Below are 55,374 nucleotides of genomic sequence, written 5' to 3' on the forward strand. Positions count from 1 at the left end.
ACGCCGCATCACCGAGCGCAGTAGCTCTCGCGTGGTCTGCTTGTATGGTCGTTCGGCGCAACGCTGGGGTAGACTCGCGAACTCCCTGGAAAACCGCCTGCGATGCCCGCTATGCTCGAACAGTACGTCAAGAAAATCCTCACCTCGCGCGTCTATGACGTGGCGGTGGAAACCCCTCTGCAAGCCGCCAACCAGCTTTCCGAGCGCCTGGGCAACCAGATTCTGCTCAAGCGTGAAGACCTGCAACCGGTGTACTCGTTCAAGATTCGCGGTGCCTACAACAAGCTGGCGCAGCTCTCGGCCGAGGAACAGGCGCGTGGTGTGGTCACCGCCTCGGCCGGCAACCATGCCCAGGGCTTGGCGCTTGCGGCCAAGGTGCTTGGGGTCAAGGCGACCATCGTGATGCCCAAGACCACCCCGGAGATCAAGGTGCAGGGCGTACGTTCGCGCGGCGGCAAGGTGGTGCTGCACGGCGACAGCTTCCCCGAGGCGCTGGCCTATTCGCTGAAACTGGTCGACGAGAAGGGCTACATCTATATCCATCCCTACGATGACCCGCACACCATCGCCGGCCAGGGCACCATTGCCATGGAAATCCTCCGTCAGCAGCCGGGGGCGATCGACGCGATCTTCGTGCCGGTGGGTGGCGGCGGGCTGATTGCGGGTATCGCTGCCTACGTCAAATACCTGCGCCCGGAGATTAAGGTCATCGGTGTTGAACCGGACGATTCCAATTGCCTGCAGGCCGCGATGGCCGCTGGCGAGCGTGTGGTGTTGCCGCAGGTTGGACTATTTGCCGATGGCGTGGCGGTGGCGCAGATCGGTCAGCACACCTTTGATGTGTGCAAGGATTATGTTGATGAAGTCATCACCGTCAGCACCGATGAAATCTGCGCGGCGATCAAGGACATCTACGACGACACCCGTTCGATCACCGAACCGGCTGGCGCGCTGAGCGTGGCCGGAATCAAGAAGTATGTGGAGCGTGAAGGCTGCAGTGGACGCGTGCTGGTGGGCATCGATTCGGGTGCCAACGTCAATTTCGACCGCCTGCGCCATGTCGCCGAGCGCGCCGAACTGGGCGAGAAGCGTGAAGCGATCATCGCCGTGACCATCCCCGAGCAGCCCGGCAGCTTCAAGGCGTTCTGCGAGGCCATCGGCAAGCGGCAGATCACCGAGTTCAATTACCGCTACCACGAGGATAAGGAAGCGCACATCTTCGTCGGCGTGCAGACCCATCCGGACAGCGACCCGCGTGCCGCGCTGGTGCAGGGCCTGCGTGAGCAGGGCTTCCCGGTGCTGGACCTGACCGACAACGAGCTGGCCAAGCTGCATATCCGCCATATGGTCGGCGGCCATGCCGCGGCGGTGCCGGATGAGTGCGTGTACCGCTTCGAATTTCCCGAGCGCCCGGGCGCGTTGTTCAATTTCTTACAGAAATTGGGTGGGCGCTGGAATATCTCGATGTTCCACTACCGCAACCACGGCGCGGCCGATGGTCGCGTGGTCGCGGGCTTGCAAGTGCCGCAGGCCGAGCGTCATCTGGTGCCGGCGGCGCTGGAAGCCATCGGTTATCCCTATTGGGATGAGAGTGATAACCCGGCGTACAAACTCTTTTTAGGCTAAGAACCCATTCAACGTCTGCTGCGCGTCGGCTCTGCGGCGTTAAAAACAGGCTCGGAATGCTCATGTACAACTCGTACACTCCGCTTCCTCGCCTGTTTTTGCCTTGCATAGCTCTAGCTCGCGAGACGTTGAACAGGCTCTAAATGGCAGGAGCTGAATCGATGGAACATTACCCACTGCTGAAAATTCTCCACAGTGCACCGGGCGTGCTGTTGCTGCTGGGCGTGCTGGCCCATGCCTTTATGCTGTGGAAGGCCGCGCGCAGCGGCGACAGCGCGGTGCTGCAGCGCAAACTCAAGCGCACTCGGCTGATCAGCCTGCCGGTGTTCGGCCTGCTGGCCCTGAGCCTGCCGGTCAGCGGCTGGTGGCTGGTCAATCTGGCGGGTTTCCCACTGGGGCTGACCTGGCTGCTGGCTAGCAGTGTGCTGTTCGGCGTGCTGGTGCTGTTCGGCCTGCTGCTCAATGGCCGTCTGGCGGCTTGGCAGGCCCTGGGCGACAGCCCCGCGCCGGTCAAACTGCTGCGTTTGTGCGCGCTGTATGCCGGGCTGATCGTGCTGCTGTTGCTGGTGATCATGGGGCTGATGGGTGCCAAGCCAGCCTGACTAGCATCCAAACAAAAACGCCGCCTGATCAGGCGGCGTTTTTGCTTAGCGCAGGGAAATGATTGGCCAGCCACGTTTCTCCGCTTCGGCGCGCAACTTCGGATCGGGGTCGACGGCGCAGGGGCGGGTCACCTGCTCCAGCAGCGGCAGGTCATTCAGCGAATCGCTGTAGAAGCTGCTGTCGGCCAGGCTCAGGCCGGTTTCGCCCAGCCAGCGGTTCAGGCGGGTGACCTTGCCTTCCTTGAAGCACGGCACATCGGTGGTGCGCCCGGTGTAGCGGCCGTCGGCTATTTCGCATTCGGTGGCCAGCAGGGTGTCGACGCCCAGGCGTGCGGCAATCGGTGCGGTGACGAAGCGGTTGGTGGCGGTGATGATCAGCAGCTTGTCGCCTGCTTCGCGGTGTTCGGCGAGCAGGGCTTCGCCCTTGGTCAGGATGATCGGCTCAATGCAGTCGCGCATAAATTCGCGGTGCCACTGCGCAAGCTGAGCCATTTCCGTACGGCCGAGGATTTCCAGGCTGAAATTCAGGTAGTCGGTGATATTCAGGCGGCCGGCCAGGTAGTCCTGATAAAAGTGATCGTTACGCGTCTTGTAGGCGATGCGGTCGAGGATGCCGCGCTCACACAGGTAGTCGCCCCAGGCGTGATCGCTGTCGCCGCCGAGCAGGGTGTTGTCGAGATCGAATAAAGCCAAGCGCACGGGGCACCTTTTCTGAAAACCCAATAAGACGGCCAGATTAACGGCTTTTATAAGGCTTTCCTATTACACCGGCCGCTTGCGTTGCTGCTGCCGCGGCCTTTGTGGAACAATGCCCGCATGTCTTAAATTCAGGCGTTTACGAGGTTGTGTGCCGTGATCGATTCCGATGGTTTTCGCCCGAATGTCGGCATCATTCTGACCAATGATGTTGGCCAGGTGCTGTGGGCGCGTCGGATAAACCAGGATGCCTGGCAGTTCCCGCAAGGCGGGATCAATGACCATGAGTCGCCGGAAGAAGCGCTGTACCGCGAATTGAACGAAGAAGTGGGCCTTGAAGAGCAGGATGTGAAAATTCTCGCCTGCACCCGGGGCTGGTTGCGTTATCGTCTGCCCCAGCGTTTGGTGCGCACGCACAGCCAACCGCTGTGCATCGGGCAGAAACAGAAATGGTTCCTCCTGCGTTTGACCGGCGCAGAGGAACGGGTGCGCATGGACCTGACCGGCAAGCCGGAATTCGACGGCTGGCGCTGGGTCAGTTACTGGTACCCGCTGGGCCAGGTGGTGACATTCAAGCGCGAGGTTTACCGTCGCGCCCTCAAGGAACTCGCTCCGCGCCTTCTGGCCGGGGACTGACAACAGGCTGAGCCAAGCATGCTCAATACGCTGCGCAAGATTGTCCAGGAAGTAAACGCCGCCAAGGACCTCAAGGCGGCGCTGGGCATTATCGTGCAGCGGGTGCGCGAAGCCATGGGTAGCCAGGTTTGCTCGGTCTACCTGCTTGATCCGGAAACCAACCGCTTCGTGTTGATGGCCACCGAGGGCCTCAACAAGAAAGCCATCGGCAAGGTCAGCATGGCGCCCAACGAGGGCCTGGTCGGCCTGGTAGGTACCCGCGAAGAGCCGCTCAACCTCGAACACGCCTCCGAACACCCGCGCTACCGTTACTTCGCCGAAACCGGTGAGGAACGTTACGCCTCCTTTTTGGGGGCGCCGATCATCCACCACCGGCGGGTAATGGGCGTACTGGTCGTCCAGCAGAAAGAGCGCCGCCAGTTCGATGAGGGCGAAGAAGCCTTCCTGGTGACCATGAGTGCGCAGCTCGCCGGGGTTATCGCCCACGCCGAGGCTACCGGTTCGATTCGCGGCTTGGGTCGTCAGGGCAAGGGCATTCAGGAAGCCAAGTTTATCGGCGTGCCTGGCTCGCCCGGCGCTGCCGTGGGCACCGCCGTGGTGGTGTTGCCACCCGCTGACCTGGAAGTGGTGCCGGATAAAACGGTCGATGACATCGCCGCCGAGCTGACCCTGTTCAACAATGCCCTCGAAGGTGTACGCGCCGATATGCGTGCGCTTTCGGCGAAGATGGCCACCCAATTGCGCCCGGAAGAGCGCGCATTGTTCGATGTTTACCTGATGATGCTGGAAGACGCCGCCTTGGGTAACGAGGTGGTCAAGGTCATCAAAACCGGGCAGTGGGCCCAGGGCGCGCTGCGCCATGTGGTCAGCGAGCACGTCAATCGTTTCGAACTGATGGACGACGCCTACCTGCGCGAACGCGCTAGCGACGTCAAAGACCTCGGCCGGCGCTTGCTGGCTTACCTGCAACAGGCGCGTCAGCAGACCTTGGTCTATCCGGACAACTGCATCTTGGTCAGTGAAGAGCTGTCGCCGGCGATGCTTGGCGAAGTGCCGGAAGGCAAGCTGGTCGGCCTGGTGTCGGTGCAAGGCTCGGGCAACTCGCATGTGGCGATCTTTGCCCGGGCCATGGGTATACCCACGGTCATGGGTGTGGTCGATCTGCCGTATTCGAAGATCGACGGCATCCAGCTGATCGTCGACGGCTACCACGGTGAAGTGTTCACCAACCCCAGCGAGGTGCTGCGCAAGCAGTACGCCGATGTGGTTGAGGAAGAGCGCCAACTGGCTCAGGGCCTGGATGCACTGCGTGCCTTGCCGTGTGAGACCCTGGATGGTCACCGCATGCCACTTTGGGTCAACACCGGGCTGCTCGCGGATGTGAAACGTGCTCAGGAGCGCGGTGCCGAAGGTGTAGGTCTGTACCGCACCGAAGTGCCGTTCATGATCAACGAGCGTTTCCCTAGCGAGAAAGAGCAACTGGCGACCTATCGCGAGCAGTTGCAGGCCTTCCATCCGCTGCCGGTCACCATGCGTACCCTGGATATCGGCGGCGACAAGGCGCTGAGCTATTTCCCGATCAAGGAAGACAACCCCTTCCTCGGTTGGCGCGGCATTCGGGTGACCCTCGATCACCCGGAAATCTTCCTGGTGCAGACCCGCGCCATGCTCAAGGCCAGCGAGGGGTTAAACAACCTGCGCATCCTGCTGCCGATGATTTCCGGTATTCAGGAACTGGAAGAGGCGCTGCACCTGATTCACCGTGCCTGGGGCGAAGTGCGGGACGAGGGTACTGATGTGCCGTTGCCACCGATCGGGGTGATGATCGAGATTCCGGCGGCGGTCTATCAGACCCGCGAACTGGCGCGGCAGGTGGACTTTCTCTCGGTCGGCTCGAATGACCTGACCCAATACCTGCTGGCGGTGGACCGCAACAACCCGCGGGTTGCCGACCTTTACGACTTCCTCCACCCGGCGGTGCTGCAAGCGCTGCGTATCGTGGTGGCCGGCGCGCATGCCGAAGGCAAGCCGGTAAGCATCTGCGGTGAGATGGCCGGCGACCCGGCCTGCGCCGTGCTGCTGATGGCCATGGGTTTTGATGGTCTGTCGATGAACGCCACCAACCTGCCCAAGGTCAAATGGCTGCTGCGTCAGCTGAGCTTGGGTAAGGCCCAGGAGCTGCTGAATCAGGTCATGAGCATCGACAACCCGCAGGTGATCCACAGCACCCTGCAACTGGCCCTGCGCAATCTCGGCCTGGGCCGCATGATCAACCCGGCGTCGGATATTCAGGCCTGAGTGCCGCGTGCTTAGCCTCACCGAGAGCCTGCCACTGCACCCGTTGGCGACCCTGCGCCTGTCGGCAGCCAGTGCGCTGGTCTGCCGTGGCGAACAGTTCTGGGTATTGGCCGATGACGCGCTGACGTTACAGCGCTATGACCTCGCTGGCGCCTGGCAAGCTGAGCTGCAGTTGTTGCCGGGAGAACTGCCGACTGACTCGCAGCAGCGCAAAGCCCAGAAGCCTGATTTTGAAGCCTTGCTGCACCTGCCTGACGGGCGCCTGTTGGCGCTCGGCTCGGGCTCGACGGCGGCGCGCTGTCGCGCCTGCCTGGTGTCTGGCGAGCAGGTGCAGGTGATTAATCTGCAGCCGCTGTATCAGGTACTGGGCGCGCATTTCCAGGCGCTGAATATCGAAGGCGCGCTGGTCTATCAGGATCAGTTGTTGCTGGCGCAGCGCGGCAATGGGCGCGGCCGTGAGAATGCCCTGGTATGCCTCGAGCTGACGGCGGTGCTGGCTGATCTGGTGTGTGGCCAGCTGACGGCTGTCGGTCTGCAGCAGATCGTGCCGCTAGTGCTGCCTGAACTGGATGGCGTAGCCCTGAGCCTCACCGACCTGGCTTTGAGCCCAGGCGGGGTGCTGTATTTCAGTGCCGCGGCTGAGGATACGGACTCCAGCTATCACGATGGCGCTTGCCTTGGCAGTGTGCTGGGTCGTTTGGATCAACAGTGGGCCATCAACCAACTGCTGCGCTTGCAACCGGTGGTGAAGATCGAGGGGCTGGCCTTTCAGGCCGAGGGCCGCCTGCTGCTAGTGGCCGATGCAGATGATCCAAACGTAGCGGCATCGCTGTTTAGCCTTGATCTGCCGGCCGGGTGACGTGCCTGGTGGGCGGATAGCCCGTTATCAGCAGTACAGTTCCACCTCTCCCAGAAGACTGCCCTCGGGGCCAAAGCTGCGTTCGTACAGGTGGCGGCTGCCATCGGCGTTGACGATCAGCGCCGTGCTGGCGCGGGTTCCGTAAGCCGGGCTGGCGATAAAGATGCTCGACAGCAGACGCTCGCTGGGCAAACCGATGCCGGTGTCGGGCAGGTCAGCATCGGCGGCGGGGGTTGGGTCGGCCAGCAAGTGCAGCAGGTGCTCCGGTTGAGTGTTGGACAGGTTGTCTTGCAGGGCTTGGGAGAGCCGCTGCAACTTCGGCCAGGGGGTGTTCAGATCGGCGTTCGACAGGCCATGTACGCCGGGGCGCAGCACGGTGCTGCGGCCGGAGCGCGAGTTGAAGTGGCAGAGCTGCTGGCCGTCGCCCAGCAGCAGGTTGAAGCCGCTGTAGTGCTGGCGCTGTGCGCGCAGTTGTTCGAGGAAGTCCTCGGTGCTCAGCGCGCTGGTGAGGAAGGCCGCCGGTAGTTCGCCCCGCGAGCGCGCGCCCTGAGGCAGGCTGAGGTCGCGGATGTTGGTCAGAGCAGCAAAGCGCCCGCCAGGGCCGACGCCCAGCCAAGTGCCGCCAGCCTGCAAATCACGCCCGGCAAACAGTCCAGGGCTTTGCGGCCACTCGGCCAACGCCTGGCTGGGGCGGGCATAGAATTCATCACGGTTGGCTGCTACCAGCAGCGGTTGGGCATGGCCGGGGCGCCAGGCCAGGGCAATCAGGCACATGCTTCAGCTACGCAGCTTGGCGATGACGCCAGCGCTGTCGAGTTCCGTCCCCAGGTGCAAACGCACCTTGCGCGCACCGCCGCCCAGGCCGAGTTCCAGCAGAATGCGTTCTTCGACCTGTGACAGACCGCCTTCAAGGCGCTCCAGTGGCTGAATCAACAGCTGTGGAGGCCGGCTCAGGCGCAGGAAACGATGCGGTAACAACTCCGCGATGCCGCGCTGCAACAGCTGCTGCGCCGCCGCGAAATCCGCCACCAGCAGGCGCTGGTTACTGAAGGCCAGGTCGGCCTGCAGATGCAATTCGCGGCCGCTTTGTAGATGGCTCAGGTGCATCTGGTTGCAGCTCAGCTTGAGGTACAGGGTCGGGCGCACGGTGGTCTATTCCAGGGGCAGTCGTGGCACTTTACGCAAAGCCTGAGCTTACATCCATCGCCCAAAGTAGAGTCCGGAGCGCTGCATCCGTTACCATGCCGGATTGTTTGCGGGGGTGCTGATGGAACTGCTGCTGTATTTGATTTTGGGCGCTGCCGCTGGAACCCTGGCTGGGCTGTTTGGCGTGGGCGGCGGCATCATCATTGTGCCGGTGCTGGTGCTGAGTTTTGCCGCACAGGGCTTTGATCCGGCGATTTTGACGCACCTGGCGGTGGGCACCTCACTGGCCACCATCATTTTTACCTCGATCAACTCGGTCCTCGAGCACCAGCGCAAAGGCGCGGTGCTGTGGCCGGTATTTGCCTGGATGACCCTGGGCATTCTGCTCGGCGCGGCCATCGGCGCCGCCACGGCGGCGGCCATTCAGGGGCCGATGCTGCAGAAGATCATCGGTGTGTTTGCCATCATCATCGCCGTGCAGATGGCCCTGGAATTGAAACCCAAAGCCAGTCGTACTGTCCCAGGCAAGCCAGGGTTGACGGTGGCAGGTGTGGTGATTGGCTGGGCGTCGGCGATTTTCGGGATTGGCGGTGGTTCCTTGACCGTGCCATTCCTGACCTGGCGCAGCGTGGCCATGCAGCAGGCGGTGGCGACCTCCTCGGCCTGTGGTTTGCCGATTGCCGTGGCCAGTGCCCTGAGTTTTATCTGGTTGGGCTGGCATAAGCCCGAGTTGCCGGAGTGGAGCCTGGGCTTTGTCTACTTGCCGGCGCTGGTCGGTATCGCCATACCCAGCATGTATTTTGCCCGCGTCGGCGCACGCCTGGCGCACAAGCTGTCGCCGCGCCTGCTCAAGCGTCTGTTTGCCCTGCTGCTATTTAGCGTGGGCCTGAGTTTCCTCGTTTAAGGAGTTTTTGATGCTGCCTTACCCGCAGATCGACCCGGTTGCACTGGCCCTTGGCCCGCTGAAAATCCACTGGTACGGCCTGATGTACCTGATTGGCATCGGTGGTGCCTGGTGGTTGGCCTCACGCCGGTTGGCGCGCTTTGATGCGACCTGGAACAAGGAAAAACTCTCTGACCTGGTGTTCTGGGTGGCCATGGGGGTGATCCTCGGTGGTCGTCTCGGTTACGTGCTGTTTTACGACCTGGCGGCCTATATCGCTGAGCCGGTGCGCATGCTGCGCATCTGGGAAGGCGGTATGTCATTCCACGGCGGCTTGATCGGCGTAATGCTGGCCACCTGGTGGTTTGGCAAGCGCAACAACAAGAGCTTCTTCGAACTGATGGACTTTATTGCGCCGCTGGTGCCGATTGGTCTGGGTGCCGGGCGCATCGGCAACTTTATCAACGCCGAACTGTGGGGCAAGGCCACCGACCTGCCCTGGGCGATGGTCTTTCCCACTGACCCGCAGCAGTTGGCGCGCCACCCCTCGCAGTTGTACCAGTTCGCCCTGGAAGGCCTCGCGCTGTTCGCCATCCTCTGGTTCTACTCGCGCAAGCCGCGCCCGACCATGGCCGTGTCCGGCATGTTCGCGCTGTGCTACGGCATCTTCCGCTTTATCGTCGAGTTCGTCCGCGTGCCGGATGCCCAACTCGGTTACCTGGCCGGCGGCTGGCTGACCATGGGGCAGATTCTCTGCCTGCCGATGATCCTCGGTGGCCTTGGCCTGATCGCCTACGCCTATAAACGCCAGGCGGCGCAGGAGGCCGTGCAATGAAACAGTACCTCGACCTGATGCGTCTGGTGCGCGAGACCGGCACCTTCAAGCAGGATCGCACCGGCACCGGCACCTACAGCATCTTTGCCCACCAGATGCGTTTCAACCTGGCCGACGGCTTCCCGCTGGTGACCACCAAGAAGTGCCACCTGAAATCGATCATCCACGAGCTGCTGTGGTTCCTCCAGGGCGACACCAACATCAAGTACCTGAAGGATAACGGCGTGCGCATCTGGGACGAGTGGGCCGACGAAAACGGCGACCTCGGCCCGGTGTACGGCTACCAGTGGCGCAGCTGGCCGGCACCGAACGGTGAGTCGATCGACCAGATCAGCAAGCTGATCGAGATGATCAAGAAGAACCCGGACTCGCGCCGCCTGATCGTTTCGGCCTGGAACCCGGCGCTGGTCGAGCAGATGGCCCTGCCGCCGTGTCATGCGCTGTTCCAGTTCTATGTGGCCGACGGCAAGCTCAGCTGCCAGCTTTACCAGCGCTCGGCGGACATCTTCCTGGGCGTGCCGTTCAATATCGCCAGTTATGCGCTGCTGACGCTCATGGTGGCTCAGGTCTGCGGCCTGCAGCCTGGAGATTTCATCTGGACCGGCGGCGACTGCCATCTGTACGCCAACCATATCGAGCAGGCCGATCTGCAACTCTCCCGTGAGCCGCTGCCGCTGCCGGTGATGAAGCTCAACCCCGAGGTGAAGGACCTGCTGGCGTTCAAGTTCGAGGACTTCGAGCTGGTTGGTTACCAAGCCCATCCGCATATCCCGGCGCCTGTCGCGGTCTAATCTGCGCTGTTTGATTCGCGGCTAAAACGGAGCGCCGCCCGGCCCCTCCCACAAACGTTAAACGTTTTGTGGGAGGGGTTTTAGCCGCGACGCCTTGAGCGGTTAGAGCAACTCTGCCACCAACTGCTTTACCTGCTCCTGACGTTCGCCATCCTCCAACTGTGCGCCGGGGTTGAGTGATGACCATTCGGGGTGCGCGCGGGCTTTGTGCAGGGCCTCCGGCAGCTTGCCTTCGCGCCAACTGCTGTCTTGCGGCATGTTCAGGTTGATGGCCTCGACGGCGGCATGGCCACGGGCTTCCAGTGCGTGCAGCAACTGCTGCTGGCGCAAGGCGAGCAGGCGCAGCACCGCGTCGTCCACGGTCAGCTCGCGCTGGCCCTTGAGTTTGCCTTTCAGCCGCGCGCCATAGCCGCGCAGGGTCTGCGCGCTGCCGCCGAGCACGGCGCCGATCAGCGCCGCCGCGCCGAGGGTGATGCCGCCGACCAGCAGATCGACGCCCACCCCGGTGGCCGCGCCCGCCGCCATACCGCCGCCGATATTGATACCGAGCTGCTTGAGGGTTTCCGGGTTGAACAGGTCGTCGCCCCAGCGGCCGTCGAGCAGCGGCAGATCGCCGGCTTTGGCGTCGTCCTGACGGAAGGCATACAGACGCAGCAGGGCTTCCACGCAGCATTGCTCGCGTTGCCGAATGGTCTGATGCAGGTCGCGGATAGCGCCTTGTTCCAGCACGGCTTGCGCGGCCACGCTGCGGCGGCAGGCGGCGCAGTCCAGCAGCAGTTCGGCGATCAGCCGTGCGCCGCTGCTTTTGCGTAATTGGCGTTGCGTCAGGTGATCGTCAATTAGCCGTTGCAGTTGCGGGCGAGCCTTTTCCTGCAGCAGCGCCAGGCTGTCGTACAGGCGGCGTTCGCCATCCCGTGGCGGTGCCACGCTGTCGAAGCACACCAGGGCATGCAGGCCGAGGCGCGCCAGGGCATCGCGCCACTCCTGCTCGCGGTGCTGGTTGCTGCTGACGAAGTTCAGCACCGGCAGCAAGGGCTTGCCGCACATGGCCAGCACGGCCAGTTCATCGCGGTATTTGGCCAGCACCGGCTCGCGTGCATCGATCACATACAGGCCGGCGTCCGAGGCCAGCAGTTGGCGCAACACCTTGGCTTCCTGCTCGAAACGCTGACGCGCCTCGCTGCCGCCCAAGAAGCGCGCCAGTCGCGCGGGGCCGTCCAGGCGTTCGCCGGGGCGATCCAGGCGTTCCAGATAATCCAGCAGGGCGATGGCGTCTTCCAGCCCGGGGGTGTCGTACAGCTCCAGCAGCGCCTCACCGTCCACCGACAGTCGTGCGCCTTCGACGTGGCGCGTGGTGCTGGGGCGATGGGACACCTCGCCGAAACCCACGTCGCGGGTCAGGGTGCGCATCAGCGAAGTCTTGCCGACATTGGTATGGCCGACCACGGCGAGCTTGAGGGCTTTAGTCATGGCCATGCTCCAGCCAGCTGAACGATGCACTGTCGCTGTAGCTCAGTTGCAGGTGCTCCAGCGCGCGGTGCCAGTCGCTCAGGCGCGCACTGTCCAGCGCTTCACCGGGCGGCGGGGGCAGTAACCAGATACGTGTGGCGGCTGCGCTGCGGGCCAGTTCACCGATCAACGCCAAGCTGCCGCGATCTGGCGAGCGGCGCGGGTCGCAGGCAATCAGCAGGCGTGCCGGAGGGAAGCGGCTGAGTTGGTCGAGCAACTGCTTGCGTTGCTCGCGGCTGTCGATCACCCCGGCATCGCTGATGCCCTTGGGTAAAACAGGCGGCCAGTTGCGTTGTGGGTCCAGTTCGATGGCCACTAGCAGGGCGCCCTGGCTATCGCGCACGGTCTGGCCGGCCTCTGGCTGGTGCAGCTGCGTGGGCGCTGCATCGCATACGCCGAGGCGTTCGCTGCTCGGTTGCAGGCGTTCACGCAGCAGGCTGTAGCCGGGCAGGCTGAGGTCCAGTTGCAGGCGTTTCTGACCGGCTTGCCAGCGCCACAGGCAGAACAGTGTCAGTAGCAGGCGTGGCAGGATGCCGAACACCAGCAGCACGCCGAGCAGCCAGCCGGCCCAGGCATGCCGCGCGGCCTCGATGGGCAGGGCTGCATCGCCACTGGCACGGATGATCTCGGCACTGGGTACGGCAAACCCCATTAACGCCGGAATGGCGCCTAGGGCGTGGGTCAGGCTGACAAAGGTGTCACTGCCCAGCAGGGTGGTTTCCCAGACAAAGCCGTAACGCCGGGTGGCCAGCAGGGCCAGTGTGAGCAGCAGTGCACTGAACAGAGCGACCAGCCACAAACCGTGCACCAGTAATCCCAACAGCCAGCGATTCAGCCCTTGGCGCTGCAACAGCAGCAGGAGTGCGGGCGCCAGTTGGGCGGCGCGGGCATCACGGGCCAGTTTTTCGCTCAGCCACAGCCATAACCGGCCCAGCGCGCCGGCCTGCTTACCGCCTAGCAGCAAACCCAGTAACCAGCCGAGCAATAACAGCAGATGCAAGCCCAGCAGGCTGCCCAGTGCCCAGAACACATTGACCGGGCGCTGGCCATCGCTCAGTGCTCCCAGAGCCAGGCCGGCGCCGCTGAGCAGAGCCAGCAACATCAGCAGACTCAATGCCAGGCGTGCGCCTTGCAGCCAGTGTTGCTGCGCGTGCAGCAGGCCGTCGCGGTTGGCCAGCCACAGGGTGCGGGCTTCGATGCGTGCCGACAGGTCGCTGGCAGTCTGCTGGGCATGGCGGTTGGCTTCACTGTCTTCCAGTGGGCCGGCATGTTCTTCACGCAGGCGCAGGGCTTCACACAGCCACAGGCGCTGCAGGCGGTTGCGCGTCGGGTTTTCGAATGGACTCACACCGGTTTCCGTTGGCGAATGGAAACCACAGCATAACCGCAGCAGCCTGTGCGTGGGACAGCACGCGGCCGGTGTACTCCAGCGCTCAGCCCAGCTAGGCTGGCAGTAGATGCGCCGTCATGGCGCACATCGGTCATGCAGCGCATAACAATAAAAGCGAGGGCCATCGTGAAATTACCGCACCTGGAATGGGTTAATCAGGACTCGCCCTATCTGCGTCAGCATCAGCAGGGCTTTCGCACGCTGTCGTTTGACGCCGAGCTGGAGCAGGCGTTCAAGCGCTACCACGCCAACGTGTTTCTGCGGCGCATGCGCTGGTCGTTGCTGGTGGCGACTTTGCTGGCGCTGCTGTTTGTGCTGATCGATGCGTTCAACCTGCCGGACCCTTTGCGTGGGCAGATACTGACCCTGCGCCTGGGCGTAATCCAGCCGATGCTCTTGCTGGCCTGGCTGGCGACCTACCGCCCCGGGCTGCGCGACCACCTGCAATTGATCGGTGGCGTGGTGGCGCTGCTCTGCGGGTTGGCGGTGGCGGGCATTATCGGTCTGGCCCGTTACCACAGTTTTGCCCTGCCTTATGAGGGCATCATTCTGGTCACGGTGTACTTCTACTTTCTCACCGGGTTGCGTTTCACCACCGCCGTACTGTGTGGCTGGCTGACTTTCCTCGCCTATCTGGCGGTGGAATTGAGCCTTGGGCTGGCGGGTGAGTTGCTGCTGAGCAACGCCCTGTTCCTGGCGCTGGCCAACATTATCGGCTCGGTGGGCTGCTATTCCCTGGAGTACGCCACGCGGCAGAACTTCCTGGCCAACGGGTTGCTACAGGATCTGGCCGAGAAGGATTTTCTCACCGGGCTGCTTAACCGCCGCGCCTTCAGTGAGCGTGCCGAGCGCAGTTGGCGTCAGGCTCAGCGCGACAAGCAGGCCCTGGGCGTGGTGATGATGGATGTGGACTTCTTCAAGCGCTACAACGACCACTACGGTCACGCGGCGGGTGATGAGGCTCTGCGCCAAATCGCCCGGGTGATCGGTGAGCATGCCCGGCGGCCGCTGGACTGCGCTGCGCGTTATGGCGGCGAGGAATTTGTCGGTGTCTGGTATGGCCTCGGTGAGGAGCAGTTGCTGACGATTTTGCAGGACATCCGCGAAGCCATCGAAGCGCTGCGTTTGGAGCATGTGCGTTCTGATGCCGCCAGCGTGGTCACGCTGAGTATCGGCATGGCCTACCTCTTGCCACAACCGCATCAGGACCTTGGCGATGCCCTGCGCCTGGCCGATGTTGCGCTCTATCTGGCCAAGGAGCAGGGGCGCAATCGCGTGGTCAGCAAGCGGCAGGACGCGTAGGTCTGGAGCCTGACAAGGCTTCAATGATTGCCACGGAGCCGGTATTCTCGCGCCTATGAAAAATTCACTGCCCCTCTGCCTGATCGCTGCCCTCGCGGAAAACCGCGTGATTGGCCGCGATAACCAACTGCCCTGGCACCTGCCGGCGGACCTCAAGCACTTCAAGGCGCTGACCTTGGGCAAGCCGATCATCATGGGGCGCAAGACCTGGGACTCCCTCGGTCGTCCGTTGCCGGGCCGGCTCAATCTGGTGGTCAGCCGTCAGCCTGGCTTGCAGCTGGAGGGCGCGGAAGTATTCGCCAGCCTCGACGCTGCACTCGAACGCGCTGAAGCCTGGGCACGCGAAGAGGATGCCGAGGAGCTGATGCTGATCGGTGGTGCGCAACTCTATGAACTGGGTCTGGCCCAGGCTGATCGCTTGTACCTGACCCGCGTTGGTATCAGCCCCCAGGGCGATGCCTACTTCCCCGACGTGGCCGAGGCTGATTGGCACCTGTCATCCGCCATCGAACACCCAGAGGGCCTGGAAACACCGGGCTATGTGTTCGAAGTGTGGGACCGCAAATAGTCCATCCGGACTGAATCCCTTGCTGCATTGATCTGCGCCAGGGTGGTTGCCGACATGGCATGCCACCCTGCGTGTCGTTACGCCGTTCTTGCTGGCCGCTACGCTGTCTATTGCCGTTTGCCCTCTACAGGTTGTTCCCGATGCATGACGCTGATGCCGATCACGCCGAGCCGGATCGTATTGCCGCGATCTTTATTCGCCACCCGCTCTGGGAAGATGGCCTGGCGCTGCTGTTGGGCACGGCCATGGTGGCGCTGGGGATCACCCTCTACAGCCAGGCCGGTTTGCTGACGGGCGGCACCGTGGGTTTGGCCTTTCTGCTGAAGTACCTGCTCGGCTGGCCGTTTGGGCTGGTGTTCTTTCTGATCAACCTGCCGTTCTACGCCCTGGCCATCTGGCGCATGGGCTGGCCGTTTACCCTGCGCACCTTCTGCGCGGTGGGGATGGTCTCGCTGCTGGCCGAATTGACGCCGCAGTGGATTGGCTTCACCCACCTCGACGTGGTGTATGCCGCGCTGTTTGGTGGTTTCGCCATGGGTCTGGGCTTGCTGATGCTGTTCCGCCACCGCGCCAGCCTCGGTGGGGTGAATATCCTCGCGCTGTACCTGCAGGAGCGCTTTGGCCTGCGCGCCGGCAAGGTGCAGATGGCTATTGATGTGCTGATCGTGCTGGGGGCCGTACTGATTGTGCCGCTGGACAAGGTGGCGTTGTCGATCCTTGGTGCGCTGGCGCTGAATATGGTACTGGCGATCAACCACCGCGCCGGGCGCTATATGGGCGTCAGTTAACAACAAAAAAGCCCGGCACTGGGCCGGGCTTTGGCGTATTGCAGACTGGCTTACGGCACCAGTTTTTCCAGCAGCGCCTTGTCGCGTACAGCGCCTTTGTCGGCGCTGGTGGCGAGCAGGGCGTAGGCCTTGAGCGCCGTGGTGACTTTGCGTGGGCGTACTTCTACCGGCTTCCAGCCTTTCTTGTCCTGTTCCACGCGGCGTGCGGCCAGCTCTTCATCGCTGACCAGCAGATTGATGCTGCGCTCATGGATATTGATCAGGATCTTGTCGCCTTCGCGCACCAGGCCGATGGCGCCGCCGGCAGCCGCTTCCGGCGAGGCATGGCCGATCGACAGGCCCGAGGTGCCGCCGGAGAAGCGGCCGTCGGTGAGCAGGGCGCAGGCTTTGCCCAGGCCCTTGGACTTCAGATAAGAAGTCGGATACAGCATTTCCTGCATGCCCGGGCCGCCTTTCGGGCCTTCGTAGCGAATGATGACGATATCGCCTTCCTTCACTTCGTCGGCGAGGATGCCGCGCACCGCGCTGTCCTGGCTTTCGTAGATCTTGGCGCTGCCTTCGAAGATGTGGATCGACTCGTCGACGCCGGCGGTCTTCACCACGCAGCCGTCGAGGGCGATGTTGCCGTACAGCACGGCCAGACCGCCCTCTTTCGAGTAGGCGTGCTCGAAGCTGCGGATGCAGCCGTTCTCGCGGTCGTCGTCGAGGGTGTCCCAACGGGTCGACTGGCTGAACGCGGTCTGCGTCGGGATGCCCGCCGGGCCAGCCTTGAAGAAGGTGTGCACGGCTTCATCGTTGGTCTGGGTGATGTCCCACTTGGCGATGGCTTCGGCTACAGACTTGCTGTGCACGGTCGGCAGGTCGGTGTGCAGCAGGCCGCCACGGGCCAGCGAGCCGAGGATGCTCATGATGCCGCCCGCGCGGTGCACGTCTTCCATGTGGTACTTCTGGATGTTCGGCGCGACCTTGCACAGTTGCGGCACGACGCGGGACAGGCGGTCGATATCGCGCAGGTCGAAATCGATCTCGGCTTCCTGGGCGGCGGCCAGCAGGTGCAGGATGGTGTTGGTAGAACCGCCCATGGCGATGTCGAGCATCATGGCGTTTTCGAACGCCTTGAAGTTGGCGATGTTGCGCGGCAGTACCGACGCGTCGTTCTCGCCGTAGTAGCGTTTGCACAGCTCGACAATGGTGCGGCCGGCGGTGAGGAACAGCTGCTCGCGGTCGCTGTGGGTGGCCAGGGTCGAACCATTGCCCGGTAGGGCCAGGCCCAGGGCTTCGGTCAGGCAGTTCATCGAGTTGGCGGTGAACATGCCGGAGCAGCTGCCGCAGGTCGGGCAGGCGCTGCGCTCGTATTCGGCGACTTTTTCATCCGAAGCGGTGCTGTCGGCGGCGATGACCATGGCGTCGACCAGGTCCAGGCCGTGGCTGGCCAGTTTGGTCTTGCCGGCTTCCATCGGCCCGCCGGAAACGAAGATCACCGGGATGTTCAGGCGCAGGGCGGCCATCAGCATGCCGGGGGTGATCTTGTCGCAGTTGGAGATGCACACGATGGCGTCGGCGCAGTGGGCGTTGACCATGTACTCGACGGCGTCCGCGATGATCTCGCGGCTCGGCAGCGAATAGAGCATGCCGTCGTGGCCCATGGCGATGCCGTCGTCCACGGCGATGGTGTTGAATTCTTTCGCTACGCCACCGTGCTTCTCTATCTCGCGGGCGACCAGTTGGCCGAGGTCCTTCAGGTGCACGTGGCCGGGCACGAACTGGGTGAAGGAGTTGGCGATAGCGATGATCGGTTTCTTGAAGTCTTCGTCCTTCATCCCGGTGGCGCGCCACAGGGCACGGGCACCAGCCATGTTGCGGCCGTGGGTGGAGGTCTTCGAGCGGTAATCAGGCATGGCGATAAATCCTGCAAAGGCTATTCAGGTCACGCGTGCACAGGCAATAACGCTGTGCGGGCAACGGGCTGTTGATGCGTATGTTGAGCCGGGTTCAGGCCCAAGGCAAACGCAAGTGCGCATTTGTCGGGCCGGGGCGCTGCCTGGCGCGGGGTGGGCGCTGGCGTGGCTGGGCTACAAGGTCCGCCTGGATAGGGCAGGAGAGGGTCGATTCTAATCCCTTGGCGCGTTCGCAAGGAAGGCCGGCGCGCTCAGCGGCGCGCGGTTTTGGCGGGTGTGTTAGCTGATCTGCTCGATGCCGCGCATGCGCTCGGCGCGGCGACGCAGCAGCTCGATGGTCACCAGCAGGGCGATGGATACCAGGATCAGCAGGGTGGCGATGGCCAGGATGCTTGGGTTGATCTGCTCGCGCAGGCCCGAGAACATCTGCCGCGGGATGGTGCGTTGCTGCGGGCCGGCCATAAACAGGATCACCACCACCTCGTCGAACGAGGTGATAAAGGCGAACAGCGCGCCGGAAATCACCCCGGGGCGAATCAGCGGCATGATGATGTCGAAGAACACCCGCAGCGGCGTGGCCCCCAGGTTCAGCGCGGCGCGGGCCAGGCTGTAGTCGAAACCGGTGAGAGTGGCCGTTACGGTGATGATCACAAACGGTGTGCCCAACGCGGCGTGAGCAATGATCACCCCGAGGTAGTTACCGGCCAGGCCCAGGTTGGAATAGAAGAAGAACATGCCGGCGGCGGTGATGATCAGCGGCACGATCATCGGCGACAGCAGCAGGGCGGTGATCAGCCGCCGCGCGGGCATATCGTCGCGGGCCAGACCGACCGCCGCGCAGGTGCCGAGCACAGTGGCAATCAGGGTGGCGAAGAGGCCGATCAGAAAGCTGTTCTTGATCGCCAGCAGCCACTTGTCGTCATTGAAGATGGCCGTGTACCAGCGCAGTGAATAGGCCTCGGGCTGCAGGGTGAGCATGCCTTCGGTAAAGCTGAAGAAGGGCTCGACGTTGAATGACAGCGGGATGATCACCAGGATCGGCAGGATCAGAAACAGCAGCACCAGCCAGGAGCTGGTTTTCAGCAGCCACGCTCCGAGGTGGTGCCAGAAGCCGTAGTAGGCGGGAATCTTCACGGTCAGTTCCTTAGCCCAGTTTGATATTGCTGGCGCCGACAAAGCGGTCGTACAGCCAGTACAGCAGCAGGATCAGACCGAGCAGCAGCGAGCCCAGTGCGGCGGCCAGTTCCCAGTTGTTCGAGCGTTGCATGTGGAAGGCGATGATGTTGCTGATCATCTGCCCATCGGTGCCGCCGACCAGCGCCGGGGTGATGTAGTAGCCCACGGAAATGATGAACACCAGCAGCGCCCCGGCGCTCAGGCCGGGTAAGGTCATCGGGAAGTAGATGCGCGCAAAGGCCGGAATCGGCCGTGCGCCCAGTGACAGCGCGGCACGCAGGTAGCTGGGGTCAATCCCGCGCATCACGCTGTACAGCGGCAGGATCATGAACGGCAGCAGGATGTGGGTCATCGCCACCACCGTGGCAAACGAGGTGTAGAGCATCTCGATGGGTTGACCGATCACGCCGATGCCGAGCAGAAAGGAGTTGATCACTCCGTTGGTCTGCAGCAGGGCGATCCAGGCAGTGGTGCGCACCAGCAGCGAGGTCCAGAACGGCAGCAACACCAGCACCAGCAGCAGGTTGGCGCGGTTCTCCGGCAGGCCGGCCAGGTAGTAGGCCAGCGGGTAGCCGAGCAGGGCACAGAACAGGGTGATAACCAGCGCCATGTTCAGGGTCTTGCTGTATAGCTGTAGATAAATTTGTGTGTCTTCGCGTACCTGAATGCCTTGCTCGGGGTGTAGCTCCAGGTCGAGCGCGGTCAGATAGTAATCATAGGTGTAGGGTTTGCCGGCCCGCTGGATGGCGTACCAGATTTCCGGCTTGCTCCAGTTACGGTGCGACTTGAGCAGAATCTCAGCACCTTGCTGCTCAAGTTGTTCGGCCTGCAGGCGGCCAAGCTTGCGGGCGCTGGCTTTGACCACGCTGGACATGCCGGCCGAAGCGCGGTTGAACTCTTCGGCCAGCTTGCCGGACTGGCGCTCTTTGGCCAGTGCGTGCAGCTCCTGGGCGAACACGCTCAGGGTTTGTTGATCAGGTGTGGCTTTGCCGTCCCAGCGTTGCAGTTCGTGCAGGGTCAGCGGAATCATTGCGGCCACCGTCGGGTGATGGACGCTGCGCCAGAGCATGCTGGCAATCGGGGCGACAAAGGACAGCAGGATAAACACCAGCAGCGGCACGACGAACAGAAAGGCGGTGAGGCGCTTCTTGTTGCGTGCACTGGAGGCCTGGCTGGCTTCGAAGCGGGTCAGAGAGGACAAGGTGTTACTCCGCAGAGCCGACCCCCTCTCCCTGAAGAGAGGGGGCATGGCGGGTTACTTCAACAGCCACTCGTTGAATTTTTCACCGAGGGATTCGCCATAGTCAGCCCAGAAGTCCGAACCGGCCTGGATGCCTTTATCCAGGTGTGCGGTTGGCAGGTGCGGGGCCGCGCTCTGGTCAGCCAGCGGCATGGACGATTTACGAGTCGGGCCGTATGCCACGTCCGGCATACCGGCCAGTGGGGTGGAGCCGGTGGCGTAGGCGATGAACTTCAGCGCCAGGTCTTTCTTCTTCGAGCCTTTGACGATGGCCCAGGCGTCGAGGTCGTAGACGTGGCCGTCCCAGACGATGACGAAGGGCTTGTTCTCCTGGCGGATGGAGTCATAGAAGCGGCCATTGGCCGATTGCACCAGCACCGCGCCGCCGTCGTTCAGCAGTTGCGGAGCTTGCGACCAGGAGTCGAACCAGACGATGTCCTTCTTGATGGTGTCCAGCTTGGCGAAAGCACGGGCCTGGCCTTCCGGTGTCGACAGCACGTCATAGACCTCAGCCGGTGGTACGCCATCGGCCAGCAGCGCCCATTCCATGTTCACTTGCGGGCGCTTGCGCAGGGCACGTTTGCCGGGGATTTTGCTGGTGTCGAAGAAGTCGCCGATGCTCGCGGCTTTGGTGCCGCCGATGGTCTTCTCGTTGTAGGCGAAGACCACCGACCAGACGATGTTGCCGACGGCGCAGTCGCTGGCCAGGGCTTCGGGAATAAAGTCCTTCTCCGCCGGTACGCCATCGACACCCGGTGGCAGGATGTCGCGCGGGATGCTTTCCAGCAGGCCCTCGGAGCAGGCGCGCTCCAGGTCGATCACTTCAAAGTCGACCACGTCCCACTGGATATTGCCGGACTCGACCTGGGCTTTGATCTCGGCCACGCCACCGGTGTAGTCCTCGAATAGCACCTTGTTGCCGGTGTCTTTCTGGAAGGGATCAATCACGTGCTTCTGTTGTGCGGCGCCGTAGGCCCCGCCCCATGACACCACGGTCAGGGTTTCCTGAGCGCTGGCGGCAAAACTTGCCGTGCCCAGGGCTGCGGCGAGGGCGAAGGTGGAAAAGCGGGTGGTCAGTGTTCTAGCCATTGCTGTGCTCCATTGCTTCTGCTTCTAGTTATGGGGTCAGGGTGTGCTGACGGCGGGGCGATCCAGGGCCTGGCTGTCCTGCGGTAGCCAGGCCAGGGCGATTTCTTGCTTGGCGCTGAGTTGCGGGGCGCTGCTGTCATTCATGTTCTTGACCACCAACTCGGTGCCGCCGGCGGTTTCGAAGTGGTAGCGGATGTATTCGCCGACGTAATGCCGGGTGACGAAGCGCGCCATGACCTGGTTGCCGGCGCTGCCGAGGCGGTCGGTGAAGCTGAGTTTTTCCGGGCGGATCGACACCGTGGTGGGTTGGCCGATTTCGGTACAGTTGGCTTTCAGGGTACTGACCAGGCCACCGTCATCCAGGCGTACCTGCACGTTGTCCGCGCCAACGCTCTCGATCACGCCCGTGAGTTTGTTGCTTTCGCCGATAAAGTCGGCGACGAACAGGTTGGTCGGGCGCTCGTAGAGGACGTGGGGCGGCGCGCATTGCTGGACGATGCCGTTGTTGAACACGGCGATGCGGTCACTCATGGTAAGGGCTTCGGTCTGGTCGTGGGTCACGTAGATCACGGTGAAACCGAGCTGTTCGTGCAGGCGCTTGATCTCGAACTGCATCTGCTCGCGCAGTTTCTTGTCCAGCGCGCCGAGGGGCTCGTCCATCAGCACGATGTCCGGGGCGAAAATCAGCGCGCGGGCCAGGGCCACGCGCTGGCGCTGGCCACCGGATAGCTGGCCGGGGAAGCGGTTGCCGAACTCCAGCAGCTCGACCAGCGACAGGTATTCGTCGACCTTGGCGCGAATCACATCCTTGGGTTGTTTGCGGATTTTCAGCGGGTAGGCGAGGTTTTCGCGCAGGGTCATGTGCGGGAACAGCGCGTATTGCTGAAATACCATGCCGATATTGCGTTCGTAGGGCGCAATGCTGGTGACCGAGCGGCCGTTGATCAGAATCTCGCCGCTGGTTACGTCCTCGAACCCGGCGAGCATCATCAGGCAGGTGGTTTTACCCGAGCCGGAGGGGCCGAGCAGGGTGATAAATTCGCCCTTGGCCACATCCAGGTTGAAATCCTTGACCACCAGATTCTTGTGGTCGTACGTCTTCTTGACGTTGGTGAATTGCAGGAACGCTTTGTCCCCAGCCAGGTCAGCCATACCCCTCCCCATTGTGCTCTGAACAGCCAGCCGCTTGTGGCCGTTGGCTGCATGCTTGGATCCGCAAGCCCGTCGTCTGTGGTAACGGGTACTTGTTTGAATGATCAAGTTACGCAAGCACTGTGCCAGTGAGCACAGCCGTGTTGCGATGGCGTGGTTGCTGGGGGGTAAGCCTAGCCTAGACGCGGGGTTGCGCCAGGCGGTGTGGGGAGTGGTAACAGGGCGGGAGAGAAAGAAGCACCTGCTGAGCTGCACTCAGCAGGTGCGTGCGGTTCAACTGTTGGGCAGCAGACGCACTGTCAGGCTCTTGATATAGCGGGTCTCGGCAATCGCTGGGTGCACCGGATGATCCGGGCCCTGGGCGCCGCGTTCGAGCAGCTGGATATTGCGGTCCAGATGGCGTGCGCTGGTCAGCAGGATGTTCTGCAGGTTGTCTTCTTCCAGGTGCATGGAGCAACTGGCGCTGATCAGGATGCCGTCCTTGTTGAGCAGGCGCATCGCCAGTTCATTAAGGCGGCGGTACGCGCCTTCACCGTTCTTCTGGTCTTTCTTGCGTTTGATGAAAGCGGGTGGGTCGGCGACGATCACGTCGAAGCGTTCTTCGGCGGATTTCAGCTGTTTCAGTGCTTCAAACACATCGCCTTCGACACAGGCGACCTGGTCGGTCAGGCCGTTCAGTGCGGCGTTGCGCTCCACACCGTCGAGGGCAAAACCGGAAGCGTCCACACACATCACGTCGCTGGCGCCGAAGGCTGCAGCCTGCACGCCCCAGCCGCCGATGTAGCTGAACAGGTCGAGTACACGCTTGCCTTTGACGTAAGGCGCCAGGCGCGCGCGGTTCATGCGGTGGTCGTAGAACCAGCCGGTCTTCTGCCCTTCGATGACCGGTGCTTCAAACTTCACGCCGTTCTCTTCCAGGGCGACCCACTCCGGCACCACGCCGAACGGGGTTTCCACATAACGCGCCAGGCCTTCCGCATCGCGGGCGGCGGAGTCGTTCTTGAACAGGACGCCGCTGGGTTTGCACACCTGAACGAGCGCGGCCAGCACGTCATCCTTGTGGCGTTCCATGGTGGCGGAGGCCAGTTGCACCACCAGAATGTCGAAGAAGCGGTCAACCACCAGCCCCGGCAGCAGGTCGGAGTCGCCATACACCAGGCGGTAGCAGGGCTTGTCGAACAGCCGCTCGCGCAGGCTTAGGGCGACGTTGAGGCGATGCACCAGCAAGGACTTGTCCAGCACGTGCTTGACGTCACGCGACAGCAGGCGCGCGCAGATCAGGTTGTTCGGGCTCATCGCGACGATGCCCAGTGGCTTGCCACCGGCCGCTTCGAGGACGGCCTGATCGCCCACGGCAAAACCACTCAGCGGGGTGGCGGCGACGTCGATTTCGTTGCTGTAGACCCACAGATGGCCGGCGCGCAGGCGTCGATCGGCGTTGGCTTTCAGGCGCAGGCTGGGCAGGGACATGCTGGGGGACTCCGAAAAAAGAGCGGAATTATAGCGGTTTCATAAAGCGCGCGTCGGTTACAAAAGTCGTCTGTGGAAGTTTTGCGGCTTTAGCTAGACTGTGTCACACCTCACATTCCGGTTGTGCCCGTCATGCCTCAAGAGCTTTCCGCCGAATATATCCAGCAGGTGCTGCAAGGCATCAGCGTGCCGCCGCAGCCGCAGATCATGGTGGATTTGCAGATGGAACAGGTGATGCCCAGCCCAGACCTGCGCGCCATCGCCAAGCTGATCAGCCAGGATCCGGGGTTGTCCGGGGCGTTGCTGAAGCTGGTGAATTCGCCATTCTTCGGCCTGACCAATCGCATCGCCTCGATTCAGCAGGCGGTCAACCTGCTGGGTTGCAACACGGTGATCAACCTGATCAACGCGCAATCGATCCGTGGCGAGTTGACTGATGAAGCCATCGTTACCCTCAACCGCTTCTGGGACACCGCCCAGGATGTGGCGATGACCTGCCTGACCCTGGCCAAACGCATCGGCTATCACTCGCCAGATGAGGCCTACACCCTCGGTTTGTTTCACAATTGCGGCATCCCGCTGATGCTCAAGCGCTTCCCTAATTACATGACGGTGCTGGAAGAGGCCTATGCCAGTGCTACCGATGAGCGCCGGATAGTGGATACCGAGAACCGTCTGCTGAATACCAACCATGCAGTCGTCGGTTATTTCACTGCCAAGTCATGGAACCTGCCGTTGCACCTGTGCGAAGCCATCGCCAGTCACCACAACGCACTGGCGATCTTCACCGAAGACTCCAGCCGTGATGCGCAGCTGAAAACCCTGTTGGCGATCCTCAAGATGGCCGAGCACATCTGCGCCAGTCACCGCGTTTTGGGTAACCAGTCCGATGATTTTGAATGGCAGAGCATCGAGCAGATGGTGCTTGAGTATGTCGGGCTCTCGGAATACGACTTCGAGAACCTGCGCGAGAGTATCCGCGACATGGGCGCAAACTAGCCCAGGCTGCCTGTCTCGTCGCTTGTGTGCATTCCTGCTAAGGTAAGCGCCCGTTTTTCGGCTCACCTGACGACCTGCCATGCCAGAACTTCCAGAAGTAGAAACCACTCGCCGCGGCATCGCGCCCTACCTTGAGGGCCGGCGCGTCAGTCGGGTTGTCGTGCGTGAACGGCGCCTGCGCTGGCCGATTCCCGAGGACCTGGATATCCAGTTGTCGGGGCAACGCATCGAGGGCGTCGAACGGCGTGCCAAATACCTGTTGATCAAGGCTGAAACCGGCACGCTGATCAGCCATCTGGGCATGTCCGGCAGCCTGCGTCTGGTCGAGTGCGGCCTGCCGGCGGCCAAGCATGAGCACGTGGATATCGAACTGGAATCCGGGCTGGCCCTGCGTTACACCGATCCGCGGCGCTTTGGTGCGCTGCTCTGGAGCCGTGAGCCGCTGGAGCATGTGCTGCTCAGTAAATTGGGCCCAGAGCCTTTGACCGATCTGTTCGACGGTGAACGGCTGTTTCAGCTGTCCCGTGGTCGCGCCATGGCGGTCAAACCGTTCATCATGGATAACGCCGTGGTGGTGGGCGTGGGCAACATCTACGCCAGCGAAGCGCTGTTTGCCGCCGGTATCGACCCGCGCCGTGAAGCCGGTTCGGTATCGCGGGCGCGTTATCTGAAATTGGCGGATGAAATCAAACGCATCCTCGCCTATGCCATCGAGCGCGGTGGCACCACGTTGCGCGACTTTGTCGGCGGCGATGGCCAACCGGGGTATTTCCAGCAGGAGCTGTTCGTCTACGGGCGCGGCGGTGAGTTCTGCAAGCGCTGCGGCAGCACCCTGCGCGAGGTCAAGCTGGGCCAGCGTGCCAGTGTTTATTGTCCGCGCTGCCAACGCTAGGGTTGCTGCGCCGGGCTAGAGTGGTCCGGCAAGCAACTGCGAAACGTATACACAATAATAAGAAACACCGAGGTCTTGATGTCCGGTAACTATCTGCCCCGCAACCCATTGGCCGAGTGGGTCGGCCATACGGCCCTGAAACTGATGGGTTGGCGCATCGAAGGCGAACTGCCGAAGCTCGACAAGTTTGTGGTGATTGGGGCGCACCACACCTCCAACTGGGATTTCGTGATTTTTATCGCGGTGAAGTTCGTTCTGCGCCTGAATGCCCGCTGGTTCGGCAAGCACACCATCTTCCGCTGGCCGTTCGGTGCGCTGATGCGCCTGTGGGGCGGCATCGCCATCCGCCGTGAACGCCAGGGCAATACCGTCGAGCAGGCGGTGCGGGCTTTTACCGAGCATGAGCAATTTATGCTGATCCTCTCGCCGGAAGGCACACGCAAGAAGGTCGAGCGCTGGAAAATGGGCTTCTATCATATCGCCCTTGGAGCGGGTGTACCGATTGTGCTGGGCGCGCTGGACTATCAGAATCGCCGGGTTTTTATCGGTCCGACCTTTGTACCGACAGGGGATGAAGCGGCCGATCTCAAGGCAATTCTGGCGTTTTACCGCCCCTTTATTCCGAAAAAACCTGAATATGCCTTTTATGGCGATTGACGGCCATCACGCTGACAATTACCAATGCGCTGTTATAGTTAGCTCCACCGCCTCCTAATAGCTGAAGGATCGCCCCATGAAACTGTTCCGCTCCACCGCTGCTGCTCTGGCGCTGACCACTGGCTTGCTGGCCCTGCCGGCTCACGCTGACGTGGCGCAGCAGAACACCAGCGGCGACCCTCTTTACACGGTTGAAGCACCAAAAGCTTTTTCAATGGTTGGCGATTTAGTGATTGCCCGTCCGCTGCTGATCGCGGCCACTGTTATCGGGGCAGGTGTGTTTGTTGTCACGCTGCCATTCTCGGCGGGTGGCGGAAATATCGGTGAGGCTGGTAAAGCGCTGGTTGTCGAGCCAGGCAAAGCCGCTTTTGTACGTTGCCTGGGCTGCACCACCAGCGGTTACAAGAAAGACTGATTCGCTCTATTGGCTGCCCAGCGGCCTCTCGTCTCCTCAGGAGCGAGAGGCCGTTTGCATTTAAGCGTCGCGAAAAAACAAGGCTGGTAAGTGGGCAGTCTGATCCGGCGCTGTGCTACTGCGTTGCGGGAACTGCCAGACCGATACCGCGTGGATCGCTGGCAGCCTTGACTGCGCCATTGACCTTGTTCCAGAGCAGAACCTGCTGGTTACCATACTGCCTGCCTGTGGATTTCAGTTGATGACCGAGCGCTGTCAGCGCTGAGGTTTCTGCAGCGGAGAAGGCCTGTGGCTCATGCTCAATCACGTCGGGCATAAACTGGTGGTGGAAACGCGGCGTGGCTGGCCAGTGTTCGATTGGCTGCTGATCCAGGTACTCCAGCATCGCCAGTAGCACCATGCTGGGAATTCGGCTGCCGCCCGGCGTACCGAAACTGGTGAACTCTTCAGTGCCTTCGATAAAGCTCGGGCTCATGCTCGACAGCGGCCGCTTGCCGGCGTCGATACGGTTGGCCTGGCTGCCACTCAGGCCATAGGCATTGGCGCCTTGCACGTCGGCGGCAAAATCATCCATTTCATTGTTCAGCAGCACCCCGGTGCCGGGCGCAGTAAAGGCTGCACCGAACGGCAGGTTGATCGACAGGGTGGCCGCCACCGCATTGCCTTCGCTGTCGAGCACCGAAAAATGGGTGGTGTGATCGCCTTCCTGCCAGGTCTTGCTGGGCGGCAGACTGCTGCTCGGGGTCGCGCGTTGCGGGTCGATGCTGCTGGCCAGTTGCTGCAGGTATGCCGGGGCGAGCAACTGCTGCACGGGGTTATGAACAAAGTCGGGATCGCCCAGCAAGCCACGATCCCGATAGGCGCGCCGCAGGGTTTCGACGATCAGATGGGTGCGCTGCACGCGGTTTGCTTGCTGCCAGGGCAATTGCTGCAGCATCAGCAGGCTCTGCGCCAGGGCCATGCCGCCAGCGGATGGTGGTGGTGCGCTGATCAGCTCACGGCCCTGCTCCAGTGGAACGCGCAATGGTGCGCGTTCCACTACGCGGTAGTCGGCCATGTCCTTCAGGGTCCAGATGCCGCCCGCATCGCGTACAGCTCTGACCAGATGCTCTGCCACCTTGCCGGCATAGAAACCCTGACGACCCTGATTGCCCAGTTGTTCGAGGGTGTGCGCCAGTTCTGGCTGGCGCAGCAGTCCATATTCATCCGGTACGTTGCCGTTATCGAGGAAAATTCGTGCCGTTTCCGCGTCCTGGCGCATGGCATCGATACGCCAGCCGGCACGCTCGCGGTAGACCCGGTCGATACTCACGCCGCTGCTGGCCAGGCGGATTGCCGGGGCCAGTGAATCGCGTAAGGGCAGACGGCCGAAGCGCTCGGCCAGTTCGACCAGCGCGGCTGGCAGGCCGGGAATAGCCGCGGCCAGGGCACCATTCAGCGAAAGCTCTTGGCGGATTTCGCCGTCGACCCTGTATAGATCGGCATGGGCGGCTTGCGGGGCGCGTTCGCGGGCATCGAGAAAACGGTAGGTCGGTGAGTTGCCGGCTTCGCGCAGCAGAAAGAAACCACCACCGCCCAGGCCCGAGCCGTAAGGTTCGACCACCGCCAGGGCGGCGCTGATGGCCACGGCGGCATCAAAGGCGTTACCGCCCAGGGCCAGGGTTTCCTGGCCGGCCACGGTGGCGGCGGGATGTGCGCTGGCAATGGCGATGCGTTCGGGTTGGGCTGCGGCTTGCAGCTCAAGGGCGCAGAGCAGGGCGAGCGCAGCAAACAGGGTGCGCCAGGGGAGAGGGCCGCGGATCAGGCGGCCGGTCTTCATGCTTTACCGGTAATGATCAGGTACTTCTGCATCAGTTCATCCTTACTCTCGACATTGTTCTCGTCGAGTGGGATGCAATCCACTGGGCAGACCTGCTGGCACTGCGGCTCGTCATAGTGACCGACGCATTCGGTGCACAGGTTGGGGTCGATTTCGTAAATTTCTTCGCCCTGGGAAATCGCAGCATTAGGGCATTCGGGTTCGCAGACGTCGCAGTTGATGCAGTCGTCAGTGATGATCAGTGACATGACAGAACCACTCCTGCTGCGCCCCGCAGGTGCAGCCTAGATGTGTACATAAAACGGTAGGGCAAATTGTGCCGCATCGAGGCCGCGCATGCACGCGGCCAGACGCTAAAGGATCAGCGTTTGAAGCGCTCGGTCAGCGCGGCGGCGACGGCCGGGTGTACGAAGTTGGAGATATCACCACCCAGTGCGGCGATTTCGCGCACCAGGGTCGAGGAGATAAACGAATACTTTTCCGATGGGGTGAGGAACAGGCTTTCCACGTTCGGCGCGAGCTGGCGGTTCATATTGGCCAGCTGGAATTCGTATTCGAAGTCAGACACCGCACGCAGACCGCGCAGGAATACGTTCGCGCCCTGTTCCTTGGCAAAGTGCGCCAGCAGGGTGGAGAAACCCACCACTTCCACGTTGGGCAGGTGCTTGGTGACTTCGCGGGCCAGCTCGACGCGTTGCTCCAGGCTGAACAGCGGGTTTTTCTTCGGGCTGGCAGCCACCGCAATGATCACGCTGTCGAACAGCCGTGCGGCACGCTCGACCAGGTCGCCGTGCCCCTTGGTGATGGGGTCGAAGGTGCCTGGGTATAACACTCGATTCATCGTGACGTCCTGGCGGGTCCGTTGGGGAGTCGGATGGTAGCGCAGCGTTTCCCCGTGGCCAAGTCAGGCACCACCGATCCGCGTTATTCACGGGCCACTAAGGGCCCGTGAATAGTGCGCTATCAGGCGGCCTTGAGGCGCTCGGCGAGTTTGCTCGCGAGTTTGGCGATCAGGCCATAGATCGACAGCTGCGGGTTGGCGCCGATACTGGTGGGGAACAGCGAGCCGTCATGGATCGACACATTGCTCAGCTGATGGTGGCGACCCAGGCTGTCGGTAACGGCCAGCTGCGGGTCTTCACCCATGGCGCAGCCGCCCATCACGTGGGCGCTGCCCAGGCGGGTGCGGTACAGCTCCAGGCTGAGGTTATCGATCAGGCTCTTGGCTTCAGCCAGGGTTTTCACGTAACCGGCGTCGGCATGCAGCGGCAGCACCGCCTTGGCCCCGGCGGCGAACTGGATCTCGGCCATGGTGTGGAAGGCACGACGCACGCCGTCCCAGGTGTAGTCGGTCATCTGGTAATCGAGTACCGGGCTGCCGTCACCGCGCAGCTCCACACGGCCTTCGGCACTTTCCGGGTGGAAGCCGTCGCGCAGCAGGGCAAGCATCACGTTGGTGTTGGGTAGCTGTTCCATGCGCATGGCATTGTCGATGCCAAAGCGGCCGAGCAGGGTGGCAGTCAGCGCCGGTTGCAGCGGCGGCACCTCGAGCTTGTAGGAGAGGCGCCCAGCGGTGCCGTCGTCCCACTGGAAATGGTCGGAGTAGATTGACTGCGGTGCGCCGTAGAACGGGTTGATCACCTGCTCGAACAGGGCCGCTGAGAAGTTCACCAGGTGCAGGTAAGTGCGTTTGCCGGTGCGCTGATGCGGGTCTGGCGCATTCGAGCGCAGCAGCAGCCCAGGGGTGTTGATTCCGCCGCCAGAGAGAACGTAATGCTTGGCTTTGACCGTGATTTTGCGGCCAGTGGGCGCAACACTGCGTTCATCCATCGCCAGGCATTCGATGCCCGTAACCTTGTCGCCGTCGATTAACAGGCGTTCGGCGCGGGCTAGGTAGAGCAGCTCGCCGCCTTTATCCAGGGCCGCCGGGATGGTGGTGACCAACATCGACTGCTTGGCATTGGTCGGGCAGCCCATGCCGCAGTAACCGAGGTTCCAGCAGCCGCGTACGTTGCGCGGTATGACTTTCCACTCATAGCCGAGCTTTTCGCAGCCGCTGCTGATCACCGCGTTGTTGGCATTCGGCGGTACGGCCCAGGGCGCGACACCGAGGCGCTGCTCCATCTGCTCGAACCAGGGCGCCATTTCCTCGGGGCTGTGGCCTTTGACGCCATGCTCCTTGGCCCAGTGCTCCAGGGTTGGCGCGGGGGTACGGAAACTCGAGGTCCAGTTGATCAGCGTGGTACCGCCCACGGCGCGGCCTTGCATGATGGTGATGGCGCCATCCTTGCTCATGCGGCCGATACCTTCCTGGTAGAGGCTGGCGTAGGCCTTGTCTTCGAGCATCTTGAAGTCGTCGCTGGTCTTCAGCGGGCCTTCCTCGATCAGCAGCACCTTGAAGCCGGCGGCGCTGAGGATCTCGGCGGTGGTGCCACCGCCAGCACCGCTGCCGACGATGGCCACGTCGGCTTCGAGGGTCAGGTCGCTGTCCAGGCGTGAGCCGTTGTAGGTTTTCCAGCCGTTGGCCAGGCCTTGCTTGAACATATCGGGTACGGGCATTGCGGGCTCTCTTTCTTGTTCTTGCCGGCTTGACGGCTGGGTAATGGGTAGCGCTGCGGTTGCTGGTTAGGCCCGTAGGGTGCGCTGTGCGCAGCAAAATAGACTCAGGTAGTGCGCACAGCACACCCTACGTGATCGACGCGGCATCAGACGGTCGGCGGGCCGGGGTAGCCGCAATGCGCCCACGATTCGGCTCGGCTGTACCAGCTCATCATCACCAGTTGCAGCAGTGAGGCGTGGCCCATTTTCAGCAGGCTGATCGAGCTGTTCTGCCAGCGCTCGAGAAACGTCTGCACATCGGCCGGCGACGCGCTTTCCCAGCTACCCCAGACGCCGGTCAGCGGGCCGCGGGTGATCGGCAGGGCCAGCACGTCAAACAGCTGCACGGTGAGCTTGAGCATCTCCGGCGACAGATGGTTGAGGCTGTAATCGAGGCTGGCGATGGTGCCGCTGATGGCCTGAGGCATCTGCTCCGGCGTAACGGCACCGGCGAGCATGACCGGGATCAGGGCCTGGAGAAACGCCAGGTCGGTTTCGCGAATCACGGCAAAGCCAGCTTTCGGCGTACTGGCCGAACAGCCGCTGAGGGTAGCCGTCAGCCCGGCCGTACCGAGCAGCGCGGTGCCGAGCAGGCCGACCTTGAGCAGGCTGCGCCGCGACAGGGCCGGCGCGTCAAACGTGGTGTTGTGCATTTATTGTTATCACCGGATCAGGCCGTTGCCCTGGCAAGCCAGGGCAGGGTGGGGTTAGCGAACGAACAGCTTGTACACCAGCTTTTGCAGGGCTTTGCCGTAAGGCGGGTAGATCATCTTGGCGGCGTTGAAACGCTGTTTGATAAACACGCCTTTGGCCTTACTGAAGGTCAGGAAGCCTTCGTGGCCATGGTAGTGACCCATGCCGGACGGGCCGACGCCACCGAATGGCATGTCGTCCTGGGCTACGTGCAGCAAGGTGTCGTTGAGGCACACGCCGCCGGAGTGGGTCTCGTGCAGCACGCGCTGCTGCTCGGCCTTGTCGTAGCCGAAGTAGTACAGCGCCAGCGGCCGGTCGCGCTCGTTGATAAAGGTGAAGGCATCTTCCAGCGTGTTGTAGGGGATGATCGGCAGCAGTGGGCCGAAGATCTCGTCCTGCATCACCTTCATTTCATCGCTCACGTTGAGCAGCACGGCATGCGGCATCCGTCGACCCTGAGCCTGTGGGTACAGCGGGATAATCGTTGCCCCCTTGCTCTCGGCATCTTGCAGGTAGCTGTTCAGGCGCTGCAGCTGGCGCTCGTTGATGATCGCGGTGTAGTCCGGGTTGTCCGCCAGCGCCGGGTAGAAGCCCTGCACCGCGTTGCGGTAAGCCTCGACAAAGCCGTCAACACGGTCTTTCGGCACCAGCACGTAATCCGGGGCGACGCAGGTCTGGCCGGCGTTCATGGTCTTGCCGAAGGCGATACGTTCGGCGGCATCGCTCAGCGGTACGTCGGCGCTGACAATAGCCGGTGACTTGCCACCCAGCTCCAGGGTTACCGGAGTCAGGTTGTCGGCAGCGGCACGCATCACGTGTTTACCGATGCTGGTGGCACCGGTGAACAGCAGGTGATCGAACGGCAGTTTGGAGAAAGCCATGCCGACTTCCGCCTCGCCGAGCGCCACGCTGACCAGGTCTTCCGGGAACACCTTGGCCAGCAGGTCCTTGACCAGTTGCGAGGTGGCCGGTGTCGACTCACTCATTTTGATCATCACCCGGTTGCCGGCCGACAGCGCGCCAACCAGCGGGCCGATGGCAAGGAACAGTGGGTAGTTCCACGGCACAATCACCCCAACCACGCCCAACGGCTGATAGATGACCTTGGCCGAGGCCGGCATGAACTGCATGCCGACACTGCGCCGCGAAGGTTTCATCCATTTCTTGATGCGTTTGGTCGCGTAGTGGATGCCATGCAGGCTGGGCATCAGCTCGGCGAGCAGGGTTTCATCAGCGCTGCGGTTGCTGAAATCCTGGGAGATGGCGCGCACCAGCGCTTCACGCTCATTGCTGAGCAGGTCGCGCAGGGCGTTGAGCCACTGGATGCGCTGCTCGGCCGAGGGCATCGGATTGGCCTTGAAGGCCTGGCGCTGCAGGGCAAAGCTCTGCTGCAACTGATTGAGCTGCTGTTGGCTGTTGTGCAGGCTTTGTTCAAGGTAAGCGACGTCGGCGACCATGTTATTGCTCCTCGGCATTCCAGCGGTGCAGTGCGTCAGATGAGCTGAGGCCGCTGCAGGAAAGGTGTGCTGGATTTTTAGAGCAATTGCTCTAATCTGTCAAATAGGATGCCGGGGTCAGCCGACGGACGCAGCCGATCAAACAGTTGGTGCAGCGTGTCAATTGGCGCGCGGGTAACACTTCGGCTGTTTCTGCGTGTACCTTTGCCGGGCTTTTGAGTTGAGATCGAGCCGTTATGTCAGCCCCACTGAAAACCCGAGAACGCATCATTCAGGAAAGCCTGGCGCTGTTTAATGCCCAGGGCGAGCGCAGTGTCACCACCAACCATATCGCCGCGCATCTGGGGATTTCACCGGGCAACCTGTACTACCACTTCCGCAACAAGCAGGCGATCATCGCCGAGCTGTTTGCCCTCTATGAGAGCCAGGTGGATACCTTTCTGCGCCGCCCCGAAGGGCGTGCGCTGACGGTGCAGGACAAGACCTTCTACCTCGAAGCGCTGCTGGCGGCGATGTGGCATTACCGCTTTCTGCACCGTGACCTGGAGCACCTGCTCGACAGCGACCCGGCACTGGCCGAGCGCTATCGGTTGTTCGCCCAGCGGTGCCTGAGGCAGGCGCAGAGTATCTATCAGGGCTTTGTCGAAGCCGGCATCCTGCTGATGGATGCGGCGCAAATCGAGGCGCTGACCCTCAACAGCTGGATCGTCATGACCTCCTGGGTGCGCTTTCTCTGCACCACCCGCGGCAACCCCGGCGACCTCAGCCAGGAGATGCTGCGCCGTGGCATCTACCAGGTGCTGGCGCTAGAAGGCGGCTACACCGCCCCGCAATCACGCGAAGCGGTGGAAGCGCTGTACGCCAAGCTGCATGTGCCGCTGGATCAGGTGATCTGAGCCTAGGGTCTGTTGACGTTTCGTTCGTGGCAACGGCTCGCGACGAAACGTCAACAGACCCTAGAGCGGTTTGGCTGCCTGCTCGGCCAGCCACTGCGGAATGCGCCGCTCCAGGTAATAGCCCGGCTTGCCCAGTGAGCCTTCGACAAAGCCAACATGGCCGCCGTGGGCGTGCAGTTCGAAGTCGATGCTGGGCGACAGTTCGCTGGCTTCGGGCAGGCTGTGGGGGAACACAAAGGGGTCGTCGGCGGCCTGGATAATCAGTGTGGGTGTCTCGATCCGGCCGAGGAAGTAGCGGCTGGAGGCGCGCCGGTAGTAATCCTCAGCATCGGCGTAACCGTGCAGTGGCGCGGTGATGCGGCCGTCGAAATCCCAGAAGGTACGCATGTTGTCCAGCGGGCCGAGTTTCTCCAGGGTGGACAGCCGATCAGCCATGCCTTGGTGGGCAAACAGGCGCTGCTTGTCTTTCACGTAGGCCACCATCTCGCGCATAAAGTGGCTCTGGTAGACCCTGGAAAAGCCCATGCCGATGCGGTCGGCGCACTGATCCAGACGAAACGGCACCGACACCGCTGCCGCGCCTTGCAACTGGCTGTCTGCGCCCGTCTCGCCGAGGTACTTGAGCAGCACATTGCCGCCCAGCGAATAGCCCACGGCATACAGCGGAGCCATCGGCCGCTGCGCACGCAGGTGGCGCACGGTTTCTGCCAGGTCCTCACTGGCCCCTGAGTGATAGCCGCGCGCCAGCAGGTTCGGCTCGCCGGAGCAGCCGCGCCAGTTCAAGGCCACGCTGGCCCAGCCTTGGGCCGCCAGTTGCTGCTGCAAACCCAGCACATACAGCGAGTCGGACGAGCCGGTCAGGCCATGCAGCACCAGTACCAGTGGCGCGTCGGCTTGATGCGGGCCATGCCAGTCCAGATCGAGAAAGTCACCGTCCTCCAGCCACAACCGTTCGCGCTGGCGTTCAAGCTTCGCCGGTTGGCGGCACATCGGGTTCCATAGGGTTTGCAGATGCGGGCCGGGCAGCCACCAGGCGGGTTTGAAGGGCGTGGTCATGGAATGATATCGCTTGGGGAAAGCGCTCAGGCTAGGGCCCTGGGCGGTGAAACGGAAGCTATATGAGTAGGGCGAATAACAGAACCTGACCGAGGTTGGGCTTCACCGCGTGAAGCCCAAGGTTCCCATCAGGCTACGGCTGTGCGCTGCCACAGCGCGTAGTACACCTGGCCGGCTTTCTGCTCGCGGTGCAAGCGCCAGTTGCCGGGCATGCCGAGGCTGGACGGTGAATTTTCGCTTTCGGTGTAGACCCAGGCGTCGGCCGCCAGCCAGCCGTTCTGCTCCAGCAGGGTACAGGCCGGCAGCAGCAGATTCTGGTTAAACGGCGGGTCGAGAAATACCAGGTCGAACGGTGTCGCTGTCGGGCTCTGTAGGTAGAGCAGGGCGTCGGTTTGCAGCAGTTGGCCGTTGTCGCATTTCAGCGTTTGCAGGTGGCTGCGCAGGCTGGCGATGGCCGCTGGATTGAGGTCCAGGGCCAGGGCGCTGCCGGCCCCGCGCGACAGTGCTTCGAGAAACAGTGCGCCGCTGCCGGCGAACAGATCGAGCACCTTGGCCCCCTCGACATAGGGCGCGAGCCAGTTGAACAGGGTCTCGCGCACCCGGTTCGGCGTCGGCCGCAGCCCGGCGGCCATGGGGAAGTTGAACTGACGCGAGCGCCACTGCCCAGCAATGATCCGCAGTTGGCCATCACCACCATGGGCGGGAACGGCTTGCGGCGATTTGGGTCGTTTGCTCATCAGTGCTCCGGGACGCCAGTGGGTTGCTCGGCGGGGGTATCGGTGGGTGGTGGCAGTTCTTTCTGCGCCACTGTCGGCCCGGCAGTCACAATCACCAGTGCGTCGGGATTGAGGTGTTTGGCCATGGCGGTCTTGACCTGTTCGACCGTCAGCGCGTCGACGTCGCGCATAAAGTCTTCCAGGTAGCTTAGCGGCAGGTCATAGAAACCCATGGAGCCGAGTTGGCCGACGATCGCCGCGTTGCTCGCAGTGGACAGCGGGAAGCTGCCGGCCAGCTCGCGCTTGGCGTTGTTCAGCTCCTCGGCCGTCGGGCCGTTGGCGATAAAGTCGGCCAGCATGCTTTTGACCAGTTGCAGGGTGCCATCGCTGAGTTCGGCACGGGTTTGCAGGTTGATCATAAAGGGACCACGTGCCTGCATGGCGCTGAAACCGGAGTAGACGCCATAGGTCAGGCCGCGCTTCTCGCGCACTTCGGTCATCAGGCGGGTGCCGAAGCCACCGCCGCCGAATACCTGATTACCCAGGTAGAGCGCGGCGTAGTCCGGATCGCGGCGGTCGATACCGAGTTGGGCGATCATCAGGTGAGTCTGATTGGACGGGAACTCGATGTGTTGCAGCCCTGGCTTGGGCTCTTCCGGCTGGGCGATACGCGGCAGTGCCGGGCCTTTTGGCAGGGCGGCGGACACCTGATTGGCCAGCGCTTCGGCGTCGCTGCGCGAGAGGTCGCCGACCAGTGCGATGATCGCATTGCTGGCGGTGTAGGCCTTGGCGTGGAAAGCCTGCAATTGCTTACGGGTGATGGCCGGGATCGACCCCGCTGTGCCGTCGCTCGGGTGTGCGTACGGGTGCGTACCGTACAAACGCTCGAACAGCGCCAGGCTGGCCAGCTTGCCGGGGTTCTGCTTCTGGTACTCGAAGCCGGCCAGCAGCTGGTTCTTGATCCGCGCCAGGGCGTCTTCGGGGAAGGTCGGCTGGCCGAGCACCTGATTGAACAGCTGCATGGCGGGCTCGCGCTTGTCCACCGCGCTGAGGCTGCGCAGGCTGGCTATGGCCATGTCGCGGAACGCACCGTTGCCGAAATTGGCGCCGAGGTTTTCGAAGCCGGCGGCAATCGCACCGACATCCTTACCCGGTACGCCTTCGTTGAGCATGGCGTTGGTCAGCATGGCCAGGCCGGCTGTGCCGTCGTCATGGCTGCTGCCAGCGGCAAAGGTCAGTTGCAGGTCGAACATCGGCAGCTCGCGGGCTTCGACGAACAGCACCTTGGCGCCTTCGGCGGTTTGCCAGGTCTGGATATCCAGATCACGGCGGCTGGGCGGCTGATCGCCGAGGGCTGCCAGGGATTCGATGCTGGTCGATTCGGCGGCCGGAGCCGGGGTTGGGCTGCTATCCGGGCGGTTGATCACCAGGGCCAGCAGCGCCATCAATATCAGTAGCGCCAGGCCGAGCAGGCCGTAGCGCAGGCCATTGCGCTCACTCATTGCGCTTCTCCTCAGGCAGAACATGGGCGACGCTCAGGCGGTCGCGGGTAAAGAAGGTACTGGCGGCTTGCTGGATATCGGCCGGGGTCACGGCCTCCAGTTCGGCCAGTTCCTGGTCGATCAGCTTCCACGACAGGCCGACGGTTTCCAGCTGGCCGATGGCGGTGGCCTGGCTGGTGATCGAGTCACGCTCGTAAACCAGGCCGGCGATCACTTGCGCACGTACGCGGGCCAGTTCCTCGGCGCTTGGAGGGGTGTTTTTCAAGTCTTCCAGCTCACGCCACAGGCCGGCTTCGACCTGCTGCAGAGTCTTGCCGGTCTGCACGTTGGGTGTGGCGGACAGGATGAACAGGCTGTCGCCACGGGAGAACCCGTCGTACCAAGCCGAGGCGCCGGATACCAGTTCCTCGCCACGTTCCAGGCGGGTCGGCAGGCGGGCGCTGTAGCCGCCATCGAGCAGGGCGGCAGCCAGACGCAGGGCATGCACCTGGCGCGGCTGTTCGGCGGTGGCCAGGCCTGGCACGTTAAAGCCCATCATCAGGCTCGGCAGCTGGGTTTTCAGGTGCAGGGTGATACGGCGCTCGCCCGGTGCGGCCAGCTCACGCGGCGCTTTGGCGGTTGGCACCGTGCGCTTGGGGATGGCGCCAAAGTAGCGCTCGGCAAGGATCTTCACCTCGGCGACGCTGACGTCACCGACCACCACCAGGGTGGCGTTGTTCGGCGCGTACCAGGCTTCGTACCAGGCGCGCAGCTCCTCGACGGTCATCCGCTCAAGGTCGGCCATCCAGCCGATGGTCGGCGTGTGGTAACCGCTGGCGGGGTAGGCCATGGCCTTGAAGCGCTCGTAGGCCAGGCTCGACGGTTTGTCGTCGGTGCGCAGGCGGCGCTCTTCCTTGATCACCTCGATTTCCTTGGCGAACTCATCGGCCGGCAGCTTGAGGCTGGCCAGACGGTCGGCTTCCAGCTCCAGGGCGACGGCCAGACGGTCGCGGGCCAGCACCTGGTAGTAGGCGGTGTAATCGTCGCTGGTGAAGGCGTTTTCCTCGGCGCCCAGTTCACGCAGGATGCGCGAGGCTTCGCCGGGGCCGAGTTTGCGGCTGCCCTTGAACATCATGTGCTCGAGGGCGTGGGACAGGCCGGTCTGGCCGGGCGTCTCGTAGCTGGAACCGACCTTGTACCAAAGCTGGGAGACCACCACCGGCGCGCGATGGTCTTCGCGCACGATGACCTTGAGGCCATTGTCCAGGCTGAATTCGTGGGTCGGCTGGGTTTCTGCGGCGAAGGCCAGCAGGGGTGTGCAGAGCACACCGAGCAGCAGGGCTGCAGTGCGTTGGGCAATCATATGCATGGGTTATCGACCTGTCGGACGGGCCCGCTTGGTCTTAGCGTCGGCGGGCGCGGAGGTGCTAGGATACGCATCCGTTTTACTGGCGACCACGCCTGCTAAGGCTTCTGATTGTTTCCGCGTGCACTCTTCAGCTTTTAATGCGCGTGGGTAATGCCTTCAGACCCTGTGGCCTGCGCGTCGCACCTTTGAGATAGCCGTCCTCCATGTTTGGTTCCAACGACGACAAGAAGCCCTCCATCCCCTCTGTGCCAGCCTCTACCGAGAAGCCAGCCGAGAAGAAAGACCTGTTCGGCTGGCTGCGCAAGAAGCCGCAAGCGTCGGCCAATCCTGAACCTCAACCGACGCCGGTTGGCGAGCAGCCGGTTGTACCGACTGTCACTGAGTCCGCCGCTGAGCCCGTGACGCCGGTAAGCGAAGAAGTTGCTGCGCCCGTCGTAGCACCGGTCGTTGCCGCCGAAGCCGTTGCTGCGCCACAGCCTGTTCCGCTCGCGCCCGTTGAGCCGGCCTCCGCTTCTGCTCCCGCGCAGGTTGAGGTCAGTGAAGCCAATCCGCTGCCCCGCCCGTCGCGGTTCCGCATCAATGCCGGCAGTGAAGTGCTGCATGCGCATATTGACGTGCCCGTGCCCGCTGAGCCGGTTAGCGCACCGCCTGTGGCTGAACCCGCCGCTGTGCAACCAGCCGCTACACCGGCCAAAAGCGCCGAGGAAAACCGCTCGGGCTTCCTGGAGCGTCTCAAGCAAGGTCTGTCGAAAACCAGCGCCAGCCTGGGCGAAGGCATGGCCAGCCTGTTTCTGGGCAAGAAAGCCATCGACGATGACCTGCTCGAAGACTTGGAAACCCGCCTGCTGACCGCCGACGTCGGCGTCGAAGCCACCACGGCGATTATCGGCAATCTGACCAAGCGCGTGGCACGCAAGGAACTGGCCGACAGCGGCGCGCTGTACAAGGCGCTGCAGGACGAGTTGACCGCGCTGCTCAAGCCGGTCGAGCAACCGCTGAAAATTGATAGCGGCAAGCAGCCCTATGTGATTCTGGTGGTTGGGGTAAACGGCGCGGGCAAGACCACCACCATCGGCAAGCTGGCGAAGAAACTCCAGCAGGACGGCAAGAAAGTCATGCTCGCCGCCGGCGATACCTTCCGCGCCGCGGCTGTCGAGCAATTGCAGGTGTGGGGTGAGCGCAACCAGATATCGGTGATTGCCCAGCACACCGGTGCCGACTCCGCATCGGTGATCTTCGATGCCGTGCAGGCCGCCAAGGCACGCGGCATGGATGTGCTGATCGCTGATACTGCCGGGCGCTTGCACACCAAAGACAACCTGATGGAAGAGCTGAAAAAGGTGCGTCGGGTAATCGGCAAGCTCGACGAGACCGCACCGCACGAAGTGCTGCTGGTGCTGGACGCCGGCACCGGGCAGAACGCCATCAGCCAGGCCAAGCAGTTCAACCAGACGGTCAACCTCACCGGCCTGGCGCTGACCAAGCTGGACGGCACCGCCAAGGGCGGGGTGATCTTCGCCCTGGCCAAGCAGTTCGCCTTGCCGATTCGCTATATCGGGGTGGGCGAGGGCATCGATGACCTGCGCACCTTTGAGGCCGAAGCCTTTGTCCAGGCGCTGTTCGCGGAGAAATAGGGATGATCAAATTCGAGCAGGTCGGTAAGCGCTACCCCAACGGCCACGTCGGGCTGCACGAACTGAGCTTTCACGTCCGGCGTGGCGAGTTCCTGTTCGTCACCGGTCATTCCGGGGCGGGCAAGAGCACCCTGTTGCGGCTGCTGCTGGCGATGGAGCGACCGAGCAGTGGCAAGCTGCTGCTGGCCGGGCAGGACCTGTCGCATATCACCAATGCGCAGATTCCGTTCCTGCGCCGGCAGATTGGCGTGGTGTTCCAGAACCATCAACTGCTGTTCGACCGCAGCGTGTTCGACAACGTGGCGTTGCCGTTGCAAATTCTTGGGTTGTCCAAGGATGAGATCGGCACCCGTGTGCGTACTGCCCTGGAGCGTGTGTCCCTGGCCGACAAGGCCGAGCAGTTCCCGGGTGATCTGTCCACCGGTCAGCAGCAGCGCGTCGGCATCGCCCGCGCCGTGGTGCATCGCCCGGCGTTGCTGCTGGCGGACGAACCGACCGGTAACCTCGACCCGCGCCTGGCCGCGGAAATCATGGGCGTGTTCGAAGACATCAACCGCCTGGGCACCACGGTACTGATTGCCAGCCACGACCTGGCGCTGATCGCGCGCATGCGCCACCGCATGTTGACCCTGCAACGCGGCCGATTGATTGGTGATGGGGAGGCTTCAGTATGAGTGCTACACGCATGCCACCTCCGCAGCCGGCGCAACGCGTTGGCGCGGCACCGAAGAAATCCGAGTCGCCAACGCCGGGCGATGACGGCCCAAGCTTTACCCATCAGCTGCATGCCTGGCTGGAAAACCACCGCGCCAGTCTGGTCGACAGCCTGCGCCGGTTGGGCAAACAGCCGATCGGCAGCTTCTTTACCTGTCTGGTGATGGCTGTGGCCCTGAGCCTGCCCATGGGCCTGGCCTTGTTGCTGGATAACGTCGAGCGTCTGGGCGTGTCCTGGCAGCGCGCGGCGCAGATTTCCCTGTACTTGCAGATCGACGCCAGCGAGGCCCAGGGTCAGGCGCTGCGTGAGCAGATCGCGGCGATGGATGATGTCGAAGAAGCTGAGTGGATCAGCCGCGAACAGGCGCTGGCCGAGTTCCAGCAACAGTCAGGATTGGGTGAAGCGCTCAAGGAACTGCCGGATAACCCGCTGCCTGGGGTGATAGTGGTGACGCCGCAGCAAGTCGACAAGGTCGCCCTGGAAGCCTTGCGCCTGCGCCTGGCCGAACTGCCACGGGTGCAGCAGGCGCAGCTCGATCTGCTCTGGGTCGAGCGTCTGAGTGCCATGCTCAAGCTCGGCGAGCGCTTTGTCTTCGGCCTGACCCTGCTGTTGGTGATGGCGCTGCTGCTGGTGATCGGTAACACCATTCGTCTGCATATCGAGAACCGCCGCACCGAGATCGAAGTGATCAAGCTGGTCGGCGGTACCGATAGCTATGTGCGCCGTCCCTTCCTTTATATGGGCGCGTTGTACGGGATTGGCGCAGGCGTATTCGCCTGGTTGCTGCTGGCCTTTGGCCTGGACTGGCTAAACGACGCCGTGGTGCGTCTGGCCGGTTTGTACGGCAGCGACTTCGCCCTGGATGGCGTGCCGATGGCTGATGGTCTGTCGCTACTGCTCGGCGCCGTGCTGTTGGGCTATATTGGCGCCTGGCTGGCTGTGGCAAGGCACTTGAGCGAGCTGGCCCCTAGGTAGTAAGTTATTGTTTTGGTTGATATTGACTATGTGTAAGGGAACTTGTACCGCGGTATAAAGTCCCATGGGGCAGTGCTAGACTGCTCCACGATCTCGTAAGTCGGAGGATTCAAATGTCCACTTCTTTGCAACCTGTTCATGCTCTGGTTCCGGGTGCCAACCTGGAGGCATACGTGCATGCGGTAAACGGCATCCCGCTGTTGACCCCCGAGCAGGAGCGTGAACTGGCTGAAAATCTCTATTACAAGCAGGACCTCGAAGCCGCCCGTCAGATGGTGCTGGCTCACCTGCGTTTCGTTGTGCATATCGCCCGCAGCTACTCCGGTTACGGTTTGGCCCAGGCTGACCTGATTCAGGAAGGCAATGTCGGCCTGATGAAGGCGGTCAAGCGTTTCAACCCGGAAATGGGTGTGCGCCTGGTTTCGTTCGCCGTGCACTGGATTCGCGCCGAAATCCACGAGTTCATCCTGAAAAACTGGCGCATCGTCAAAGTCGCCACCACCAAGGCGCAGCGCAAGCTGTTCTTCAACCTGCGCAGCCAGAAGAAGCGTCTGGCTTGGCTGAACAACGATGAAGTGCATGCCGTGGCGGAAAGCCTGGGCGTTGAGCCGCGTGAAGTGCGCGAGATGGAAAGCCGTTTGACTGGCCACGACATGGCCTTTGATCCGGCTGCCGAGGCGGACGACGAAAGTGCCTTCCAGTCGCCGGCGCATTACCTGGAAGACCACCGCTACGACCCGGCGCGTCAACTGGAAGATTCTGACTGGAGCGACAGCTCTACCGCCAATCTGCATGAAGCACTGGAAGGTCTGGACGAGCGCAGCCGCGACATTCTCTACCAGCGCTGGTTGGCGGAAGAGAAAGCCACGCTGCATGACCTGGCCGCCAAGTACAACGTCTCGGCCGAGCGCATCCGGCAGCTGGAAAAGAACGCGATGAACAAGCTCAAGGGCTCGATCGCCGCGTAATCAGCAGGCAGCATGTCACAGAAAAAAGCCGCACTCGGGTCAAGGCGTTGGCTTAATCTGTTGATGCAGATCTCCAACACCTTGATCTGAAAGCCAAAAAACAGAAATCCCCAGCAGAAAATGTTTTCTCTGGGGATTTTTGCTTCTAGCCCTGATGCAACCTGGCCCTCGGGGAAACCTTCAACAGATTTCCCCAACGGCTAGCACTCGGGTGCGGCTTTTTTATGCCTGAAGAATTATGGCAGCCAGCTTGGCCACCACTCGGGCCGCTTGGGTTGCAGGCGGTTGAGGTAATGGCTGCCGCCCAGTTGCCATATCTGTTGGCGAATCCAGCTGGCTCTGCGGCTGATGTGCGCACTTGGGCGGCTGGCGCTCCACTCGCGCGGGTTGGGTAGCACGGCCGCCAGCAGGCTGGCCTGTTGGCGGCTCAGGTACGGCGCGCCGCGCTGGAAATGATGGCGCGCTGCCGCCTCGGCGCCGAACACGCCATTACCCCATTCGACGCTGTTGAGGTACAGCTCAAGAATCCTTTGTTTGGGTAGCAATAATTCGATTAGCCCGGTGAACCACACTTCCATGCCTTTACGCAGCCAGCTGCGGCCGGACCAGAGAAACAGGTTCTTCGCCACTTGCTGGCTAAGGGTACTGGCGCCGCGCAGCGAGCCACCTTGCTGGTTGTGCTGCAGAGCGGCCTGGATGGCCGTGACGTCGAAGCCCCAGTGCTCGGCGAACTTCTGGTCTTCGCCGGCAATCACCGCCATCTTCAGGTCGTCCGGCAGCTCCGCCCAGGGTCGCCAGCTGCGCTGCAGGTCAATCGGCTGGCCGTCGAGCCAGGATTCGACTTTGCGCTCGACCATCAGCGCCGTGCCGGGCGGTGGTACCCAGCGCAGCAATAGCACCAGCAATGCCGAGGCGAGCATCAGCCAGAGCAGGAGTTTGAGCAGGCGACGAGCGATGGATCGAAACATGCGTGCTTGGCCGGGATGAATTTGCCGGCCATTATAGCCAGCCATATTTATATAGCTGGAGTGATGCATGGCTCGTCTGTGGTTATTGCTGTCCGCCTGTGCCGGCTTTACCGGCGTCGCCCTGGGTGCCTTTGCCGCACACGGCCTGAAGAACCAGCTGACGCCGGCTTATCTTGCGGTATTCCAGACGGGCACCCATTACCAGTTGATTCATGCACTGGCGCTATTCGGCGTTGGCCTGCTGGCCCTGTTGCGCCCGGTAGCGCTGGTCAATTGCGCCGGTGCGTTGTTTGCCCTGGGCATCCTGCTGTTCTCCGGCAGCCTGTATGCCCTGACCCTGACCGGTATCAGCGCGCTGGGCATGGTCACGCCCTTTGGCGGCCTGGCGTTTCTTGCCGGTTGGTTGTGTTTGGGCATAGCGGCCTGGAAACTGGGTACGCGCAATATCGCCTGACCCGTAAGTCAGAAAGCAGGACGAGCGGCAGCCTTTAGCCTTGGTCATCGCCCTTGATCAGGCTAGAATGCCGGCCCTTTTCCCAGTTGTGACCGACCCGTCATGCGTATTCAGTTAAACGGTGAAGCATTCGAATTGCCCGACGGGGAAACCGTCGCCGGGTTGATCGGCCGTCTGGATCTGGCCGGACGCCGCGTGGCGGTCGAACTCAATCTGGATATCGTGCCGCGCAGCCAGCACGCCACCACCGCCTTGCGCGAGGGTGACCAGGTTGAAGTGGTCCACGCCATTGGCGGTGGTTGATTCCCGCTCATCGGTTTATCGCGTTCAGACAGCCGCCCACCTTCACGAGGATTCCCCATGAGCCATGCGCCCAGCGACAAGCCCTTTACCCTGGCCGGCCGCACCTATCAGTCGCGCCTGCTGGTCGGTACCGGCAAGTACAAGGACCTCGAGGAAACCCGCCTGGCCATCGAGGCCTCGGGTGCCGAGATCGTCACCGTGGCGGTGCGCCGGACCAATATCGGGCAGAACCCAGGCGAGCCGAACCTGCTGGATGTGATCTCGCCGGACAAATACACCATCCTGCCGAACACCGCCGGTTGCTACGACGCCGTTGAGGCGGTGCGTACCTGCCGTCTGGCTCGCGAGCTGCTCGACGGCCACAAGCTGGTCAAGCTGGAAGTGCTGGCCGACCAGAAAACCCTGTTCCCCAACGTGATCGAAACCCTCAAGGCCGCCGAAGTACTGGTCAAGGACGGCTTCGACGTGATGGTTTACACCAGCGATGACCCGATCATCGCCCGTGAACTGGCGGCCATGGGCTGCATCGCGGTGATGCCGCTGGCTGGGCTGATCGGCACCGGGCTGGGCATCTGCAACCCGTACAACCTGCGCATCATCCTCGAAGAGGCTACCGTTCCGGTATTGGTCGATGCCGGTGTCGGCACCGCGTCCGATGCCACGATTGCCATGGAGCTGGGCTGTGAGGCGGTGTTGATGAACAGCGCGATTGCCCATGCGCAGAACCCGATCCTGATGGGCGAGGCGATGAAGCACGCGATCATCGCCGGGCGCATGGCCTACCTGGCCGGGCGTATGCCGAAGAAACTTTATGCCAGCGCCTCGTCGCCGCTGGATGGCCTGATTAAGTAAAAGCACTTTAAGAGCACAGCATGACTGATTTGCCACAACAGCCTGAGCCGGCTGAAGACACCTCCAAGCATCGCGCGATCAAGAGTTTCGTGATGCGTGCCGGGCGCATGACTGAAGGTCAGCAGCGCGGCCTCGATCAGGGCTGGCCGAAGTTCGGTCTGCAGCTGGAGGATGGCCTGCGCGATTTCGACCAGGTGTTCGGTCGCAGTGCGCCGCGTACCTTCGAGATCGGCTTCGGCATGGGCCATTCCACACTGGAAATGGCGGCCGCTTCGCCCGAGCAGGACTTTATCGGCGTAGAAGTGCACCGTCCGGGTGTTGGCGCGCTGCTCAACGGCCTGATGACGCAGAACCTCAGCAATATGCGTGTCTACAGCTGCGATGCCCTGGACGTACTGCGTAACTGCGTGGCCGACGCCAGTCTTGATCGGGTACTGCTATTCTTCCCAGACCCCTGGCATAAGGCCAAGCACAACAAGCGGCGGATCGTGCAGCCGGCGTTTGCCGAGCTGGTGCGGCAGAAGCTCAAGGTGGGTGGCGTGCTGCACATGGCCACCGACTGGCAGCCCTATGCTGAATACATGCTGGAAGTGATGAGCGTGGCACCCGGCTACCAGAACCTGGCCGCCGATGGCCAGTATGTGCCACGCCCGACAGAGCGCCCGACTACCAAGTTCGAGCGTCGCGGCGAGCGGTTGGGGCATGGCGTATGGGACTTGAAGTTCCAGCGCATTGACTGATTGATCCACGCGCTGAGGTAACGGCGCAGCAAGACCATAAGCCCAGGGATGACTGCACTAGATCGGACTAATCCGACGCCTGCCAGGATGGCTCCTCACCAAGACGGCATATTTACCCGGCTACCACAGCCGGGTCATAAGAACAGCAGCCCTGCCTCTGGCCAGGCTGCGAGGAGATCGCTGTGTTGAGAACGCTTTCAATTCTGCTGCTGGCTACGTGCGCGCTACAGGCGCAGGCCAAAGTCGACAGTGCTCAGGCTGCACGCCTGGGGCAGGACCTGACGCCGCTGGGCGGTGAGCGCGCGGGTAACGCCGCCGGCACCATCCCCGCCTGGGACGGTGGCTTGGCGCAGCCGCCGGCCAACTACCAGCCCGGCATGCACCACCCGGATCCCTACAGCAGCGATGTACCGCTGTATCAGGTCAACAGCCAGAACCTGGCGCAGTACCAGGCGCAGCTGCCGGCCGGCCTCAAGGCGCTGCTGGAAAAGAACCCGGACTACGCCCTGCGCGTGTTCCCGACCCGGCGCAGTGCGGCCGCGCCGCAGCGGATCTATGACGCTACACGCTTCAATGCACTGAACGCCGAGCTGATTTCTGGTGGCAACGGTGTAGCCGGCGTGGCGGCCGGGATTCCTTTCCCGTTGCCGCAGACCGGCCAGGAAGCGATCTGGAACCACATCATGCGTTACCGTGGCGATCAGATCAGCTTTGTCACCAACCAGGCGGCGGTACTGAGCAACGGTGCCTATAACCTGCTCAAGCTGGAACGTGACATCTACTTCCTCTACGGGCGTGAAGGCGTCAGCCCGCAGGACCTGGACAACACCCTGTTCTACTACAAGTACAAGGTGGTCGCGCCTGCCAAGCTCGCCGGTTCGGCGCTGGTGGTGCAGGAAACCCTCGACCAGGTGCTGGCGATCCGCAAGGCCTGGCGCTTCAACCGTGGCGAGCGCCGCGTACGTCGTCTGCCGATGCTGGCCTACGACACCCTGCAGCCGGATACCAACGGCATGGCCACCGCCGACGTAGTCGACTCCTATAACGGTGCACCGGATCGTTACGAGTGGACCCTCGTGGGTAAGCAGGAAATGCTGGTGCCGTACAACAGCTACGCCGTGCACCAGAAGGGCATCCCTTACGACAACATCCTGCGCAGCAACACCGTCAACCCGGAACTGCTGCGTTATGAACTGCACCGTGTCTGGGTGGTTGATGCCGAGTTGCGCAAGGGCTTTAGCCATCCGTATGCCAAGCGTCGCTTCTACATCGACGAGGACAGCTGGCAGATTCTCGCCGCCGACCTCTACGACAAGAGCGGCGAGCTGACGGGTGTGCAGGAAAGCCATCCGATCAGCTACTACGACGTACCGATGTTCGGCAGCACCCTGGAGACCATCTACGACTTCAAGGGCAAGCGTTACTTTGTCGACGGCCTGGACAACAACGAGCCGATGTACAACTTCAACGCCAAGCTGACGCCGCGCGACTTCACCCCGCAGGCGCTGCGCCGCGAAGGCAACTAAACCTCGCTTGCACTGAAAAAAACCGCCTCCCGCAGGCGGTTTTTTTATGGCTGTAGCCCGCGCGCTTGTGCCGCAGTCTGGCTGGGTGTTGATGCAGGACAACCGCGCCGAGGTTGTACTCGGCTACTGTCAGGGTTCGGTGTCAACGCCTACAAGGAGCCTGACCATGAGCATGATGAAAGCAGCGGTGTTTATCGAATCCGGACGTATTGAGCTGGTGGACAAGCCCATCCCGCCAGTGGGGCCCAATGATGCGCTGTTGCGGATTACCACCACGACCATCTGTGGCACCGATGTGCATATCCTCAAGGGCGAATACCCGGTGGCCAGGGGGCTGACCATTGGCCACGAACCGGTCGGCATCATCGAGAAACTGGGCAGCAACGTGCAGGGCTATCAGGAGGGGCAACGGGTGATTGCCGGGGCCATCTGCCCGAGTTTCAGCTCCTACGCCAGCCAGGATGGCTATTCCTCTCAGGATGGCGGCTGTAGCTGCCATGGTTACAAGCCCATGGGCGGCTGGCGCTTCGGCAACAGCATCGACGGTACCCAGGCCGAGTATGTGCTGGTGCCGGATGCTCAGGGCAACCTGGCTCCGGTGCCGGATGGTCTGACTGACGAGCAGGTGCTGATGTGCCCGGACATCATGTCCACCGGGTTTGCCGGCGCGGAAGCCGCGAATATCAAGATCGGTGATGTGGTCGCCGTCTTCGCCCAGGGGCCAATTGGCTTGTGCGCCACGGCCGGTGCCAAGCTGCGCGGGGCGAGCACCATCATCGTGGTCGATGGTGTCGAGCAGCGCTTGCAGATTGCCCGGCAGATGGGTGCGGATGTCACCCTGAACTTCAATCAGGTCGATGTGGTCGAGGAAATCCTGCGCCTGACCGGGGGCCGTGGTGTGGATGCGGCCATCGAGGCGTTGGGCCTGCAATCCACTTTCGAAAGCGCATTGCGTGTGCTCAAACCGGGCGGCACGTTGTCCAGCCTGGGCGTGTACTCTACGGATCTGGTGATCCCGCTGTCGGCGTTCCACGCTGGTTTAGGTGACCACAAGATCGTCACCTCATTGTGCCCGGGCGGTAAGGAACGCATGCGCCGGCTGATCAATGTGGTGGCCTCCGGGCGCGTCGACTTCGGCGCACTGGTGACGCACCAGTATGCGCTGGATGAGATCGTCGCAGCCTACGATCTCTTTGCTCACCAGCGCGACGGCGTGCTCAAGGTGGCGATCAAGCCGTTTTCTGAGTGCTGATTTAGTTGCGGTCGGCGAGGATGCCGATGATAAAGAACACCAGGATCAGCACCGGGGCCAGGGTGAAGTTGTTGAACAGACCCAGGCCTTTGGCCAGGTAGGGTGTGGCGAAGATGATCAGCAAACCGTAGCCCAGCGCACACAGCAGTACGAAGATCAGTGTGCGGAAGATGAAGTTCATGCTGGCGGTATTGCGTTGTACCCAGGCGTTGATGCCAGGGCCGAACAGCACCAGCAGGGTGGCCATGATTGCCAGGGAAATATCGTAGAGGTGGCTGCGGCTCCAGCGCGACAGGGTGACGATCAGGTCGAGTAGCAGGTCCATCCGGTGTCCTTAGCCGTAGCGGCGTGTGCGTCAGGGTAGAAAATACTGCAGCAGGTCGTTGAGAAACAGCTGGCCTTCGCGGGTGGCGCACAGGCGTGTCGAATCGCTGTGCAGCAGGCCGCGCTTTTGCGCTTCGATGCGCGCGGCCGCAAGCTGGCTAAGCGGCAGGCCGGTGCGCTGAGTGAACAGTTCGCTGGCGACGCCGTCCGTGAGGCGCAGCACATTCATCAGAAATTCGAAGGGCAGTTCATCAGCACCCAGGACGCGCTCGCCGGCGCTGAAGCGTTTGCTGGCGTCGAGGTAGTCCTTGGGTAGGCGGGTTTTCCAGCTACGGCTGATGCGCCCGTCCGGCTGGCTGAGTTTGGCGTGGGCACCGGCACCGATGCCGAGAAAGTCGCCGAAAGCCCAATAGTTCAGATTGTGCCGCGCCGCTTTGCCAGGCTGGGCGTAGGCCGACACTTCGTATTGCGCATAACCTTCAGCGGTCAGCAGAGCCTGCCCGGCTTCCTGAATGTCCCAGAGAATATCGTCTTCCGGCACCTCGGGCGGCTGGTTCCAGAATACCGTGTTCGGCTCCACCGTCAGCTGATACCAGGAGAGATGTGTCGGCCCCTGGGCAATGGCGGTGCGCAGATCGCTCAGGGCATCCTCGATGGACTGGTTCGGCAGGCCGTGCATCAGGTCGAGGTTGAAGTTGTCGAAGCCGGCAGCACGGGCCATATCGGCGGCGTGTACCGCTTCGTCGCCGTCATGGATGCGCCCCAGGGCGATCAGTTTGGGTGCCTGGAAACTCTGCACGCCGATCGACAGGCGATTGATACCCAAGCGGCGGTAGTCCTTGAACTTGGCCTGCTCAAAGGTGCCGGGGTTGGCTTCCAGGGTGATTTCGATATCGGCGGCAAACGGTATGCGCCGCTCCACGCCTTCAAGCAGGCGGCCGAGGGCCTTGGCTGAGAACAGGCTGGGGGTGCCGCCGCCAAAGAAGATCGAACCCAGCGGACGGTTATGCACCTGCGCCAGATCAGCATCGAGATCGGCCAGCAGGGCGTCGACGTATTCTTCTTCCGGCAGGTTTGGCCCGGCGGTGTGGGAATTGAAGTCGCAATACGGGCACTTCTTCACGCACCAGGGAATGTGCACATAGAGTGCAAGGGGCGGCAGCGCAAAGCCGCCGCCGGACGCGGTGGTCATGCCAGGCCCAGCCGCTGTTTCAGCAGGGCCATGGCGCTGGCGCGGTGGCTGATCTGGTTTTTTTCGGCAGCCGGCAGCTCGGCGCTGGAACAGTCGCGCTCGGGCACCCAGAACAGCGGGTCATAGCCAAAGCCTTCCACGCCTTGTGCAGCGTGCAGGATACGTCCGTGCCAGAGGCCTTCGCAGATGATCGGCAGCGGATCGTCGGCATGCCGCACCAGTGCCAGGCAGCAGACGAACTGCGCGCCGCGCTCGGCATCCGGCACATTCTTCAGGGCGTCGAGTAGCTTGGCGTTGTTCGCCGCGTCACCCTGGCCATCGGCGTAGCGCGCCGAATAGATGCCCGGCGCACCGCCGAGAAAGTCCACCGCCAGGCCAGAGTCGTCTGCCAGCGCCGGCAAGCCCGACAGCCGCGCGGCATTGCGCGCCTTGAGGATGGCGTTCTCGATAAACGACAGGCCGGTTTCTTCCGGCTCGACCATGGAGAACTCGCCGACCGAGCGCACACGTACGCTGCTGCCGAGCATGGCCTGCAGCTCTTTGAGTTTGCCGGCGTTATGGCTGGCGAGTACAAGCTCGTTGAAAGGCATCATTCGTCTGGGAAGAATTCCTGGTTGAAGTCGAAGCTGTGCGCCACGCCATCGGCGGCACGCACGTTGATGGTGAAACGCAGCATCTCTCGCTGGGTGAAGTTGAATTGCGCCAGGTAATAGATTGCTTCACCTTCGTTGACCTGCTTGAAGCTCAGCGGCTGGCTGCGGCCGACCAGGTCCTTTACTTCGCCACTGACGCTGGCACTGCTGGCCTTGCCGGCCTTGAGCACGGAGATGTTCACCACGCCCTGAGTCTTGCTGCGCACCAGGCCGCTGGCGGCGGCAATGTCCGGCTGCAGAAAGCTGGAATTGAAGGCGATGTAGTGCACGTCGAGGTCGCCGAAGGTCTGCTTGCGTTCAGCCAGCGCGGGCAGGCTCAGGCACAGGGCGATCAACAGTAGTGCGATGCGGCGCATGGGGGGCTCCTGATAGCTAGTCTTGCGAGGCAGTCACCTAGTTGGCAATCTGCACGTCTTTGGCGGTAGGCCCGCTGATCCGGTAAATGCCGATTTCACCTAACAGATTAGGCCAGATACGGCTGGCCCAGCCGTGCCGGTGGTCGCGGTCCACGGCCAGGCGATCCATGACTTTCGCACCTTGATCGTGGCAGAGGTTTTCGAAGTCCTCGAAGGTGCAGAAGTGGATGTTCGGCGTATTGAACCAGGTGTACGGCAGAAAATCCGACACCGGCATGCGGCCCTTGGTGGTGAGGTACCAGCGGCACTGCCAATGGCCGAAGTTGGGGAAGGTGATGATGCAGGTCTTGCCGACCCGCAGCATCTCCGCCAGCACCTTGTCCGGGTAGTGCAGGGCTTGCAGCGACTGGGTCATGACCACCACGTCAAAGCTGTTGCTGGCGAAGTTGCCCAGGCCTTTGTCGAGGTTCTGCTCGATCACGTTGACGCCCTTGCTCACGCACTGGGCGATATTGTCCGCATCGATTTCCAGGCCGTAGCCGCTGACCTGCTTGTGTTCGGCCAGCCAGGCGAGCAACTCACCATTGCCGCACCCCAGGTCGAGCACACGGCTGCCTGCGGGAATCCATTCCTGGATGATTTCGAGGTCCGCGCGCATGACTACACCTTGATCCGTTTCATATAGCTGTCGAACGCCTGCAGATAACGCGGGATCGGCATCAGGAAGGCGTCGTGGCCCTGTGGCGCGTCGATCTCCAGGTAGCAGACGTTTTTCCGCGCGGCGGTCAGTGCATCGACGATTTCCCGCGAGCGTGCCGGCGAGAAGCGCCAGTCGGTGGTAAAGGACATCACGCAGAAATCTGCCGTGGCCTGTGCCAGGGTCTTGGCCAAGTCGCCGTCGAAGGCCGCCGCCGGGTCGAAGTAGTCCAGTGCCTTGGTCATCAACAGGTAGGTGTTGGCGTCGAAGCGCCCGGAGAACTCTTCACCCTGGTAGCGCAGGTAGCTTTCCACCTGGAATTCGACGCTGTGGAAGTCGTAGTTGAGCTTCTCGCTCTTCAAGCCACGGCCGAATTTCTCGCCCATGGCGTCGTCCGACAGGTAGGTAATGTGGCCGACCATGCGCGCCAGCATCAGCCCGCGCTTGGGGATCACCCCTTGTTCCTGGAAGTGTCCGCCGTGGAACTGCGGGTCGGTCAGGATCGCCTGGCGTGCCACTTCGTTGAAGGCGATGTTCTGCGCCGACAGCTTGGGTGCCGAGGCGATGGCCAGGCAGTGACGTACGCGCTCGGGGTAGCTGATGGTCCATTGCATGGCCTGCATGCCGCCGAGGCTGCCGCCGATTACGGCGGCCCACTGGCTGATGCCGAGGTTGTCGGCCAGTCGCGCCTGGCTGTGCACCCAGTCTTCCACGGTCATCACCGGGAAGTCGGCACCGAAGGGTTTGCCGGTGGCCGGATTGATGCTGCTGGGGCCGGTGGAACCGTTGCAGCCGCCAAGGTTGTTCAGGCTGACGACAAAGAACTTGTTGGTGTCGATCGGCTTGCCAGGGCCGATGCAGCTGTCCCACCAGCCCGGTTTACGGTCATCGGCGCTGTGATAGCCGGCGGCGTGGTGGTGGCCGGAGAGGGCGTGGCAGATCAGCACGGCGTTGCTCGCCGTGGCATTCAGCTGGCCATAGGTTTCGAAGATCAGTTGGTAGTCGGCCAGGCTGCGTCCACAGGCGAGCGCCAACGGCTCGGCGAAGTGCATCACTTGGGGCGTAACCAGGCCAACAGAGTCTTGAGGAAAGGCAGTCGACATCAACCCTGCTCGCAGTAAAGGAAGAGCCGCAGTCTAAAGAGCACCGCCCCAGGCGGCAAGCGCATGGGGCGGCTGGGTAGGGCAGTTGGCGCGGGTTGCAGCTGTTGGTTATTCGCCAATGCTATGCGGGCGTGCGGCCCCAGGCAGGTTGACCACCTTGCCCTGGCGTTGCACCGGGGCAGGGCGGCGCAGGATGCGCAACATGTCGTTGGCTTGCGCCAGTTGCTGCTCCAACTCGCCACTGTAGCGGGCCAGTTGTTGACCGCGTTGGCGCGCCTGCTGGGTTTCCTGAGCCAGGGCCTTGAGCCGCAGCATGTGGGTTTCCAGCAGCTGCTTGTGCTCCAGGGTGTGCTGCATCAGTGGCATCAGTGCATCGCTGGCCCACTGTTCGGCTTCCTGGCGCATGCGCTGGTGCAGGCCGATCACTTCCTGCACCAGGGTGGCGAAGAAGCGTTTGGTTAGGCTGCGCTGTTCGGTCAGCAGGGTTTTCAACTGCAAGCGGAACTGGTCGGCTTTGGTCTGCTGTTGCTTGAGTTCACGCAGGTAGCGGTTGACGTTGAACTGCGGCGCATCGACGCCGTGCAGCGGGTTTTCTTCGTTGTGCCGACGGTAGATGGCCGCGACCATCTTGTTGGCCATGTCGGCTTCCTGGGCCAGGTTGTGCAGGTCCTGCTCCACGCTGCGGAAGAAGTGCAGAATGGCCTGGTTGATGCCCAGGGTGGTCCAGCTGCCGGTGAGGTTTTTGCGTACCTTGTTCAGGTGCTCGTCCAGACGCTCATGACGGGCCGCATGGCGCAGCAGATCGCCCTGGCGTTTAAGCAGACGCTGGTTGGTTTTCAGGCCGAGCAGGCGTTTGTGGTGCTGGCTGTGATCTTCTTTGGTCTTGGCGGTCAGCTCGAAGAGCATCTGGCCGTTGTCATGCTGGTGATTGCTCAGCAGCGCTTGCTGTTCGTTGACCTTTTCCAGGCGCAGGTTGAGTACGTGCTGGCTGTTCTGCAGCAGCCTCAGCACCTGATTGACCACGCGGTCTTCGAGCAGGCGTTCCTTCTGCGCGATGATCCGCTCGCAGAGAAGGTTTTCCAGGTTGTTCATCTGGCTGCGCGCAAGCAGTTCGGTGTCCTTGCGCACCTTGGCCAGCATCGCCTGCTTGGCCGACAACGGCAGCACGTCCTCCACGCGGATACCGAGCTGGCGTGCGGTGCTGGTCTGGATCTGGCGGATGGCATTCTGCACAAAAGCTTCGCCGGCCAGGTCATCCCAGAGCACGTCGATCTTGTTCAGCACGGCGAACAGGCTGGTCTGGGTGTCTTCGTCGAGCTGGCGGATGTGCTGTTGCCACACGGCCATGTCGCTGGCGGTTACGCCGGTGTCGGCGGACAGCAGAAAGATGATTGCCTGGGCGCTGGGCAGCATCGACAGGGTCAGTTCCGGCTCGCTGCCGAGGGCGTTCAGGCCGGGGGTGTCGAGGATGCGCAGGCCCTGACGCAGCAGCGGATGATCGAAGTTGACCATGGCGTGACGCCAGGCCGGTACCAGCACTTCGCCGGGTTTGCTGGTGCTTTCCAGCATATCTGGGTGAAAGCCTAGGGCGATTGCCTGCTCCACTGGCATGGGCTTGGTGCGGGCTACCTGGTTGAAGGCCTGTACCATGTTGTCCGGG

55 protein-coding genes (1 of these 55 cut by a window edge) are annotated in these 55,374 nt (G+C 62.4%); 26 read left to right on the forward strand and 29 right to left on the reverse strand.

The features are described from left to right. Positions 1-111 precede the first annotated feature (111 nt). Both ilvA and ACSQ17_RS12365 read left to right on the forward strand, forming a co-directional pair. Positions 112-1,626: a threonine ammonia-lyase, biosynthetic gene (gene ilvA, locus ACSQ17_RS12360; RefSeq protein WP_436070469.1), complete on the forward strand. Its 1,515-nt coding sequence runs from the start codon at positions 112-114 to the stop codon at positions 1,624-1,626. Between the two features lie 161 nt (positions 1,627-1,787). After that, on the forward strand, positions 1,788-2,228 hold the full coding sequence (locus ACSQ17_RS12365; RefSeq protein ID WP_436068907.1) for a DUF2269 family protein: 441 nt from the start codon (positions 1,788-1,790) through the stop codon (positions 2,226-2,228). A gap of 45 nt (positions 2,229-2,273) precedes the next feature. Here ACSQ17_RS12365 and ACSQ17_RS12370 read toward each other — a convergent pair whose 3' ends face one another. Further along, positions 2,274-2,927 (reverse strand): HAD family hydrolase, encoded by a 654-nt coding sequence (locus tag ACSQ17_RS12370; RefSeq protein WP_436068909.1) that lies wholly within the window; start codon positions 2,925-2,927, stop codon positions 2,274-2,276. A 153-nt stretch (positions 2,928-3,080) separates the two neighbouring features. Here ACSQ17_RS12370 and ACSQ17_RS12375 point away from each other — a divergent pair, with 153 nt between their 5' ends. From ACSQ17_RS12375 to ACSQ17_RS12385, 3 genes are read left to right on the forward strand one after another with little or no spacing between them, the layout of a single operon-like run. Beyond that, positions 3,081-3,560: an RNA pyrophosphohydrolase gene (locus tag ACSQ17_RS12375; protein ID WP_436068911.1), complete on the forward strand. Its 480-nt coding sequence runs from the start codon at positions 3,081-3,083 to the stop codon at positions 3,558-3,560. Positions 3,561-3,578: 18 nt separating this feature from the next. Continuing rightward, the gene (gene ptsP / locus ACSQ17_RS12380) at positions 3,579-5,858 is read left to right on the forward strand and encodes a phosphoenolpyruvate--protein phosphotransferase (protein ID WP_436068913.1); all 2,280 of its coding nucleotides are present in this window, start codon (positions 3,579-3,581) and stop codon (positions 5,856-5,858) included. A gap of 7 nt (positions 5,859-5,865) precedes the next feature. Continuing rightward, positions 5,866-6,717, forward strand: coding sequence for a DUF6929 family protein (locus tag ACSQ17_RS12385; protein ID WP_436068915.1), 852 nt, complete (start codon positions 5,866-5,868; stop codon positions 6,715-6,717). A gap of 27 nt (positions 6,718-6,744) precedes the next feature. On the opposite strand, the gene ACSQ17_RS12390 is transcribed toward ACSQ17_RS12385, so the two are convergent. Together ACSQ17_RS12390 and ACSQ17_RS12395 are read right to left on the reverse strand one after the other, a co-directional pair. Further along, positions 6,745-7,491, reverse strand: coding sequence for an NRDE family protein (locus ACSQ17_RS12390; protein ID WP_436068917.1), 747 nt, complete (start codon positions 7,489-7,491; stop codon positions 6,745-6,747). A 3-nt stretch (positions 7,492-7,494) separates the two neighbouring features. Continuing rightward, positions 7,495-7,863, reverse strand: a complete 369-nt coding sequence (locus ACSQ17_RS12395) for a hypothetical protein (RefSeq protein WP_436068919.1) — start codon at positions 7,861-7,863, stop codon at positions 7,495-7,497. A gap of 121 nt (positions 7,864-7,984) precedes the next feature. On the opposite strand from ACSQ17_RS12395, the gene ACSQ17_RS12400 reads away from it, so the two are divergent. The 3 genes from ACSQ17_RS12400 to ACSQ17_RS12410 are packed head-to-tail and all read left to right on the forward strand — an operon-like array spanning position 7,985 to position 10,372. Beyond that, the gene (locus ACSQ17_RS12400; protein ID WP_436068921.1) at positions 7,985-8,767 is read left to right on the forward strand and encodes a sulfite exporter TauE/SafE family protein; all 783 of its coding nucleotides are present in this window, start codon (positions 7,985-7,987) and stop codon (positions 8,765-8,767) included. A gap of 10 nt (positions 8,768-8,777) precedes the next feature. Further along, the gene (lgt, locus tag ACSQ17_RS12405) at positions 8,778-9,581 is read left to right on the forward strand and encodes a prolipoprotein diacylglyceryl transferase (protein ID WP_436068923.1); all 804 of its coding nucleotides are present in this window, start codon (positions 8,778-8,780) and stop codon (positions 9,579-9,581) included. Beyond that, positions 9,578-10,372 (forward strand): thymidylate synthase, encoded by a 795-nt coding sequence (locus ACSQ17_RS12410; RefSeq protein WP_257776715.1) that lies wholly within the window; start codon positions 9,578-9,580, stop codon positions 10,370-10,372. The genes lgt and ACSQ17_RS12410 overlap by 4 nt, the downstream gene beginning before the upstream one ends. A gap of 102 nt (positions 10,373-10,474) precedes the next feature. Here ACSQ17_RS12410 and ACSQ17_RS12415 read toward each other — a convergent pair whose 3' ends face one another. Next, positions 10,475-11,842, reverse strand: a complete 1,368-nt coding sequence (locus tag ACSQ17_RS12415; RefSeq protein ID WP_436068925.1) for a DUF3482 domain-containing protein — start codon at positions 11,840-11,842, stop codon at positions 10,475-10,477. Continuing rightward, on the reverse strand, positions 11,835-13,229 hold the full coding sequence (locus tag ACSQ17_RS12420) for a DUF2868 domain-containing protein (RefSeq protein ID WP_436068927.1): 1,395 nt from the start codon (positions 13,227-13,229) through the stop codon (positions 11,835-11,837). The genes ACSQ17_RS12415 and ACSQ17_RS12420 overlap by 8 nt, the downstream gene beginning before the upstream one ends. Positions 13,230-13,397: 168 nt before the next feature. Between ACSQ17_RS12420 and ACSQ17_RS12425 the strand changes: the two genes are divergently transcribed. From ACSQ17_RS12425 to ACSQ17_RS12435, 3 genes are all read left to right on the forward strand, one after another. Then, positions 13,398-14,573 carry a diguanylate cyclase gene (locus ACSQ17_RS12425; protein ID WP_436068929.1) on the forward strand — a complete coding sequence of 392 codons (1,176 nt, stop codon included), beginning with the start codon at positions 13,398-13,400 and terminating at the stop codon, positions 14,571-14,573. 55 nt (positions 14,574-14,628) lie between these two features. Next, a complete protein-coding gene (locus tag ACSQ17_RS12430; protein WP_257776719.1) occupies positions 14,629-15,141 on the forward strand; it encodes a dihydrofolate reductase in 513 nt (170 codons plus the stop codon). A 140-nt stretch (positions 15,142-15,281) separates the two neighbouring features. Continuing rightward, positions 15,282-15,929, forward strand: a complete 648-nt coding sequence (locus tag ACSQ17_RS12435) for a YitT family protein (RefSeq protein WP_233683355.1) — start codon at positions 15,282-15,284, stop codon at positions 15,927-15,929. Between the two features lie 50 nt (positions 15,930-15,979). Here the strand turns inward: ACSQ17_RS12435 and ilvD are convergent, their stop codons facing one another. From ilvD to ACSQ17_RS12465, 6 genes are all read right to left on the reverse strand, one after another. Beyond that, positions 15,980-17,827 carry a dihydroxy-acid dehydratase gene (ilvD, locus tag ACSQ17_RS12440; protein WP_436068932.1) on the reverse strand — a complete coding sequence of 616 codons (1,848 nt, stop codon included), beginning with the start codon at positions 17,825-17,827 and terminating at the stop codon, positions 15,980-15,982. Between the two features lie 279 nt (positions 17,828-18,106). After that, positions 18,107-18,961, reverse strand: coding sequence for an ABC transporter permease (locus tag ACSQ17_RS12445; RefSeq protein ID WP_233683357.1), 855 nt, complete (start codon positions 18,959-18,961; stop codon positions 18,107-18,109). Between the two features lie 10 nt (positions 18,962-18,971). Beyond that, positions 18,972-20,204: an ABC transporter permease gene (locus ACSQ17_RS12450; protein WP_436068934.1), complete on the reverse strand. Its 1,233-nt coding sequence runs from the start codon at positions 20,202-20,204 to the stop codon at positions 18,972-18,974. Positions 20,205-20,258: 54 nt separating this feature from the next. Then, positions 20,259-21,332 (reverse strand): ABC transporter substrate-binding protein, encoded by a 1,074-nt coding sequence (locus ACSQ17_RS12455; protein ID WP_436068936.1) that lies wholly within the window; start codon positions 21,330-21,332, stop codon positions 20,259-20,261. Positions 21,333-21,368: 36 nt separating this feature from the next. Then, positions 21,369-22,484 (reverse strand): ABC transporter ATP-binding protein, encoded by a 1,116-nt coding sequence (locus ACSQ17_RS12460; RefSeq protein ID WP_436068938.1) that lies wholly within the window; start codon positions 22,482-22,484, stop codon positions 21,369-21,371. Between the two features lie 273 nt (positions 22,485-22,757). Further along, positions 22,758-23,954 (reverse strand): class I SAM-dependent rRNA methyltransferase, encoded by a 1,197-nt coding sequence (locus tag ACSQ17_RS12465; protein ID WP_436068940.1) that lies wholly within the window; start codon positions 23,952-23,954, stop codon positions 22,758-22,760. Between the two features lie 186 nt (positions 23,955-24,140). On the opposite strand from ACSQ17_RS12465, the gene ACSQ17_RS12470 reads away from it, so the two are divergent. The 4 genes from ACSQ17_RS12470 (at position 24,141) to ACSQ17_RS12485 (ending at position 26,917) form a co-directional block, all read left to right on the forward strand. After that, positions 24,141-24,953: an HDOD domain-containing protein gene (locus ACSQ17_RS12470; protein ID WP_233684491.1), complete on the forward strand. Its 813-nt coding sequence runs from the start codon at positions 24,141-24,143 to the stop codon at positions 24,951-24,953. 79 nt (positions 24,954-25,032) lie between these two features. Further along, the gene (gene mutM, locus ACSQ17_RS12475) at positions 25,033-25,845 is read left to right on the forward strand and encodes a bifunctional DNA-formamidopyrimidine glycosylase/DNA-(apurinic or apyrimidinic site) lyase (protein ID WP_436068942.1); all 813 of its coding nucleotides are present in this window, start codon (positions 25,033-25,035) and stop codon (positions 25,843-25,845) included. A 78-nt stretch (positions 25,846-25,923) separates the two neighbouring features. Continuing rightward, positions 25,924-26,502, forward strand: a complete 579-nt coding sequence (locus ACSQ17_RS12480; RefSeq protein ID WP_436068944.1) for a lysophospholipid acyltransferase family protein — start codon at positions 25,924-25,926, stop codon at positions 26,500-26,502. 76 nt (positions 26,503-26,578) lie between these two features. Further along, entirely contained in the window at positions 26,579-26,917 is a 339-nt protein-coding gene (locus ACSQ17_RS12485) for a multidrug transporter (RefSeq protein ID WP_436068946.1), read from the forward strand. Between the two features lie 115 nt (positions 26,918-27,032). Here the strand turns inward: ACSQ17_RS12485 and ggt are convergent, their stop codons facing one another. The 6 genes from ggt to ACSQ17_RS12515 all read right to left on the reverse strand — a co-directional run bounded on the left by ggt (position 27,033) and on the right by ACSQ17_RS12515 (position 33,484). Further along, positions 27,033-28,736, reverse strand: a complete 1,704-nt coding sequence (gene ggt, locus ACSQ17_RS12490) for a gamma-glutamyltransferase (RefSeq protein WP_436068948.1) — start codon at positions 28,734-28,736, stop codon at positions 27,033-27,035. Continuing rightward, complete coding sequence (locus tag ACSQ17_RS12495; RefSeq protein ID WP_090250215.1) at positions 28,733-28,984, reverse strand: YfhL family 4Fe-4S dicluster ferredoxin; 252 nt, start codon at positions 28,982-28,984, stop codon at positions 28,733-28,735. Before ACSQ17_RS12495 ends, ggt begins: the two co-directional genes overlap by 4 nt. Before the next feature lie 113 nt (positions 28,985-29,097). After that, positions 29,098-29,577 (reverse strand): pantetheine-phosphate adenylyltransferase, encoded by a 480-nt coding sequence (coaD, locus tag ACSQ17_RS12500; RefSeq protein ID WP_233683366.1) that lies wholly within the window; start codon positions 29,575-29,577, stop codon positions 29,098-29,100. Between the two features lie 122 nt (positions 29,578-29,699). Further along, a complete protein-coding gene (locus ACSQ17_RS12505; protein ID WP_436068951.1) occupies positions 29,700-31,295 on the reverse strand; it encodes a GMC family oxidoreductase N-terminal domain-containing protein in 1,596 nt (531 codons plus the stop codon). A 146-nt stretch (positions 31,296-31,441) separates the two neighbouring features. Next, on the reverse strand, positions 31,442-31,987 hold the full coding sequence (locus ACSQ17_RS12510; protein ID WP_436068953.1) for a twin-arginine translocation pathway signal protein: 546 nt from the start codon (positions 31,985-31,987) through the stop codon (positions 31,442-31,444). A gap of 54 nt (positions 31,988-32,041) precedes the next feature. Further along, on the reverse strand, positions 32,042-33,484 hold the full coding sequence (locus ACSQ17_RS12515) for a coniferyl aldehyde dehydrogenase (protein WP_436068955.1): 1,443 nt from the start codon (positions 33,482-33,484) through the stop codon (positions 32,042-32,044). A 236-nt stretch (positions 33,485-33,720) separates the two neighbouring features. Here ACSQ17_RS12515 and ACSQ17_RS12520 point away from each other — a divergent pair, with 236 nt between their 5' ends. Beyond that, positions 33,721-34,380 (forward strand): TetR/AcrR family transcriptional regulator, encoded by a 660-nt coding sequence (locus tag ACSQ17_RS12520; RefSeq protein ID WP_436068957.1) that lies wholly within the window; start codon positions 33,721-33,723, stop codon positions 34,378-34,380. A gap of 60 nt (positions 34,381-34,440) precedes the next feature. Here ACSQ17_RS12520 and ACSQ17_RS12525 read toward each other — a convergent pair whose 3' ends face one another. The 4 genes from ACSQ17_RS12525 to ACSQ17_RS12540 form a co-directional block, all read right to left on the reverse strand. Further along, complete coding sequence (locus tag ACSQ17_RS12525) at positions 34,441-35,436, reverse strand: hydrolase (RefSeq protein WP_436068959.1); 996 nt, start codon at positions 35,434-35,436, stop codon at positions 34,441-34,443. 128 nt (positions 35,437-35,564) lie between these two features. Next, positions 35,565-36,173 (reverse strand): 16S rRNA (guanine(966)-N(2))-methyltransferase RsmD, encoded by a 609-nt coding sequence (gene rsmD / locus ACSQ17_RS12530; RefSeq protein ID WP_436068961.1) that lies wholly within the window; start codon positions 36,171-36,173, stop codon positions 35,565-35,567. Further along, entirely contained in the window at positions 36,173-37,654 is a 1,482-nt protein-coding gene (locus ACSQ17_RS12535) for a M16 family metallopeptidase (protein ID WP_436068963.1), read from the reverse strand. Before ACSQ17_RS12535 ends, rsmD begins: the two co-directional genes overlap by 1 nt. After that, on the reverse strand, positions 37,647-39,002 hold the full coding sequence (locus ACSQ17_RS12540; RefSeq protein WP_436068965.1) for a M16 family metallopeptidase: 1,356 nt from the start codon (positions 39,000-39,002) through the stop codon (positions 37,647-37,649). Before ACSQ17_RS12540 ends, ACSQ17_RS12535 begins: the two co-directional genes overlap by 8 nt. 203 nt (positions 39,003-39,205) lie before the next feature. On the opposite strand from ACSQ17_RS12540, the gene ftsY reads away from it, so the two are divergent. The 4 genes from ftsY to rpoH all read left to right on the forward strand — a co-directional run bounded on the left by ftsY (position 39,206) and on the right by rpoH (position 43,294). Continuing rightward, complete coding sequence (ftsY, locus tag ACSQ17_RS12545; protein ID WP_436068967.1) at positions 39,206-40,636, forward strand: signal recognition particle-docking protein FtsY; 1,431 nt, start codon at positions 39,206-39,208, stop codon at positions 40,634-40,636. A gap of 2 nt (positions 40,637-40,638) precedes the next feature. After that, a complete protein-coding gene (ftsE, locus tag ACSQ17_RS12550) occupies positions 40,639-41,310 on the forward strand; it encodes a cell division ATP-binding protein FtsE (RefSeq protein ID WP_233683376.1) in 672 nt (223 codons plus the stop codon). Next, the gene (ftsX, locus tag ACSQ17_RS12555) at positions 41,307-42,326 is read left to right on the forward strand and encodes a permease-like cell division protein FtsX (protein ID WP_436068970.1); all 1,020 of its coding nucleotides are present in this window, start codon (positions 41,307-41,309) and stop codon (positions 42,324-42,326) included. The genes ftsE and ftsX overlap by 4 nt, the downstream gene beginning before the upstream one ends. 113 nt (positions 42,327-42,439) lie before the next feature. Further along, positions 42,440-43,294, forward strand: a complete 855-nt coding sequence (rpoH, locus tag ACSQ17_RS12560) for an RNA polymerase sigma factor RpoH (protein WP_233683378.1) — start codon at positions 42,440-42,442, stop codon at positions 43,292-43,294. Between the two features lie 236 nt (positions 43,295-43,530). Here rpoH and mtgA read toward each other — a convergent pair whose 3' ends face one another. Continuing rightward, entirely contained in the window at positions 43,531-44,262 is a 732-nt protein-coding gene (gene mtgA / locus ACSQ17_RS12565) for a monofunctional biosynthetic peptidoglycan transglycosylase (protein WP_436068972.1), read from the reverse strand. A 67-nt stretch (positions 44,263-44,329) separates the two neighbouring features. Between mtgA and ACSQ17_RS12570 the strand changes: the two genes are divergently transcribed. The 6 genes from ACSQ17_RS12570 (at position 44,330) to ACSQ17_RS12595 (ending at position 49,389) form a co-directional block, all read left to right on the forward strand. Then, on the forward strand, positions 44,330-44,716 hold the full coding sequence (locus tag ACSQ17_RS12570; protein ID WP_436068974.1) for a DUF423 domain-containing protein: 387 nt from the start codon (positions 44,330-44,332) through the stop codon (positions 44,714-44,716). A 102-nt stretch (positions 44,717-44,818) separates the two neighbouring features. Then, a complete protein-coding gene (gene thiS / locus ACSQ17_RS12575; RefSeq protein ID WP_436068976.1) occupies positions 44,819-45,019 on the forward strand; it encodes a sulfur carrier protein ThiS in 201 nt (66 codons plus the stop codon). A gap of 57 nt (positions 45,020-45,076) precedes the next feature. After that, a complete protein-coding gene (locus ACSQ17_RS12580) occupies positions 45,077-45,871 on the forward strand; it encodes a thiazole synthase (RefSeq protein WP_090250159.1) in 795 nt (264 codons plus the stop codon). 20 nt (positions 45,872-45,891) lie between these two features. After that, positions 45,892-46,611 (forward strand): tRNA (guanosine(46)-N7)-methyltransferase TrmB, encoded by a 720-nt coding sequence (gene trmB, locus ACSQ17_RS12585; protein ID WP_436068979.1) that lies wholly within the window; start codon positions 45,892-45,894, stop codon positions 46,609-46,611. A gap of 182 nt (positions 46,612-46,793) precedes the next feature. Beyond that, positions 46,794-48,137 (forward strand): DUF1329 domain-containing protein, encoded by a 1,344-nt coding sequence (locus ACSQ17_RS12590; protein WP_436068981.1) that lies wholly within the window; start codon positions 46,794-46,796, stop codon positions 48,135-48,137. A 166-nt stretch (positions 48,138-48,303) separates the two neighbouring features. Then, positions 48,304-49,389, forward strand: coding sequence for an NAD(P)-dependent alcohol dehydrogenase (locus ACSQ17_RS12595; RefSeq protein WP_436068983.1), 1,086 nt, complete (start codon positions 48,304-48,306; stop codon positions 49,387-49,389). 1 nt (position 49,390) lies between these two features. On the opposite strand, the gene ACSQ17_RS12600 is transcribed toward ACSQ17_RS12595, so the two are convergent. From ACSQ17_RS12600 to ACSQ17_RS12630, 7 genes are all read right to left on the reverse strand, one after another. Next, positions 49,391-49,714, reverse strand: coding sequence for a DUF3392 domain-containing protein (locus tag ACSQ17_RS12600; protein ID WP_436068985.1), 324 nt, complete (start codon positions 49,712-49,714; stop codon positions 49,391-49,393). Positions 49,715-49,744: 30 nt separating this feature from the next. Beyond that, entirely contained in the window at positions 49,745-50,905 is a 1,161-nt protein-coding gene (gene hemW, locus ACSQ17_RS12605; RefSeq protein ID WP_436068987.1) for a radical SAM family heme chaperone HemW, read from the reverse strand. Beyond that, complete coding sequence (rdgB, locus tag ACSQ17_RS12610) at positions 50,902-51,498, reverse strand: RdgB/HAM1 family non-canonical purine NTP pyrophosphatase (RefSeq protein ID WP_436068989.1); 597 nt, start codon at positions 51,496-51,498, stop codon at positions 50,902-50,904. Before rdgB ends, hemW begins: the two co-directional genes overlap by 4 nt. Next, positions 51,495-51,914 (reverse strand): DUF4426 domain-containing protein, encoded by a 420-nt coding sequence (locus ACSQ17_RS12615; RefSeq protein WP_436068991.1) that lies wholly within the window; start codon positions 51,912-51,914, stop codon positions 51,495-51,497. Before ACSQ17_RS12615 ends, rdgB begins: the two co-directional genes overlap by 4 nt. Positions 51,915-51,951: 37 nt before the next feature. Then, positions 51,952-52,572: a methionine biosynthesis protein MetW gene (gene metW, locus ACSQ17_RS12620; protein WP_233683389.1), complete on the reverse strand. Its 621-nt coding sequence runs from the start codon at positions 52,570-52,572 to the stop codon at positions 51,952-51,954. Between the two features lie 2 nt (positions 52,573-52,574). Then, entirely contained in the window at positions 52,575-53,714 is a 1,140-nt protein-coding gene (gene metX, locus ACSQ17_RS12625) for a homoserine O-succinyltransferase MetX (RefSeq protein ID WP_436068994.1), read from the reverse strand. A gap of 108 nt (positions 53,715-53,822) precedes the next feature. After that, positions 53,823-55,374 carry the 3' portion of a dynamin family protein gene (locus ACSQ17_RS12630; protein WP_436068996.1) on the reverse strand. It continues 431 nt past the right edge of the window, so the window shows 1,552 of its 1,983 coding nt (coding positions 432-1,983); its start codon lies off the right edge, out of view; the stop codon is at positions 53,823-53,825.

Source organism: Pseudomonas sp. LjRoot71 (assembly GCF_964253255.1).
In the GTDB taxonomy this organism is placed as follows: Bacteria; Pseudomonadota; Gammaproteobacteria; order Pseudomonadales; family Pseudomonadaceae; genus Aquipseudomonas.

Bases quoted from the DNA above. Each gene is read 5' to 3' on its own strand.
- mtgA (WP_436068972.1), bottom strand. From the start codon at position 44,262: ATGTTTCGATCCATCGCTCGTCGCCTGCTCAAACTCCTGCTCTGGCTG.
- ACSQ17_RS12595 (WP_436068983.1), top strand. From the start codon at position 48,304: ATGAGCATGATGAAAGCAGCGGTGTTTATCGAATCCGGACGTATTGAG.
- ACSQ17_RS12455 (WP_436068936.1), bottom strand. From the start codon at position 21,332: ATGGCTAGAACACTGACCACCCGCTTTTCCACCTTCGCCCTCGCCGCA.
- ACSQ17_RS12540 (WP_436068965.1), bottom strand. From the start codon at position 39,002: ATGCATATGATTGCCCAACGCACTGCAGCCCTGCTGCTCGGTGTGCTC.
- ACSQ17_RS12570 (WP_436068974.1), top strand. From the start codon at position 44,330: ATGGCTCGTCTGTGGTTATTGCTGTCCGCCTGTGCCGGCTTTACCGGC.
- hemW (WP_436068987.1), bottom strand. From the start codon at position 50,905: ATGACCACCGCGTCCGGCGGCGGCTTTGCGCTGCCGCCCCTTGCACTC.
- ACSQ17_RS12525 (WP_436068959.1), bottom strand. From the start codon at position 35,436: ATGACCACGCCCTTCAAACCCGCCTGGTGGCTGCCCGGCCCGCATCTG.
- ACSQ17_RS12580 (WP_090250159.1), top strand. From the start codon at position 45,077: ATGAGCCATGCGCCCAGCGACAAGCCCTTTACCCTGGCCGGCCGCACC.
- metW (WP_233683389.1), bottom strand. From the start codon at position 52,572: ATGCGCGCGGACCTCGAAATCATCCAGGAATGGATTCCCGCAGGCAGC.
- ACSQ17_RS12505 (WP_436068951.1), bottom strand. From the start codon at position 31,295: ATGCCCGTACCCGATATGTTCAAGCAAGGCCTGGCCAACGGCTGGAAA.
- ACSQ17_RS12600 (WP_436068985.1), bottom strand. From the start codon at position 49,714: ATGGACCTGCTACTCGACCTGATCGTCACCCTGTCGCGCTGGAGCCGC.
- rpoH (WP_233683378.1), top strand. From the start codon at position 42,440: ATGTCCACTTCTTTGCAACCTGTTCATGCTCTGGTTCCGGGTGCCAAC.
- ACSQ17_RS12390 (WP_436068917.1), bottom strand. From the start codon at position 7,491: ATGTGCCTGATTGCCCTGGCCTGGCGCCCCGGCCATGCCCAACCGCTG.
- coaD (WP_233683366.1), bottom strand. From the start codon at position 29,577: ATGAATCGAGTGTTATACCCAGGCACCTTCGACCCCATCACCAAGGGG.
- ptsP (WP_436068913.1), top strand. From the start codon at position 3,579: ATGCTCAATACGCTGCGCAAGATTGTCCAGGAAGTAAACGCCGCCAAG.
- ACSQ17_RS12465 (WP_436068940.1), bottom strand. From the start codon at position 23,954: ATGTCCCTGCCCAGCCTGCGCCTGAAAGCCAACGCCGATCGACGCCTG.
- ACSQ17_RS12415 (WP_436068925.1), bottom strand. From the start codon at position 11,842: ATGACTAAAGCCCTCAAGCTCGCCGTGGTCGGCCATACCAATGTCGGC.
- ftsE (WP_233683376.1), top strand. From the start codon at position 40,639: ATGATCAAATTCGAGCAGGTCGGTAAGCGCTACCCCAACGGCCACGTC.
- ACSQ17_RS12615 (WP_436068991.1), bottom strand. From the start codon at position 51,914: ATGCGCCGCATCGCACTACTGTTGATCGCCCTGTGCCTGAGCCTGCCC.
- ACSQ17_RS12365 (WP_436068907.1), top strand. From the start codon at position 1,788: ATGGAACATTACCCACTGCTGAAAATTCTCCACAGTGCACCGGGCGTG.
- mutM (WP_436068942.1), top strand. From the start codon at position 25,033: ATGCCAGAACTTCCAGAAGTAGAAACCACTCGCCGCGGCATCGCGCCC.
- rdgB (WP_436068989.1), bottom strand. From the start codon at position 51,498: ATGATGCCTTTCAACGAGCTTGTACTCGCCAGCCATAACGCCGGCAAA.
- ACSQ17_RS12535 (WP_436068963.1), bottom strand. From the start codon at position 37,654: ATGAGTGAGCGCAATGGCCTGCGCTACGGCCTGCTCGGCCTGGCGCTA.
- ACSQ17_RS12520 (WP_436068957.1), top strand. From the start codon at position 33,721: ATGTCAGCCCCACTGAAAACCCGAGAACGCATCATTCAGGAAAGCCTG.
- ACSQ17_RS12460 (WP_436068938.1), bottom strand. From the start codon at position 22,484: ATGGCTGACCTGGCTGGGGACAAAGCGTTCCTGCAATTCACCAACGTC.
- metX (WP_436068994.1), bottom strand. From the start codon at position 53,714: ATGTCGACTGCCTTTCCTCAAGACTCTGTTGGCCTGGTTACGCCCCAA.
- trmB (WP_436068979.1), top strand. From the start codon at position 45,892: ATGACTGATTTGCCACAACAGCCTGAGCCGGCTGAAGACACCTCCAAG.
- ACSQ17_RS12485 (WP_436068946.1), top strand. From the start codon at position 26,579: ATGAAACTGTTCCGCTCCACCGCTGCTGCTCTGGCGCTGACCACTGGC.
- ACSQ17_RS12430 (WP_257776719.1), top strand. From the start codon at position 14,629: ATGAAAAATTCACTGCCCCTCTGCCTGATCGCTGCCCTCGCGGAAAAC.
- ftsY (WP_436068967.1), top strand. From the start codon at position 39,206: ATGTTTGGTTCCAACGACGACAAGAAGCCCTCCATCCCCTCTGTGCCA.
- ACSQ17_RS12480 (WP_436068944.1), top strand. From the start codon at position 25,924: ATGTCCGGTAACTATCTGCCCCGCAACCCATTGGCCGAGTGGGTCGGC.
- ACSQ17_RS12510 (WP_436068953.1), bottom strand. From the start codon at position 31,987: ATGCACAACACCACGTTTGACGCGCCGGCCCTGTCGCGGCGCAGCCTG.
- ilvD (WP_436068932.1), bottom strand. From the start codon at position 17,827: ATGCCTGATTACCGCTCGAAGACCTCCACCCACGGCCGCAACATGGCT.
- ACSQ17_RS12495 (WP_090250215.1), bottom strand. From the start codon at position 28,984: ATGTCACTGATCATCACTGACGACTGCATCAACTGCGACGTCTGCGAA.
- ACSQ17_RS12400 (WP_436068921.1), top strand. From the start codon at position 7,985: ATGGAACTGCTGCTGTATTTGATTTTGGGCGCTGCCGCTGGAACCCTG.
- lgt (WP_436068923.1), top strand. From the start codon at position 8,778: ATGCTGCCTTACCCGCAGATCGACCCGGTTGCACTGGCCCTTGGCCCG.
- rsmD (WP_436068961.1), bottom strand. From the start codon at position 36,173: ATGAGCAAACGACCCAAATCGCCGCAAGCCGTTCCCGCCCATGGTGGT.
- ilvA (WP_436070469.1), top strand. From the start codon at position 112: ATGCTCGAACAGTACGTCAAGAAAATCCTCACCTCGCGCGTCTATGAC.
- ftsX (WP_436068970.1), top strand. From the start codon at position 41,307: ATGAGTGCTACACGCATGCCACCTCCGCAGCCGGCGCAACGCGTTGGC.
- ACSQ17_RS12435 (WP_233683355.1), top strand. From the start codon at position 15,282: ATGCATGACGCTGATGCCGATCACGCCGAGCCGGATCGTATTGCCGCG.
- ACSQ17_RS12515 (WP_436068955.1), bottom strand. From the start codon at position 33,484: ATGGTCGCCGACGTCGCTTACCTTGAACAAAGCCTGCACAACAGCCAA.
- ggt (WP_436068948.1), bottom strand. From the start codon at position 28,736: ATGAAGACCGGCCGCCTGATCCGCGGCCCTCTCCCCTGGCGCACCCTG.
- thiS (WP_436068976.1), top strand. From the start codon at position 44,819: ATGCGTATTCAGTTAAACGGTGAAGCATTCGAATTGCCCGACGGGGAA.
- ACSQ17_RS12410 (WP_257776715.1), top strand. From the start codon at position 9,578: ATGAAACAGTACCTCGACCTGATGCGTCTGGTGCGCGAGACCGGCACC.